Genomic DNA, 54,979 nt, shown 5'->3' with positions numbered 1-54,979 from the left:
CCGCGCGCGGCCTGGGCGTCCACGATCCGGGTGATCAGCCGGGCCGCGGCCGCCTGGGCCATCAGCTCCTTGTCCCGGTGGACGACCAGCTGCGGGGTCGCGTTGGTCATGCGCTTTCCTTGGTGGTGCGCTTGCCGGCGGCCTTCTTCGGGGGCTTCCGGTCCGACGCGTCGGTGGTGATCCGCTCCGGGTTGGCTACCGCGTCCTCGGCGGCGTCCCCGGTGTCCCCGGCGGCCTCCCGGGCGACCAGCCCGGCCGCCGCGGTCTCGGCGTTGGCCGGCTCGCGCAGCCGCTCGACGGGTGTGCGCACGGCCGTCGCGTAGATGTCGTCCGGGTCCAGGCGACGCAGTTCCTCGGCGATCAGCTCCGAGGTCTCGCGTCGCTTGAGCGCCACCTGGCGGTCCGGCGAGCCGGGCATGGAGAGCGTGCCCATCAGGCCGTCCGGGCGGTCCAGCGTGACGTCCCCGTCCGTGGTGCGCAGGTGCACCGCGGTGATGCCGGGGCCGCCGGTCACGACCCGCTCGACCGGCACGTGCAGCCGGTTGGTCAGCCACAGGCCGAGCAGCTCGACGCTGGGGTTGTAGGACTCGCCCTCGACCACCGCGGAGATGATCGTGGACGGCCGCTGGTCCAGCGCGGCGGCCAGCATGGAGCGCCAGCCGGTGATCCGGGTCCAGGCCAGGTCGGTGTCGCCCGGGGTGTAGCTCTGGGCCCGCTGGGCGAGCTGGCCGACCGGGGACTCGGCGGTGACGGCGTCGGTGATCCGGCGCTGGGCGAGCGAGCCCAGCGGGTCCTGGGCCGGGTGCAGCGGCGCGTTGTCCGGCCACCAGACCACGACCGGGGCGTCCGGCAGCAGCAGCGGCAGGACGACCGACTGGGCGTGCGCGGCGAGCTCGCCGTGCATGCGCAGGACGACGGTTTCGCCGGAGCCGGCGTCCGAGCCGACCAGGATCTCGGCGTCCAGGCGGGTCTCGGCGCGGGCCCGGGGCGAGCGCCCGGCGCGCTTGATCACCGCGAGGGTGCGCGAGGGGTGCTCGCGGGAGGCGTCGTTGGCGGCCTTGAGGGCGTCGTAGGCGCTGCCCTCGTCGGTCACGATCACCAGGGTGAGCACCATGCCGGCGGCGGTGGAGCCGCTGGCCCGGCGCGCCTCCATGAGCGCGGCGTTGATCTTGCTCGACGTCGTGTTGGTGAGGTCGATCTTCATGGCCGGCGCCAGCTCCTGCCGTCTCGTGCGAGCATCTCGTCCGCCTCGACGGGGCCCCAGGTCCCCGCCGCGTACTGGGCGGGCTTGCCGTGGGTGTCCCAGTACTTCTCGATCGGGTCGAGGATCTGCCAGGAGAGCTCGACCTCCTGGTGGCGCGGGAACAGGTTGGCGTCGCCGAGCAGCACGTCGAGGATGAGCCGCTCGTACGCCTCCGGGCTGGACTCGGTGAAGGACTCGCCGTAGGCGAAGTCCATCGTGACGTCACGGACCTCGAAAGAGGTGCCCGGCACCTTGGAGCCGAACCGCACCGTCACGCCCTCGTCCGGCTGGACCCGGATGACCAGGGCGTTCTGGCCCAGCTCCTCGGTCGCGTAGGAGTCGAAGGGCAGGTACGGGGCGCGCTGGAAGACCACCGCGATCTCGGTGACCCTGCGGCCCAGGCGCTTGCCCGTGCGCAGGTAGAACGGGACGCCCGCCCAGCGGCGGTTGTTGATCTCCAGCTTGATGGCCGCGTAGGTGTCGGTCTTGGAGTCCGGGTTGATGCCGTCCTCGTCCAGGTAGCCGACGACCTCCTCGCCGCCCTGCCAGCCGGAGGCGTACTGACCGCGCACGGTGTGCCGGCCCAGGTCGGCCGGGAGCTTGACGGCGCTGAGCACCTTGAGCTTCTCGGCGACCAGCGCCTTCGGGTGGAAGGAGGCCGGCTCCTCGATGGCGGTGAGCGCCATCAGCTGGAGCAGGTGGTTCTGGATGACGTCACGGGCGGAGCCGATGCCGTCGTAGTAGCCGGCCCGGCCGCCGATGCCGATGTCCTCGGCCATGGTGATCTGCACGTGGTCGACGTACGACCGGTTCCAGATCGGCTCGAACATCTGGTTGGCGAAGCGCAGCGCCAGGATGTTCTGGACCGTCTCCTTGCCCAGGTAGTGGTCGATCCGGAAGACCTCGTCCCGGGGGAAGACCTCGTGGACGACCTTGTTGAGCTCCTGCGCGCTCTCCAGGTCGTGGCCGAAGGGCTTCTCGATGACGGCGCGGCGCCAGGAGCCCTGCGGCGGGTCGGCCAGGCCGTGCTTCTTGAGCTGCTGGACGACGGTCGGGAAGAACTTCGGCGGGACGGACAGGTAGAAGGCGAAGTTGCCGCCGGTGCCCTGGGCCTTGTCCAGCTCCTCGATGGTCGCGCGGAGCTTGTCGAAGGCGTCGTCGTCGTCGAAGGTGCCGTGCACGAAGCGCATGCCCTTGGCGAGCTGCTGCCAGACCTCCTCCCGGAACGGGGTGCGGGCGTGGTCCCGGACGGCGTCGTGCACCTCCTTCGCGAAGTCCTCGTCGTCCCACTCGCGGCGGGCGAAGCCGACGAGGGAGAAGCCCGGCGGAAGCAGACCGCGGTTGGCCAGGTCGTAGATGGCCGGCATCAGCTTCTTGCGGGACAGGTCGCCGGTGACCCCGAAGATGACCAGACCCGACGGCCCCGCGATGCGCGGGAGCCGTCGGTCCGAGGGGTCACGAAGCGGGTTGACGGGGGTGGGCGGGAGGTCGTCCGCGTCCGAATCCGAAGTCAACTCAGGGAAATCAGTGCTCACTTGATGGGCTCCGCTTTCGTGCGCTGGCTGTGAGCAGGGGTCACTTCTCGTCGGCGAAGGAGGCGAGCGAGGCGGTGACGGTGTCGAGCAGCTCGTTCCAGGACTGCTCGAACTTCTCGACGCCCTCGTCCTCCAGGACCTGGACCACGTCGTCGTAGTCCACGCCGGCCGCGGCGATCGCGTCCAGCACGGCCTTGGCGTCGGCGTAGTTGGGGACGATGGTGTTGCCGGTGATCACGCCGTGGTCGCCGGTGGCGTCCAGGGTGGCCTCGGGCATGGTGTTGACGGTGCCGGGGGCGACCAGCTCGGTGACGTACAGGGTGTCCGGCAGGGCCGGGTCCTTGACACCGGTGGAGGCCCACAGCGGGCGCTGCGGCTTGGCGCCGGCGGCCTCCAGGGCCTTCCAGCGCGCGTTGCCGGCGGTCTTGCCGTCGACGCTGCCGAAGACCTCCTCGTACGCCTGGTAGGCGAGGCGGGCGTTGGCCAGGGCGGCCTTGGAGCGCAGGTCCTTGGCGTCGCCGCCGATCTTGTCCAGGCGCTTGTCGATCTCGGTGTCCACGCGGGACACGAAGAAGGAGGCGACCGACTCGATCTGGGAGAGGTCCAGGCCCTTGGCCTTGGCGGACTCCAGGCCGGTCAGGTAGGCGTCGATGACGGCCTTGTAGCGCTCCAGCGAGAAGATCAGCGTGACGTTGACGCTGATGCCCCGGCCGATGACCTCGCTGATCGCGGGCAGGCCGGCCTTGGTGGCGGGGATCTTGATGAAGACGTTCGGGCGGTCGACCAGCCACCACAGCTGCTTGGCCTCGGCCACGGTGGGGGCGGTCTCGTGCGCCAGGCGCGGGTCGACCTCGATGGAGACCCGGCCGTCGCGGCCGTTGGAGGCGTCGTAGACCGGGCGCAGCACGTCGGCCGCGTCGCGCACGTCGGAGGTGGTGATCATGCGGATCGCCTCGTCGGTGGTGACCTTGCGGACGGCGAGGTCGCGCAGCTGACCGTCGTAGGAGTCGTCGCCGCTGCCGGCGATCGCCTTCTGGAAGATGGTCGGGTTGGTGGTGACGCCCACCACGTGCTTGTTCTGCACCAGTTCGGCCAGGTTGCCGGAGTTGAGCCGCTTGCGGCTGAGGTCGTCCAGCCAGATCGCAACGCCTTCGTCGCTGAGGCGCTTCAGTGCGTCAGTCATGGTGCTTCAGTCCCTTGTTCTTCTGCTTCGTGGGGTAGGCGGAGGGGGCCGCGTACTCGCGTGCGGGCGGGTACGCGGCCCTGGCGGCTAGCGGTTGACGGCTTCGAGGGAGCGCAGGGCGTTGTGGGCCTCGGCCACCACGCGCTCGGCGGTGATGCCGAACTCCTCGAAGAGCACCTTGTAGTCGGCGGAGGCGCCGAAGTGCTCCAGCGAGACGATGCGGCCGTGGTCGCCGACCAGCTCGCGCCAGCCCTGGGCGATGCCGGCCTCGACCGACACCCGGGCCTTGACCGACGGCGGCAGCACGCTGTCGCGGTAGGCCTGGTCCTGCTCCTGGAACCACTCGAAGGACGGCATGGAGACCACGCGGGTCGCGATGCCCTCGGCCTCCAGCACCTCGCGGGCCTTGACGGCCAGCTGGACCTCGGAACCGGTGCCGAGCAGGATCAGCTGCGGATCGCCGGTGGAGGCCTCGGCCAGGATGTAGCCGCCCTTGGCGGTGCCCTCGGCGGAGCCGAAGACCTCGCGGTCGAAGGTCGGGACGCCCTGGCGGGTGAGGGCCAGGCCGACCGGGCCCGGGTGGCTGGTCTGGCGCTCGACGATGGTGCGCCAGGCGACGGCGGTCTCGTTGGCGTCGGCCGGGCGGACCATGGCCAGGCCCGGGATGGCGCGCAGCGCGGCCAGGTGCTCGACCGGCTGGTGGGTCGGGCCGTCCTCGCCGAGGCCGATCGAGTCGTGCGTCCAGACGTAGGTGACCGGCAGCTTCATCAGCGCGGCCAGGCGGACGGCCGGGCGCATGTAGTCGGCGAAGACCAGGAAGGTGCCGCCGTACACACGGGTCTTGCCGTGCAGGGCGATGCCGTTCATGGTCGAGCCCATGGCGTGCTCGCGGATGCCGAAGTGGATCGTGCGGCCGTACGGGCTCGCCGACTTCAGCGGGTTGCCCTCGGGGAGGAAGGAGCTGTCCTCGTCGATGGTGGTGAGGTTGGACTCGGCGAGGTCGGCCGAGCCGCCCCACAGCTCCGGGATCACCGCGCCGATCGCCTTGAGGGTGTCACCGGAGGCCTTGCGGGTGGCGACGTCCTTGCCGGCCGGGAAGGAGGGGACGGCCTTCTTCCAGCCCTCGGGCAGCTCGCCGGCCTGGATGCGGTCGAACTCGGCGGCGCGGTCCGCGTCCGCGGCGCGCCAGGCGTCGAAGGACTGCTGCCACTGGTCGCGGGCGGCCTTGCCGCGCTTGATGACCAGGCGGGCGTGCTCGATGACCTGGTCGCTGACCTCGAAGGTCTTCTCCGGGTCGAAGCCCAGGACCTTCTTGGTGGCGGCGATCTCGGCGGCGCCGAGCGCGGAGCCGTGCGCCTTGGCGGTGTTCTGCGCGTCCGGGGCGGGCCAGGCGATGATCGTGCGCATCGCGATGAACGACGGGCGGGAGGTCTCGGCCTTGGCCGCGGCCAGCGCGTCGGCCAGGGCGGCCACGTCGATGTCGCCGTTGGACTTCGGGGTCACCCGCTGGACGTGCCAGCCGTACGCCTCGTAGCGCTTGAGGACGTCCTCGGAGAAGGCGGTCTCGGTGTCGCCCTCGATCGAGATGTGGTTGTCGTCGTAGAGCGCGACCAGGTTGCCCAGCTTCTGGTGGCCGGCCAGCGAGGAGGCCTCGGCGGAGATGCCCTCCTCCAGGTCGCCGTCGGAGACGATGGCCCAGATGGTGTGGTCGAAGGGGGATTCGCCGGCCGGGGCCTGCGGGTCGAAGAGGCCGCGCTCGTAGCGGGCGGCCATCGCCATGCCCACCGCGTTGGCGATGCCCTGGCCCAGCGGGCCGGTGGTGGTCTCGACGCCGGCCGTGTGGCCGTGCTCCGGGTGACCGGGGGTGCGGCTGCCGGCGACGCGGAAGGCCTTGAGGTCGTCCAGCTCCAGGCCGTAGCCCGAGAGGTACAGCTGGGTGTAGAGCGTCAGGCTGGTGTGCCCGGGGGAGAGGACGAAGCGGTCGCGGCCGACCCAGGACGGGTCGGTCGGGTCGTGGCGCAGGAAGCGCTGGAAGATCAGGTACGCGGCCGGGGCCAGCGACATGGCCGTCCCGGGGTGCCCGTTGCCGACCTTCTGGACAGCGTCCATGGCGAGGACTCGCGCGGTGTCAACCGTGCGCTCGTCCAGATCGGTCCACTCGAATGCGTTCGTCGGCGCAGTGCTCACCCTGTCTCAGGGCTCCTTCCATTGAAGAGTGACCCCGTGAATGGGGACCGGGTCGGCCACGGCGCTGTGGTCCCGACGCTGGGTGGTGCCGGTCACGGAGGGTAGATCCCGCTTCTGCGTGCGAGCCTACCGCCCGGGCCGGGGCTCACCCTCCGTGCTGAGACAACCGGGATTTCCGCATGGTGATTCCCACTAGGCCGGTATGACTGCTTTTGCCCCAGGCTCTCCTGTTTCGTGATGGCCCGCCGCCGGGGTGGTCAGGACGGGGTAGCGGGGGCCGCCGGAGACGGTTCGTGGCTTCACCCAGTCGGTTCACCCGGGGGTGTGCGGTTCGGCCTCGCCGGGGACCCCGGAGCCGGATGGGATATATGGAGCGTCTATGGTGTCGTGGTACGCGCAGAGCGGACGATTCGGGACCCTTCGTTCCTGTGGACGCCTGCGAGGATTCATCTTCAGTTGGGGTGTTAGTGACCGCCGTCGAAACCCGTCCCGCCGGGGTCACCGGGGCGACGCCTGCGCACCGGCCGATCGGGGCCCGTGTCGGCGCGTTCGTCGCACTGACCAAGCCCCGGATCATCGAGCTGCTGCTGATGAGCACCGTGCCGGTGATGTTCCTGGCCCAGCAGGGCGTGCCGAACATGCTGCTGGTCCTGAAGGTCGTCGTCGGCGGCTACCTCTCGGCGGGCGGCGCCAACGCCCTCAACATGTACATCGACCGCGACATCGACGCGATGATGTCCCGCACCGAGCGCCGGCCGATCGTCACCGGGATGGTGTCGCCGCGCGAGGCGCTGGTGTTCGGCATCGCGCTCGCGGTCCTCTCCACCGCGCTGCTCGGCTGGGGCGTCAACTGGCTCTCCGCCGGACTGGCGCTGGGCGCGCTGCTGTTCTACGTGTTCGTCTACACGCTCGGGCTGAAGCGGCGCACCTCGCAGAACATCGTCTGGGGCGGCATCGCCGGCTGCATGCCGGTGCTGATCGGCTGGTCCTCGGTGACCGACTCGGTGTCGTGGGTGGCGGTGGCGCTGTTCCTGGTGGTGTTCTTCTGGACCCCGCCGCACACCTGGGTGCTGTCGATGAAGGTGCGCGACGACTACATGCGCGCGGGCGTGCCGATGCTGCCGGTCGTCAAGGGCAACGTGGCGGTCGGCAAGCAGGTGGTCGCCTACTCCTGGGTGATGGTCGCGACCTCGCTGGCGGTGTGGCCGCTGGGGCACATGAGCTGGCTGTACCCCGTCGCCGCGGTGCTGCTCGGCGGCTTCTGGCTGCGCGAGGCGCACGCGCTGTACGGGCGGGCCAAGGCCGGGGTGGTGGGCGCCAAGCTGAAGGAGATGCGGCTGTTCCACTGGTCGATCACCTACCTGTCGCTGCTGTTCGTGGTGTGCGCGATCGACCCGTTCGTGAAGTAGACGTCGTGCGGAAGAGCCCCGGTCCTCCTCGGACCGGGGCTCTTCCGTTTCCGGCTCTTCCGTTTCCGGTGCGTCAGCGGGGCGACAGTTCGGAGGGGGCCGACGTGGCCGTCCAGCCAGTCCCGCAGCGGCAGGGAGGCCTGCAGGAAGGCGGTGATCCGGGTGTAGGCGGTGCGGGTGCCCAGCCACTTCGCGGGCTCCCACTCCTGCCAGGCCACCAGGCCCTTGTGGCGCAGCAGCTCGATCCGGGGGTGGTCCTTGGGGTAGCCGCGCGGGGCCGACTTGAGGGAGTCCCGGCCGAACACCTTCGGGCCGTCCTCCTCCACCCCGGCGATCACCCGTTCCAGCTCGGCGCCGGTGACGTCCTCCGCGACGGCGGCGCGGTAGCGCTCCAGCTGGTCCGGGGCGAGCTGGTACATGCCGTTGCCGCAGGCCAGGCCGTCGGCGGAGAGCTGGATGTAGCCGCCGCTCTCCAGGTGCGCGCCGATGTGCGTCTTGTACGGTGACTTGTCGGCGCTGAAGCGGACGTCGCGGTTCGGGCGGAAGATCTTCCCCTGCCCGAACTCCGGCTCCAGGTCGGAGAGCAGCCGCTCCATCGGGGCCCGTACGGCGTCCTCGTACTGCTCCTTGTGGGCCTGCCAGAAGGTCTTCGAGTTGTCGGCCTCCAGGTGCTCGTAGAAGTCGAGCGCCTCGGAGGGCCAGCCTTTGAACGTCACGTCTCCAGTATGTGTCCCGGTGCACAGGGCGCTCCCGTCGCCAGGGCGTGTACCGGTGGGTAGCATGCGGGCATGAGCAGCGCAGAGATTGCCACGGCCGCGCCGGACGCCCGCACCGAGCGCCGCGCCAAGCGCATCGCCAAGAACCTGACCAGCTTCGCCAAGCAGCACGGCGGCAGCGCCGACGCGGTCGTCGAGTACGTCGGCGCCGTGGCCACCCGGATCGTCGTGGTCGGCGCGGACGGCGCCTGGGGCGACCAGGTGGCCCCCAGCTACGCCGTCGGCCGCCGGGCCGCGGAGCTGGCCGGGCTGACCCTGCACGACGACTTCGAGGGCGAGCTGGGCCTCAAGGTCAAGACCGGCCCGTACGAGTGGAAGCGGATGGCCGGCATCCAGCTCGGCGGCTGACGCCCCGCTCGGACGACGCGAAGGCCCGGTTCCCCCCGCACGGGGGAACCGGGCCTTCGCGCTGTCCGGTGCCGTTCCGGTGTCGTTCCCGGCGGCCTCAGGCGGCCGCGGTCTGCGGGGTCCGGTCGGCCGGCTGCCCGGCGGGGGCCTCGTCCTCGCGGGTGCGCAGGGCGAGCGGGATGCGCAGTGCGGCGATCCAGGTCAGCGTGGCCAGGAACATGTGCAGGCCGACCATCAGCTCCGGGGCGTCGGTGAAGTACTGGACGAAGCCGAGCACGCCCTGGAGCAGCAGGACCGCGAGCAGTTCCCTGGCGCGGGCGCGGGCGGGCTGCGGTGCCTTGATCGCGGCGAAGACGAAGATCGCCGCGATGGCCAGGCCGACCGAGACGAAGGCGAAGTCGGCGTGGAACTGGGCGAGGCGGTCGTAGTCGATCGGGATCCGCGGGACGATCTTGTTGTCCTTGGGGGTGCCCGGGTGGTGGCCGGCGCCGGTCACCAGGGTGCCGGCCGCGACCAGCAGGCCGACCACCGTGACCAGGACGTAGGAGAGCTGGTGGATCGGCCGGGCCACCGACAGCTTCGCCGGGCCGTCGCCCTCCTTGCTGCGCTCCCACATCAGCAGTGCGACCCAGACCAGGGCCATCGCGGCGATCATGTGCAGTGCGACGGTGTAGGGGTTGAGGCCGGTCAGCACGGTGATGCCGCCGAGGACGGCGTTGCTCATCACCAGCCAGAACTGCGCCCAGCCGAGCTTGGTCAGGCTGCGCCGCCAGGGCGCGGCCGTCCCCCCGGCCGAGGGCCGGCGGTGGCAGCGGGCGGCCAGGATCGCCCAGCCGACGGCGGCGCTCAGCACGTAGGTGAGCATCCGGTTGGTGAACTCGACGATGCCGTGGAAGCCCATCTCGGCGGTGGGCGTCAGGCTCTCGTCGGTGCAGCGGGGCCAGGTCGTACAGCCGAGGCCGGAGGCGGTGAGCCGGACGGCGCCGCCGGTGACGACGATCACCACGCTCATCACCAGCGCGGCGAACGCGGCGCGCCGGACCATCGCGGCGGAGGGCTGCCAGCGCTCGGCGAGCAGGGAGAAGGGGGTGGTCTTAAGCACGACGTCCATGGTAGGTGGCTTTATGGGCGATCTTGGGGCGGGGCCGCCCCGCCACGTCCGGGGCCTGGAGGGACTGTTCGGGCAAAACGGTCAATGGTCTTGACCAATCGTGCGGATGGTCGAAAGAGTGTGGATTGGTCCATACCTTTTTCGGGCCACTCCCACTCCTCCCGCACGCAAGCGGAGACCTGTACATGCGCATATCCACGTCCGCCGCCGCGCTCGCGCTCGCGGTCGGCGGCTCGCTCGCACTGGCCGGCCTCGTCGCACCGGCCGCCCAGGCCGTCGGCGCCGACCAGGAGTGCCGCACCCTCGGGGTCGCCAACCTCTACGGCGAGTTCATCGAGGGCGACGACACCCACACCCCCGATGCCGAAGGCGCGGTCGCGGTCGGCGGCAACGCCGACTTCACCGGCGGCTTCTCGGTCGGCCAGGAGCTCACCGCCGCCGAGGTCGACGCGCTGCCCGGCAAGAACGCGCTGGTCGTGGCCGGCCGCATCACCGGCCACAACACCCAGGTGATGAAGGGCAACGGCGTCTACGGCTCCAAGGGCGACGGCGCAGTCGTCCAGGCCCACCGCGGCACTGTCGCCCAGGGCCCCTCGCCGATCGACTTCAAGGCCGAGTTCGCCGAACTGCGCGCCGCCTCGACCTCGCTGGCCGCCGTGCCGCAGACCGCCGGCGCCACCGTCCGGGCCGAGGGCGCCAAGCTGACCTTCACCGGCGGGGACGCCGCGTACAACGGCTTCACCGTCGACGCGGCGAGGCTGCAGGGCGCCAAGGACGTGTACCTCAAGGTGCCGGCCGGCTCGGTGACGGTGATCAACGTGACCGGCGGCTCGTACGACATGGCGGCGGCCGGGACGACCGGTTTCCACCTGTGGGACGCCGGCACGTCGGCCTTCGTCCTGGACGACAAGCTGCAGAGCGCTGCGGGCGGGGCGATCCGGGCCAAGCTGCTCTGGAACTTCCCGACCGCGACCAAGGTGGTCAAGAACAGCCAGGCCGCCTGGGCCGGCACGGTGCTCGCGCCGAACGCCGCCTTCGACCTCGGCAGCGGCGGCCCGGTCAACGGTTCGGTGATCGCGGCCTCGCTGACTGGCAAGGGCGGCGCCGAGACGCACCACTACCCCTTCACCGGCTGTCTGCCGGGCACCGTCCCGACGCCGACCGGCACGCCGACCGTGCCGCCGGTGGTGCCGAGCGGCTCGCCGTCGGCGACGCCGAGCGGTCCGGGCTCCCCGAGCGGGTCGGCGAGCCCGTCGGGCAGCCCGTCCGCGTCGACGAGCGGCAAGCCCGGTGCGAGCCCCTCGGCCGGTCCGTCGACCGGCGGTGCGACGGCCGTTCCGGTGTCCTCCGGTTCGCCGAGCCCGTCCGCCCGGGAGAGCGGCGGCGGCAACTTGGCGCACACCGGCTCCGGTCCCGTGCTCCCGCTGGCGATCGGCGGTGCCGTGGTGATCGCGGCCGGTGGCGCGATCGTGCTGGCCGTCCGGCGGAGGTCGGCCGGGAAGGCCTGACGGCCCGGGCGGACCGGCGGGTTCGCGGGCCGACCGAAGCGGCGCCCCCGGTGATCGACCCGGATCACCGGGGGCGCCGTTCCGTCCGAAAGATGACAACGTTCAGTCAAGTTTGGCGAATCCGCGGTCAGTGAGGCGGTGACTGTGATGGGCTGGCCTTGCACATCGGAGACTGGACGGACAGACGAAATTCGGTCGTACGCGGGGTGTGGCGGGATGCGGGAGTGCCGGTAGAGTCCCCCGGACAGCCGTAGCGGGCCACCGCGAACCATTCAACACGCCTGCTGCACAAGACCGTTCGGAGGGGAACAGCGTAATGGCGCGACAGCGGCGGCACATCGGGATCGGCGCGGCGGCACTGGCGGGCACGGCGGCGGCCGGTTTTCTACTGCCCCTGGCGCTGGCCACCAACGCCTCGGCGCACGTGCCGAGTTGGTCGGTGACCTGCGACAAGATCGTGATCGATCTGATCAACTACAGCCCCAAGGCCGACGTGAAGAACACCGTCAGCCTCACCATCGACGGCGACAAGGTCCTGGACAACAAGGCCTTCCCCGCCGAGTTCCACGGCACCTTCCCGGTGAAGGACCACACCGCCCCGATCAAGGCGAACCTGGTGGTCACCACCTCGGAGAACCCGAACGAGAAGGGGTGGAACATCAACGAGACCAAGACGATCGAGCCGTGCCACACCCCGACTCCGACCCCCACCCCCACCAAGACCCCCACCCCCACGCCGACGCCCACCGTGACCGCCACCGTGACGCCGACCGTGACCCCGACCCCCGCGCCGACGCCCACCGTGACGCCGACCGCGACCCCGTCGGCCACCCCGACCCCGAGCAAGACCCCCGCCCCGGCGCCCAGCACCAGCGCGCCGGTGCTCGCGCAGACCGGTAGCAGCGACGCGACGCCCATGATCGCGGCGGCCGGCGGCGGCGTGCTGCTGGTCGGCGGCGCGCTCGTGCTGCTCGCCCGCAAGCGCCGCGGCGGCAGCCAGGGCTGACGCACCGCGAGCCGAACGCACGACGCCCCCCGGCCTCCTGAGGCCGGGGGGCGTCGCGCGTCGCCGGGAGGATCACTCCCAGCGGAAGAAACGGGCGGCCGCGGCCAGGCCGAGCACGGCCCAGCCGGCCAGGATCCCGAGGTCCGCCCAGGGCACCCCGGCGCCGGTCTGCAGCACCGAGCGCAGGCCGTCCGAGAGCGCCGAGATCGGCAGCAGCTCCAGCACCGACCGCACGGCGTCGGGGAACCTGCTCAGCGGCACGATCACCCCGCCCGCGAGCAGCAGCAGGATGAACACCAGGTTGGCGGCGGCCAGCGTGGCCTCGGCCTTCAGGGTGCCCGCCATCAGCAGGCCGAGCCCGGAGAAGGCGGCGGTGCCGAGGACCAGCAGCGCGGCCACGCTGAACGGGTCGCCGTGCGGGGACCAGCCGAGCGCCAGCGCGATCACCGTCAGCAGCGCGACCTGCAGCGCCTCGGTGACCAGCACGCAGCCGGTCTTGGCGGTCAGCAGCGCCCAGCGCGGGAGCGGGCTCGCGCCGAGCCGCTTCAGCACGCCGTAGCGGCGCTCGAAGCCGGTCGCGATGGCCTGCCCGGTGAACGCCGTCGACATCACGGCCAGCGCGAGCAGGCCGGGGGCCAGGAAGTCGACCCGCTTGCCCGGGCCCTCCACCGCGACGATGTCCACCGCGGAGAACAGCACCAGCAGCACGGTGGGGATGACCACGGTGAGCAGCAGCTGCTCACCGTTGCGCAGCAGCATCCGGGTCTCGAACGCGGTCTGCGCGAGCAGCATCCGGCCGACCGGCGCTGCGCCCGGCTTCGGGGCGTAATCGGTGGCACTCACGATCGGAGCTCCCGTCCGGTCAGGTCGAGGAAGACGTCTTCGAGGCTGCGGCGCTGCACGGACAGCCGCTCGGGCAGGACGCCGGAGGCCGCGCACCAGCCGGTCACGGTGGCCACCAGCTGGGGGTCGACGGGCGCCTCGACCCGGTAGTTGCCGGGGGCGGTCTCGACGGCGGTGGCGCCCTCGGGCAGCTCCTTGAGCAGCGGGCCGAGGTCGAGCCCGGGCGGGCCGTCGAAGCGCAGGGCGCTCTCGGCGTCGCCGCGGCACAGCTCCTCGGTGGTGCCGTCGGCGATCACCCGGCCGCGGTCCACGATCGCGACGCGGTCGGCGAGCTGCTCGGCCTCGTCCATGTGGTGGGTGGTGACGACCACCGTGACGCCGTCCCGGCGGAGGTCGCGGACCAGCTCCCAGGTGGCGCGGCGGGCCTGCGGGTCGAGGCCGGCGGTGGGCTCGTCCAGGAAGACCAGCTCGGGGCGGCCGACCACGGCCATGGCCAGGGCGAGCCGCTGCTGCTGGCCGCCGGACAGCCGCCGGTAGGTGGTCCGGCCGCAGGAGCCGAGGCCGAGGCGCTCGACCAGCGCGTCCACGTCCAGCGGGTGGGCGTGCAGCTTGGCGGTGTGCCGCAGCATCTCGACGGCGCGGGCACCCGCGTACACACCGCCGGACTGCAGCATGACGCCGATCCGGGGGCGCAGCGCGGCGTTCTGGGCGACCGGGTCGAGGCCGAGCACGCGGACGGTGCCGGCGTCGGGGCGGCGGTAGCCCTCGCAGGTCTCGATGGTGGTGGTCTTGCCGGCGCCGTTGGGGCCGAGGACGGCGGTGATCGCGCCGCGTGCGATGGTGAGGTCGAGGCCGTCCACCGCGGGCTTGTCGCCGTAGCGCTTGACCAGCCCGGCGATCTGGACCGCGGGTTCGGAGTGCATACCGGCGAGTGTAAGAGGCGCTCACGAACCGGCCGTACGGCGGCCTCGATGATCGTTTCGGCTGGTCAGGTAAGGCTTGCCTGCGTGATCGATGACACCGGTGAGGCATGGATCACGGCTTGTCCCGACGGAAGTAATTACGCAACACTGGTGTTGTGAAAAACATGCGCGAGCACGCCCAGCAGCAGGAGGCCGAGTCGGCCTCCCACTGCGACGTGCCCGTGACGGCGGCCGAGGTGCTGCTGGAGGGCCACCGCGCCACCCGGGACCGGGTCGCCCGGTCGATCCTGGACCACGGCCCGTCCTCCGCCGCCGACCTCGCGAGCCGGCTCGGCCTCACCGCCGCCGCCGTGCGCCGCCACCTGGACGGACTCACCGCCGCCGGCCTGGTCGAGTCCCGCGAGCAGCGGGTCTACGGCAGCCGCGGCCGGGGCCGCCCGGCCAAGGTCTTCGCCCTCACCGACGGCGGCCGGGACGCCTTCTACCAGGCGTACGACCAGCTCGCCGCCGACGCCCTGCGCTGGATCTCGGACTCGGTGGGCGGCGGCAAGGCGGGCGAGGAGGCCGTCGCGGCCTTCGCCCGGGCCCGTTTCGGCAAGCAGGGCGAGAAGTACCTGGAGGCGTTGGGCCGGGCCGGGGCGGGGGAGCGCACCGAGGCGCTCGCCCAGGCGCTCAGTGCCGACGGGTACGCTGCCACGGTGCGGCGTGTCCCGTCGGCCGCGGCGAAGGCCCCGGCGGGCGCCCAGCTCTGCCAGCACCACTGCCCGGTCGCGCACATCGCCGAGCAGTTCCCGCAGCTCTGCGAGGCGGAGACCGAGGTCTTCTCCCAGCTCCTGGGCACCCATGTGCAACGGCTGGCCACCATCGCCCACGGCGACGGGGTCTGCACCACCTATGTGCCGGCACCCGGTGCCGCATCGTCGCCCGCCCGGGGTTCCGCGGGCCGCGGCTCCGATGCAGTGCCGACTGCCGGTACGTCCACCGAAGATTCTGCGTCCGCGCGTTAGGAAGCTCGCATGACTGACACCGTTTCGCACCCGGAGCTTGAGGGCCTGGGCAACTACGAGTACGGCTGGGCCGACCCGGACGCCGCCGGCGCCGTTGCCAAGCGCGGGCTCAGCGAGGAGGTCGTGCGCGACATCTCCGCGAAGAAGAGCGAGTCCGAGTGGATGCTGAACCTCCGGCTCAAGGGCCTGAAGCTGTTCGGCAAGAAGCCCATGCCGACCTGGGGCTCCGACCTCACCGGCATCGACTTCGACAACATCAAGTACTTCGTCCGCTCCACCGAGAAGCAGGCCGAGTCCTGGGAGGACCTGCCGGCGGACATCAAGGCCACCTACGACAAGCTCGGCATCCCGGAGGCGGAGAAGCAGCGCCTGGTCGCCGGTGTCGCCGCCCAGTACGAGTCCGAGGTCGTCTACCACCAGATCCGCGAGGACCTGGAGGAGCAGGGCGTCATCTTCCTGGACACCGACACCGCGCTGCGCGAGCACCCGGAGCTGTTCAAGGAGTACTTCGGCACCGTCATCCCGGCCGGTGACAACAAGTTCGCCGCGCTGAACACCGCGGTGTGGTCCGGCGGCTCGTTCATCTACGTGCCGAAGGGCGTGCACGTCGACATCCCGCTGCAGGCCTACTTCCGGATCAACACCGAGAACATGGGCCAGTTCGAGCGGACGCTGATCATCGTCGACGAGGACGCCTACGTCCACTACGTCGAGGGCTGCACCGCGCCGATCTACTCCTCCGACTCGCTGCACTCCGCGGTCGTGGAGATCATCGTCAAGAAGGGCGGCCGCTGCCGCTACACGACCATCCAGAACTGGTCGAACAACGTCTACAACCTGGTCACCAAGCGCGCCGTGGCGTACGAGGGCGCGACCATGGAGTGGATCGACGGCAACATCGGCTCCAAGGTCACCATGAAGTACCCGGCCGTCTACCTGATGGGCGAGCACGCCAAGGGCGAGACCCTGTCGATCGCCTTCGCGGGCGAGGGCCAGCACCAGGACGCCGGCGCCAAGATGGTGCACATGGCGCCGAACACCTCGTCGCACATCGTCTCCAAGTCGGTGGCGCGCGGCGGCGGCCGCACCTCCTACCGCGGTCTGATCGAGATCGGCGAGGGCGCGCACGGCGCCAAGTCCAACGTGCTGTGCGACGCGCTGCTGGTCGACACCGTCTCCCGCTCGGACACCTACCCGTACGTGGACGTCCGCGAGGACGACGTGTCCATGGGCCACGAGGCGACCGTCTCCAAGGTCAGCGAGGACCAGCTGTTCTACCTGATGAGCCGCGGTCTGACCGAGACCGAGGCCATGGCGATGATCGTCCGCGGCTTCGTCGAGCCGATCGCGCGCGAGCTGCCGATGGAGTACGCGCTGGAGCTCAACCGGCTGATCGAGCTGCAGATGGAGGGCGCGGTCGGCTGACGTCCAGCCGCCACCGCCGTCCACCGATTTCCGAGGAAGAGAGCACTACGAACAGCCATGGCTGAGCAGAACACCACCGGCTCCACCACCGCCGGGTCGATCGAGGTCGGCACCGCCGGCGCGGGCGCGCGGCTCGCCGGCCCCGGCACCGGCCGGGCCACGGTCCAGCAGCCGATCGACGCGCGCGTCGCGGTCAAGCCGTCCTTCGACGTGAACGACTTCCCGGTGCCGCACGGCCGCGAGGAGGACTGGCGGTTCACCCCGCTGCACCGCCTCGGCGGGCTGCACGACGGGACCGCCGCCCAGGCCGAGAAGGGCGAGGACAAGGTCGAGTTCACGCTGCCGGACGGGGTCACCGCCGAGACCGTCGGCCGCGACGACGCCCGCCTGGGCAAGGCCGGTACGCCGGTGGACCGGGTCGCCGCGCAGGCGTTCAGCGCCTTCGAGCAGGCCCTGGTGGTCACCGTCCCCAAGGACGCGGTGCTGACCGAGCCGGTCAGGATCGACGTGCGCGGCGAGGGCGGCGTCCGCTTCGCCCACGTGGTGATCGACGTCAAGCCGTTCGCCGAGGCCGTCGTGGTGCTCAACCACGCGGGCACCGGCACCCGGGCCGCCAACGTCGAGCTGCTGGTCGGCGACGGCGCCAAGCTCACCTTCGTCTCCGTCCAGGACTGGGAGCGCGACGCCGTCCACGTCGCCCAGCACAACGCGCTGGTCGGCCGGGACGCCACGTACAAGTCCGTGGTCGTGACCTTCGGCGGCGACCTGGTCCGCCTGCACCCGCGGGTCAACTACGCGGGCCCCGGCGGCGAGGCCGAGCTGTTCGGCCTCTACTTCGCCGACGCCGGCCAGCACCTGGAGCACCGCCTGGTGATCGACCACGACACGCCGCACTGCCGGTCGAACGTGGCGTACAAGGGCGCGCTGCAGGGCCAGGACGCGCACGCGGTCTGGGTCGGCGACGTGCTGATCCGCGCCGCCGCGCTCGGCACCGACACCTACGAGCTCAACCGGAACCTGGTGCTCACCGACGGCGCCCGGGTCGACTCGATCCCGAACCTGGAGATCGAGACCGGCGAGATCGTCGGCGCCGGCCACGCCTCGGCGACCGGCCGCTTCGACGACGAGCAGCTGTTCTACCTGCAGGCCCGCGGCATCCCGGCGGACGAGGCCCGCCGCCTGGTGGTCCGCGGCTTCTTCGCCGAGCTGCTCCAGCAGATCGGCGTGGCCGAGGTCCAGGAACAGCTCATGGAGAAGATCGACGCAGAGCTGGAAGCGGCGGTCTGAACGCGATGACCTTCCTCCGTGCCTGCGCGCTGAGCGACCTCCAGGAGGACGTGCCCAAGCGCGTGGACCTCAACGGCGTGCCGGTCTCCGTCGTCCGCACCGACGAGGGGGTGTTCGCCGTGAACGACATCTGCTCGCACGCGAACGTCTCGCTCTCCGAGGGCGAGGTCGAGGACTGCATGATCGAGTGCTGGCTGCACGGCTCCAGCTTCGACCTGCGCACCGGCAAGCCCTCCGGCCTGCCCGCCACCAAGCCGGTCGCTGTCTACCCCGTAAAGATCGAAGGGGACGATGTGCTCGTCTCCGTCAACCAGGAGTCCTGAGTACACATGGCAACCCTTGAAATCCGCGACCTGCACGTCTCCGTCGAGGCCGAGAACGGCCCGCGCGAGATCCTGAAGGGCGTCGACCTGACCGTGAAGCAGGGCGAGACCCACGCCATCATGGGTCCCAACGGCTCCGGCAAGTCCACCCTGGCCTACTCGCTGGCCGGCCACCCCAAGTACACCGTCACCGGCGGCTCGGTGCTGCTGGACGGCGAGGACGTCCTGGAGATGTCCGTCGACGAGCGGGCCAAGGCCGGTGTCTTCCTGGCCATGCAGTACCCGGTCGAGGTCCCCGGTGTCTCGGTCAGCAACTTCCTGCGCACCGCCGCCACCGCCGTCCGCGGCGAGGCCCCGAAGCTGCGGCTGTGGGTGAAGGAGGTCAAGGAGGCGATGGCCGCCCTCCAGATGGACCCGGCCTTCGCCGAGCGCAACGTCAACGAGGGCTTCTCCGGCGGCGAGAAGAAGCGCCACGAGATCCTCCAGCTGGAGCTGCTCAAGCCGAAGATCGCGATCCTCGACGAGACCGACTCCGGCCTGGACGTCGACGCGCTGCGCATCGTCTCCGAGGGCATCAACCGGGTCCGCTCGACCGGCGAGGTCGGCACCCTCCTGGTGACCCACTACACCCGCATCCTGCGGTACATCCAGCCCGACTACGTCCACGTCTTCGCGGGCGGCCGCATCGTCGAGTCCGGCGGCGCCGAGCTGGCCGACAAGCTGGAGAACGAGGGCTACGAGGCGTACGTGAAGGGGGGCGCATCCGAGTGACGCATGCCCATGAGCGTTCGGGCCTGCCGGGTCTGCTCGACACCGACGCGATCCGCAAGGACTTCCCGGTCCTGCAGCGGCTGCTGCACGACGAGAAGCCGCTGGTCTACCTGGACAACGCGGCGACCTCGCAGAAGCCGCGCCAGGTGCTGGAAGCGCTGACCGCCTACTACGAGCGGCACAACGCCAACGTCCACCGCGGCGTGCACGTGCTCGCCGAAGAGGCCACCGCGCTGTACGAGGGCGCCCGGGACAAGGTCGCGGCGTTCGTCAACGCGCCGAGCCGCAACGAGGTGATCTTCACCAAGAACGCCTCGGAGTCGCTCAACCTCGTGGCCAACATGCTCGGTTGGGCCGACGAGCCGTACAAGGTGGACGCCGACTCCGAGATCGTCATCACGGAGATGGAGCACCACTCCAACATTGTCCCGTGGCAGCTGCTCTCGCAGCGCACCGGCGCGAAGCTGAAGTGGTTCGGGCTCACCGACGAGGGCCGGCTCGACCTGTCGAACATCGACGAGCTGATCACCGAGAAGACCAAGGTGGTCTCCTTCACCCTGGTCTCCAACCTGCTCGGCACCGTGAACCCGGTCGAGACGATCGTCCGCAAGGCCCAGTCGGTCGGCGCGCTGGTCGTCATCGACGCCTCGCAGGCCGCGCCGCACATGGTGCTGGACGTGCAGGCGCTGGAGGCCGACTTCGTCGCCTTCACCGGCCACAAGATGCTGGCCCCGACCGGCATCGGCGTGCTCTGGGGCCGCCAGGAGCTGCTGGAGGACCTCCCGCCGTTCCTCGGCGGCGGCGAGATGATCGAGACCGTCACCATGGGCTCGTCCACCTACGCCCCGGCGCCGCACAAGTTCGAGGCCGGCACCCCGCCGATCGCCCAGGCGGTCGGGCTCGGCGCGGCCATCGACTACCTGCAGGGCGTCGGCATGGAGAAGATCGCGGCGCACGAGCACGCGATCACCGCGTACGCCGTCGAGCGGCTGCTGGAGGTCCCCGACCTGCGGATCATCGGCCCGCGCACGGCCGTGGACCGCGGTGCGGCGATCTCCTTCACCCTCGGTGACATCCACCCGCACGACGTGGGTCAGGTGCTGGACGAGCAGGGCATCGCCGTGCGCGTCGGCCACCACTGCGCGCGGCCGGTCTGCCTCCGGTACGGAATTCCGGCGACCACGCGGGCGTCGTTCTACCTGTACTCGACGCCGGGCGAGGTCGACGCGCTGATCGACGGCCTGCACCACGTCCGGAACTTCTTCGGCTGACGGGACGCGCAGGACATGAAGCTCGACTCGATGTACCAGGACATCATCCTGGACCACTACCGCAACCCCCACGGCAAGGGGCTGCGGGACGGCGACGCCGAGGTCCACCACGTCAACCCGACGTGCGGCGACGAGATCACCCTGCGGGTGAAGCTCGACGGCGCGACCGTCGCCGACGTCTCGTACGAGTCCCAGGGCTGTTCGATCAGCCAGGCGAGCGCCTCGGTGCTCAACGACCTGGTGGTCGGCAAGAGCGTGGGCGAGGCGCAGGCGGTCCAGGAGGCCTTCCTGGAGCTGATGCAGAGCAAGGGCCAGGGCGAGGGCGACGAGGAGGTGCTGGAGGACGCGGTCGCGTTCGCCGGCGTCTCCAAGTACCCGGCCCGGGTCAAGTGCGCCCTGCTCAGCTGGATGGCCTGGAAGGACGCCACCGCTCAGGCGCTCGCCCAGCACCCCGCCGTGAACGACTGATCCCGCAGAGGAGGACAGAACCATGAGTGACGAGAGCACCACTGACGCCACGGCCTCCGCTGCGGAGGAGCAGACCGGCATCATCGTCGGCACCACCGCCGGCACCGTCTCGGTCGAGGACCTGACCGAGGCCCTGATGGACGTCGTCGACCCCGAGCTGGGCATCGACGTCGTCAACCTGGGCCTGATCTACGGCATCCACATCGACGAGTCCGACGTGGCCACCATCGACATGACGCTCACGTCGGCGGCCTGCCCGCTGACCGACGTCATCGAGGACCAGGCGAAGACCGCCACCGACGGCCTGGTGAAGGACCTGCGCATCAACTGGGTCTGGATGCCGCCGTGGGGCCCCGACAAGATCACCGACGACGGCCGCGAGCAGCTCCGCGCCCTCGGCTTCAACGTCTGACGGACGGGCCATTCGTCAACCTGCTGCCGCGCAAACCTCTCCTTCGAGGGAAAGGTTTGTGCGGCAGTGGTATATCTGCCAGCGGGCGGCCAGGCCGGTGCCGCGACCTCGGAGGGAGCGAAGTCATGTCGGTGGTTGCGTTCGCGCAGTTGCTTCTGCCTGACTCGCCGTACGCCATGTGGGTCCGGGGAGAACTGGAGGAGTACCTCCGGCTCCCGGACGACGGCACGCGGGTGGAAGTGGTCGGAGGGGAGATCGTCGTGTCACCGGCGCCTGTGTATGCCCGTGGTGGGATCCTCTCGGATGTTCAGCGGGGATTCGAGCGTGCTTGGTTCGAGGACGCGGCCTTTCCTTGGCGGGTCGTCCAGACCGTCAACCTGGATCTGGTCGAGATCGGGGACGGTTACATCCCCGACATGGTGGTGGTCAGCAAGGACACCGACACGGAGAAGCGCGCCGAGGACGTCCTGCACCTGCACCCGCACGACCTGGAGCTGGTGGTCGAGGTGACCTCGTCCTCCGATGCCCGCCACGACCGGCGTCCGATGTTCGGCCGCCAGGTCAAGCCCACCAAGTGGAGTGGCTACGCCCGCGTCGGTGTGCCGTACCACCTGCTGGTGGACCGTGATCCGCGGCAGCCCGGCGTCACGCTGTTCGGTGAGCCGAACCGGGGCGAGGGGACGTACGAGGTGCTGGGCGAGTGGAAGTTCGGCGAGTCCGTCCGACTGCCGGAGCCGTTCGGCGTCGAGGTCGGCACGGATGCCTGGAAGGCGTGGGGCGCGTAGGTCCGGTACGAACGCCGCTGCCCGGGACTTCGGAGGAAGTCCCGGGCAGCGGCGTTCGTCGTACGGGGTCAGGCGGTGTGCCGGGGCTTGCGGGCGACGGCCACTGCCAGCGCGGCGCAGAGGACGGCGGCGACGGTGGCGAAGCCGCTGACGGCGGGCAGGAGGCCGTACTGCTGGACGAGGGCGCCGACGGCGATGATGGGGGCGGAGCTGCCGAGGTAGACGATGATCCACAGGGCGCTCAGCTCGGAGCCGCGGCGTTCCGGGTTCATGGCGGCCACGGCCGTGGTGAACAGGGAGCGGAAGGCCACGCCCTGGCAGATGCCGCCGAGGACGCTGCCGATGAACAGCAGTGCCGGGGTGCCGGTGTACCCGGCGGCGACGACCAGGCCGAGGCCGGTGGCCAGGCCGGTCATGCCGAGGGCGATCACCGTGCGGTCGGCGGTCGGCGGGACGACGAGCTGGGCGGCGGCCGAGGAGCCGAGCAGCAGGGCGGCCACGATCGCGCCGGTCAGGTGCGAGGGCGTGTGCAGCAGCTTCGCCGAGAAGGCCGGGGCGAGGGCCAGGTAGACGCCGAAGACGCCGTACGAGATGAAGCCGGCGCCGGCGGCGAGCAGGAACTCGCGGCGGCCGGTGCGCGGCAGTCGCAGGCGCTGCGGGCGCAGGTGGGCCGGGGTGGTGATCCGCGGCGGGGAGGCCGGCGGGCGGTTGCGGCCGGGCATCCGGGGGTGGACCAGCGCCAGCGGCACGCAGAGCGCGAGGAGCGCGATGGCGTGCAGCAGGAACGGCGTCAGCAGCGGGTCGGCGCCGTCGGCCAGCAGGGAGCCGACGATGGGGCCGAGCGCGACGCCGCCGGCGGAGCAGGCCAGGGTGAGCTTGGCGGCCAGCGTCGGGTGGTCGGGCAGCAGGTCGCCGAGGGCGGCCCCGGCGGCGCCGGTGGACAGGCCCACGGCGATGCCCTGGACCGCCCGGCCGGCCGCGAGCTGCCAGAAGCTGCCGGAGGTGGCGAAGACGACGTCGCCGGCGGCGGCCAGGGCGACGGCGGGCAGGATCAGGGCCCGGCGGCCGAGGTGGTCGGACCAGTGGCCGACGACGGCCAGCACCGGGACCAGCGCGAAGACGTAGATCGTGAAGAGGATCGTGGTGTCGAGCGGGCCGAGTCCGAGGCGCTGCTGGAGGAGCGGGTAGATCGGCGTCGCCAGGTTGGCACCGATCAGCATCAGCAGCAGGGCGGCGGCCACCAGGCCGACGCGGACTCCGCGCATCGCGTTCCAGCGGCTGATCGCGGAGAGCTGGAGCTGGGCGCGCGGCGCGAGCTCCAGGGGAAGCAGGGCCTCCGACAGTCGGCGTCCGTCGAGCTGCGCGGTGCGCAGGCCGGAGCCGGCGGGGGAGAGGTCCGCCATGTGAGGGGTCTCCTGTGGCAGGGCACCACCGGGGTCGGCGGGGTATGCCGGCGCGCCCGTCCTGAGGCGCTGTGGTGGTGGCCGCGGTGCGGGGCTCCCTGGTGGAGCGGATGAGCTGAGAGAGGGGGCTTCGTTGCCCGGCGGCCCGCGCGGGGTGTGCACGGTACCAATGCGAAGGATAAGGGGTGGGCGCGTGGATGCGGCGCGCGCCCCTGCGTGCGCCCCTTGCGGCCGGGCATCGGGGGTGCCACACCTATACGCTGAGGTGGTAGATCGGTACGCGGAGCTGTTTGGGCTGACCGCTGGCTGAGGGAGAGCGCAAACGATGGCCGGACGACGTCGGAAGAACGCCGGGGCTACAGGGGGAGAGGGAGCTGCCGAGGCGGTCCTGCCCGCCGACATGGAGCTGCAGGACCTCTACGGGGCGTTCGCCGCGCACGGTCTGGACGACGAGGACCTGGACGACGCGGCCGTCCTGGTGCCGCCCGTCAAGCTGCCCGCCGAGGAGGAGCTGGCCGGGCAGGCGAAGGCCGTCCCGATGTTCGGGTACGCGCTGACGCTGGCCCGCTGGGCGGCCCCGCACCGGGCGGTGGACGAGTTCGGCGACCTGGTCGAGGAGGACCGCGCCCCCGCCGCGCGGCTGCTGGGCCTGGCCCCGGCCGAGGGCGAGGTGCCGGAGGAGGCCGAGGTCGAGGCGCTGCGCGCCTGGTCGCTGGCCTGCGACCTGGACCTGGTGGAGCTCGGCACGACCGCGGAGGGCGAGCACGTCGCCGTCCCCGGGCCGGACCTGGAGCCCGCCGAGCAGGGCGATCCGGAGACCGTCCTGGAGCTGTGGCTGACCGCTGCCGGGATCGTCCGGGAGCTGGCGGTGGAGGCGGACTCGATGCCGGAGGAGGGCACCGAGGAGGCGGCGGCAGAGGAGGACGAGGACGGCCTGAACGAGGTCGAGGAGGCCCGGGACGAGGCCGCCGAGCTGCTGGACGAGGCGCTGCAGGTGCTCTACGAGACCACCGCCTTCGCCGACCCCGGCAACGAGACCGTGCCGCTGGGCGTGCTGGCCGCGCTGCTGGTGGTGCCGGAGGGCGAGGAGCCGAGCGAGGAGCTGCTGGGCGACATCACCGACGTGATGGTCGCGCTGGACCCGATGCTGGGCGACCTGGCCGAGCTGGGCCTGCTGGAGTACCGCCCGATCGACCCGGAGCTGTTCGACGAGGAGGAGGGCGAGGAGCCCGCCGTCGTCGGCGAGGAGCCGCTGGACGAGGAGGAGTCGGCCCGCTTCGGCCTGGTCCGGCTCACCCCGCTCGGCCAGTACGGCATCCGGCAGTGGCTGCTGGAGGACGGCTACGACGCGCCGCTGGTCGGCGAGCTGGCGCAGGGCGACGCGGCCGAGCTGCTGCGCGCGGTGTGCGAGTCGGCCAACGTGCTGCCGGAGGAGGAGCTGCGGGTGTGGACCGCCGGCCGGGAGCCGGTGGCGGCGGCGCGCGAGCTGCTCGCGGCGGCGCGCGGCGACGACGCGTACGGGCCGCTGCGGCGGATGCTCTGCGTCTCCGCGCTCGACCTGCTGGGGCCGGGCGCCGAACCGGCCGTCCGGGAGGTGCTGGACGACCCGGAGCTGGGCGGTGCGGCGCGGGCCTGGCTGACCGCGCAGGGCGCGACGGACGTGCCGGTGCCGACCCGGGCGATGACGCTGTGGACGGTGGTCGACACCTTCGCCGCCCAGCTGCTGGACAGCGGCGGCGACGCCGCGCTGCTGCGCGAACTGGTCGCCGACCTGCCGGTGAAGGGCGATACGGCGACCTGGTTCGGCGAGCTGTGGCGGGTCGACCACCCGTACACGGCGGACGTCCTGGAGGCGATCGGGGAACTGCACCTGGACCGGGCGGTGGCCAAGGAGGCGCGCAAGGCGGCCTTCAAGGCCCGTTCGAGGAACTGAGGGGCCCGGAGCGGACCCGGGGGTCTACTCCGGGAGGTCCAGCGAGCCGTCCTCGGTGAAGGGGAAGAACGGGTTGTGGGCGAGCTCCCAGAGGTGGCCGTCCGGGTCCTCGAAGTAGCCGGAGTAGCCGCCCCAGCTCGTCGGGACCGGCGCCTTGACCACCACGGCGCCGGCCTCGACGGCGGTCCTCATCGCGGCGTCCACCAGCGCGGGGGACTCCAGGTTCACCGCGAGGGTGACGCCGCGGAAGGACGGCTCGCCGGTGGCGGGGATGCCCGCGTCGGCCGCCAGCTCGTCGGTGGGGAAGAGGCCGAGCGCCGAGTCGGCGGTGCGGAACCAGACGATCTCCGGGCTGGAGGCGGTGGAGCGCCGCCAGCCGAGGTCTTCGTAGAAGCGGGCGCTGCGATCGAGGTCGGAGACGCCGAGGGTGACGATGCTGATCCTGGCGGGGAAGCCGTCCGGTGCCGGGCCGGCGCCCGCGGTGGTGCTGCTCTGTGCTGTCATGCGGCCAGGTTAGGGAGGACGGCTGACAACCGGGCGCCCTGACACGGCCACCACCCCCGTCCGGCAGTCGGGCTGATGACCCGGCAGCTGCGGGCACGTAAGGTGGCGTCAGCGGTGCGGGCGCGAGGAGTCGGGGGTGCGGCACAGGATGGTGCGGGAGAGCGGCGGCAGGCCCCAGGAGTGGAACACCGGGCCCTCGGGCCGCGCCCCGGTCCCGGACCGGTCGGGCCCGGAGGGCCGCTTCGCCGACCAGGAGGACTTCTCCCGCCGGACCCTCGCCGCGGTCGACTTCCCGGTGTACGGCGTGGCCTCCGGCCCGGGCCGCACCGGCGAGGCACTGGCCGCCTTCGAGACCTCCGGCGGCGTGCTGCGCTGGGTCGAGGTGCTGTGCGGCGACTGGCGTTCGGCGGCGGGCCCGTACGTGACGGTGCGGACGTACCGTCCGGGCGCCGAGGGGTGCGAGCCGCTGCCCGAGCTGGAGGACGTGGTCGAGGACGAACGGGACCGCGTCTACGAGCAGTTGGGCGTCGACGAGGGCGACGGGCCGGGCCGGGTGCGGGCGCTGCGCGCGTGGATCACGGTCGACGGCGAGCCGCGCGCCCTGGAGGTGCACGAGGACCGGCCGGTGCTGCGGCCGGGGGCCGCGGCGGAGGAGGGGCCCGGGGCGGTGTGGGCCGGGCGGCTGCGGATCGGCGGGCTGACCGTGACGGTCTGCGGGCGCGGGGTGGACCCGGGCGGGGTGGAGCTCGGCGGGATCGGCGACTTCGAGCGGTACCTGAGCGGGCGCACCGACCTGCTGCGCGACCTCGCCTCCCGGCGGGCCCGGTACGTGCCGGTCGAGGAGCGCGAACTGCCGCCCGTCGTCGGACTGGAGGCGCACCGGTCGCTGATCGCGCAGAGCATCGCCGAGACCGCCGCGATCGAGGCGCAGGTCCGGGCCGGGCGCACGCCGCGGCTGCCGCGCGGGCTGCGCGGGGACGCCTGCGCGGTGCGCTGGGAGGCGGCGGTGCGCCAGCAGATGCGGCTGGCCACCGAGACCCGGGAGGAGGCCGCGGCGGCGGTGACCTCGATGGTCAACCACCTCAACCGGCTGTCCCGGCAGACGCACTGGCTGGTGGGCACGGCGGAGGGGGAGGCGGCCGTCGAGGAGGTCGTCCGGTACACGGTGTTCGCGAGCGAGGTGGCGAGCCTGCCCGCGCAGCGGGCCTGGGCGCAGCTGTGGCGGGAGCGGCCCGCCGGGGGAGGGGCCGGGGTGTGGGAGGAGCACCGGCTGGCCGAGCAGCTGTGGCTGGCGGCCTGGGAGCAGTGGCGGGCGGCGCGGCGCTGAGCCCGGCGGGCCGGGGCCGGGAGTGCCGTGGAGCCGGGTCGGGAGTGCCGTCCGACCGCCGGGAGTGCCGTGACGGCGGGCGGCTCCTGACGATGCCTTGGCAAAGCGGAGGTCATGCGAAGGTCATCGGTCGGCAAATGGCCGCCCGGATGTGAGGTGGGCGTCATGCCGGGTTCACCCGCCCGGCGGAGCCTGCTGGGCGTCGGCATCCCGCCCCGACGCCCGCTCATCCTTCAGGAGTTGCTGCCATGTCGCTGTCCCGCCGGGACTTCGTCAACCGTTCCACCCTCGTCGGGGCCGGCGTGCTGATCGCCGGCAGCGCCGAGGCCCTGGCCAGTGCCCCCGGTGCGATCGCCGCCCCGGCCGGCGGCGAGGCTCCGGCCGCGGCGGCCGCCGGGACCAACGCGGCCGGTGGCACCGCCGTCGGCTACGGCCCGCTGGCGCAGGACCCGGCCGGACTGCTGTCCCTGCCGAAGGGCTTCTCGTACAAGGTCCTGAACCGGGCCGGCGTCACCAAGCTGCGCACCGGCGAGTTCACCCCGAGCAACCACGACGGCACCTCCGCCTTCGAGGACGAGCACGGCGGCAACTTCATGGTCGTCAACCACGAACTCTCCGGCGCCCGCGCCAACTGGCCGCACCCGGTGCCGCTGACCGAGGGCCACGTCTACGACCCGGGCGCGGCCGGCGGCTGCACCATCGTGCACGCCAAGCGGGACGGCTCGGTCGAGCAGTGGGTCGGCATCGCCGGCACCGCCACCAACTGCGCGGGCGGCGTGACCCCGTGGGGCACCTGGCTGTCCGGCGAGGAGACCGAGGACAAGGCCGGCAAGAACGGCTTCACCAAGGACCACGGCTACATCTTCGAGGTCGACCCGTTCGACGACGACTACAACCGGGACCCGCAGCCGGTGAAGGCCTTCGGCCGCTACGCGCACGAGGCCGTCGTCGTGGACCCGAAGCGCGGCCAGGTCTACCTGACCGAGGACGCCTCGAACCCGAACGGCCTGCTGTTCCGCTGGACCCCGCCGGCCGGCTTCGAGCACGGCCGCTACCAGCTGCGCAAGCTGGCCGCCGACGCCGGCGTGCTGGAGGCCTTCAAGGTCTTCGACGCGCAGGGCAAGTTCGTCGACGACCTCTCCCGCGCCACCAAGGTCGGCACCACCTACGGCGTGGACTGGGTCAAGGTCCAGGACCGCGACGCCACGACCGTCTCCGTCCGCAAGCAGTTCAAGGACGGCGAGGTCACCCGCGCCCGCAAGCTGGAGGGCATGTGGTGGGGTGACGGCGGCTTCTACTTCGTCTCCAGCTTCGCCCGCTCGGAGAGCCCGCTGCAGCACGACGGCCAGGTGTGGTTCTACAACCCGGCCCGCCGCACCATCACGCTGAAGGTCCTGCTGGGCGTCAACACCGACGTCTGGGGCGACCACGACAACTTCGACGGCCCGGACAACATCACCGTCTCGCCGTACGGCGGCATCGTGATCTGCGAGGACGGCGAGGGCGTGTCGCACCTGTTCGGCGCCACCGAGGACGGGCTGGTCTACCCGATCGCCCGCAACGAGCTGAACATCGGCACCGCCGAGAAGCCCGAGTTCAGCGAGTTCACCGGGGTGACCTTCTCGGACGACGGCAAGACCCTGTTCGCCAACATCCAGACCCCGGGCATCCAGCTGGCCATCACCGGCCCGTGGCGCCGGCTGAACGAGCACAAGCGCGGTCAGGGCTACGGCGAGTGACGCACCGTCCGTCCTGACCCCATCGGCTGCCCGTGGACTACTCGTCCGCGGGCAGCCGCAGTTGCAGCATCGCCAGCAGCCGCTGCTGCGGCTGGGCGAGGTCGATGCCGGTCAACTGCTCGGCGCGGCGCACCCGGTAGCGCAGGGTGTTGGGGTGGATGTGCAGGGCGTCCGCGGCCACCCGGACCTCGCCGAGCGCGTCCAGCCAGGCCAGCACCGACTCGGCCAGCCGGGTGCCGTGCCGGCGGTCGTACTCGGTGAGCGCGGTGAGCCGCGGGTCGCGCAGGCCGGTGCGCTCCTGCAGCAGCGCGACCATCTCGCTGACCAGCACCTCCGCCTGGACGTCGATCAGTGCCGCGACGTCGAGGTCCACGCCGCCGCGGCCCATCGCGTCCAGGATGCGGTCCGCCTGCGCGCGGGAGTCGGGCACCTGGGCCAGGCCGTCGACGGTCGCGCCGATCGCCGCGCGCAGCGTGACACCGAGGTGCTCCCGGGCCGCCGTCACCACCTCGGAGGCCCAGCCGCGCACGGTCGTCATCGGCAGGCCCGGCGGCAGCTCCGGCAGCAGCACGTACACCCGGGACTCGATCGGGGCGAGCAGCGCGGTGCGGTGCCGGGCGGCGGTGTGCACCGAGATCAGGCCGGTGACGTCGGAGCGGTGCAGCGCCTCGGTGGTGTGCGCGCCGTACGCCAGCACGGTGGCCGGGCGGCGCAGGTCCAGGCCGAGGTGGGTGGCGAGCGACTGGGGGCCGGTGGAGCCCTCCAGCAGGCCGGTGAGCAGCGTCTGGGTCAGCCGGACGTCGGCGGACAGCTCCCGGCGGCGGCGCACCAGCTGGGCGGCCGCGACGCGGGCGGCGCCGACCAGCGCCTGCTCGGCCAGCGGGGCCAGCGGCTGCGCGCCCTCCTGCACCCAGATGGTGCCGAGCGGCTGCGCCCCGGCCCGGATGCCGACGGCCAGGCGGCGGCGCAGGCCGAGCTCGGGGTGCGGCTCGACCGCGATCGGGGCGTCCGAGCTGCGCAGGTGCTGGAAGATGCCCCACTCGCGGAGCTTGGACAGGTACGGCTCCGGGCCCTGCCAGCCGAGGATGGAGAGCCGGCGCAGGTCGTCGACCTCGTCGGAGTCGGAGGAGCGGGAGTAGGCCAGCACCCGGCTTGAGGTGTCCTCGATCGAGACGATGCCGTTGGTGAGCACGGCGACGGTCTGGGCGAGGGAGAAGAGGTCGCCCGCGTTGGGCTCGGGGGAGCCGGGCGCGTCCGGCGCGTCCGGGCCGGCGATGATCGCCCGGGCCAGCGAGTCGAGGTGCTCCCAGCGGGTCTCCCGGCGCACCGACAGCAGGGCCACGCCCGCGTCGGTGGCGGCCTCGCGCAGCGCGTCGGCCTGGCCGGGGCCGTCCAGCTTGACCGCGACGGCGGCCGCACCGGCTCGGCCGGCCGCGCGCAGGGCGGGGAGGGCGGCGCGGCCGCGGGCGCCGATCGCGAGGACGAGTTCGCCGGGGGAGGCGGTCGGCGGGTCCTCCGGGTCGAGGATCGCGACGTCGCGCACCGGGACGTCCAGGCCCAGCGGGGCGGCCTGCAGTTCGACCAGGGGTTCGCCGAGGGACATCAGCAGCTGACGGAGCGGCAGGCCGGGTGTGCTCACTCAGGCCTCCTTCATCCGCTCGGACAATGCCGTGTGGTTGATTTTAGCCGGACGGACAGAGTCGTGGTTCGTCGATCCTGAATAGTTGACTCTGACTATCCGAGAATGGATAGTCAGTACTGACCAAGTGATGAGGAACGTTCTCATGGCGAAGCGACGCAAGGTGTCGAACCCGCTGGCCCTCGCGGTCCTGGCCGAACTCGGAGCCGAGCCGATGCACCCGTACGAGATGGGGCGACGGCTCAAGGAGCACGGCAAGGACCGCAACATCAAGTACAACCGCAGCTCGCTCTACATGGTCGTGGAGCAACTGCGGAAGGCCGGGTTCGTCGCCGAGCAGGAGACCGTCCGCGACACCCAGCGGCCGGAGCGCACCGTCTACGCCCTCACCCCCGAGGGCCGGACGGAGCTCCTCGACTGGATGCGCGAATGGATCGCCGAACCGCAGGAGGAGTACCCGGCCTTCGGGGTCGCCCTCTGCCTGCTCGTGGTGCTCCCGACCGAGGAATCGGCCGACCTGCTCGGCCGGCGGCTGGAGGCGCTGGACGCGCGGATCGACGACTCGCGCGCCCAGCTGCGCAAGGCCGTCGAGATGCACGTCCACCCGATGTTCGTCGTCGAGGAGGAGTACGCCCTCGCGTTGCTGGAGGCCGAGCGCCGCTACACCGAGAACCTCATCGGACAGATCGGGGAGTCGGACTTCAACCGGACCCTGCAGGAATTCATGAGGAGCCTGGAATGAGCACCACCGGCACCACCGGCAACACAGGGACCACCAGGAAGGCGCTGGTCATCGGCGGCGGCATCGCCGGACCGGTGATGGCGCTGGCACTGCGCAAGGCCGGCATCGAGCCGGTCGTCTTCGAGGCGTACGGCAGCTCCGCCGAGGGCGTCGGCGGCACCTTCATGATCGCCCCCAACGGGCTCGGCGCCCTGGCCCTCGTCGGGCTGGAGGAGGAGGTCGGCCGGATCGGGCAACCCGTCGGGCCGATGGTGATCGAGGACGGCAAGGGCGGCGTGCTGGCCGAGTTCTCCGGCCTCGCCGACCTGCCGCGCGGCCGGCTGATGCGCCGCGCCGAGCTCTACGAGGTGTTGCAGCGGCGGCTGCAGGAGGCCGGCGTCGAGGTGCAGTGGGGCAAGCGGCTGGTCGGCGCCGAGGAGGGCGCCGACGGGGTCACCGCCCGGTTCGCCGACGGCAGCACCGCCACCGGCGACCTGCTGATCGGCACCGACGGCACCCGCTCCACCGTCCGCACCCTGATCGACCCGGCCGCGCCCGCCGCGCAGTACACCGGACTGCTCGGCGTCGGCGGCTACAGCTCCCACCGGCTGCCCGGCCGGGCCGGACGCGGCGAGTCCGTCCACTTCGCCAACGGCGCCCGCGCCTTCTTCGGCTACTGGGGCCTGGCCGACGGCAGCGGCACCGCCTGGTTCAGCAACATCCCGCAGCCCGAACCGCTGGCCCCCGAGGAGGCCCGCGCCGCCGGCATGGCGGAGTGGCTGCGCCGCTGCCGCGAGCTGCACTCCGACGACGTGCCCGCCCGCGAGGTGCTGCGGATGGCGGACGTGGAGACCATGGACGTGTTCCCCCGGCTGGAGATCATGCCGTCCGTACCGCGCTGGTACCGCGGCCGGATGGTCCTCGTCGGGGACTCGGTGCACGCCCCGTCCAACAGCTCGGGCCAGGGCGTCTCGCTGGCGGTCGAGAGCGCCGTCGAACTCGCCCGCTGCCTGCGCGACCTGCCCGACCACACCGCCGCCTTCGCCGCGTACGAGGCGCTGCGCCGGCCCCGGGTCGAGAAGATCGCCGCCGACGCGGCCCGCACCAACAGCCAGAAGGCCTCAGGGGCGGTCGGGCGGATGATGTTCCGGCTGGTCGCTCCGATCGCGATGCGGACCTTCATGAGCCCCGAGAAGATGCTCCGGCCGGTGCACGGCTACCGGATCGACTGGGACCGTCGGGTGGCCCCGGTCGCCCTGGACGGCACGGGTGCGGGCGCGACGGGTCGTCACGGGCGGGACGAGCGCGCGGCCTGACGGGCGGGCGCGGTGCGCGGGCGGGTCGGGCGCCGTGATGGAGCGGGTCGGTCGCCGCGGGGGTGGGGCCGACCGTGACCGCGGCGTGACCCCCTTCGTCGGGCCGGACAACGCCGTACGGGGGAATTTAGCCGCCCGGCCAATCAAGTGGGTCGGTGGCCAGGAATAGCGTTCGTGCTGTGGCCGGCGTGCGACCCGCGCCGGCAATCCCCCCGCATTGAACGAAGGAGAGCGTGCGCTCTATGGACGCTGTGACCCAGGTCCCCGCGCCGGTGAACGAGCCGGTCCACAGCTACGCCCCCGGGAGCCCCGAACGGGCCCGTCTGGAGGCCAAGCTGAAGGAGCTGGGCGGCCAGGAGCCGGTCCAGCTGACCATGACGATCAACGGTGAGCGCCGGATGGGCGGCGGCACCGAGATCCACGTCGTCCAGCCGCACAACCACGCGGCTCGGCTCGGCACCCTGCGCAACGCCACCCAGGCCGACGCGCAGGAGGCCATCGACACTGCCCTGGCTGCTGCCCCGGCCTGGCAGGCGCTCTCCTTCGACTCCCGCGCCGCGATCTTCCTCAAGGCCGCCGACCTGCTGGCCGGCCCCTGGCGCGAGACCCTGGCCGCCGCCACCATGCTCGGCCAGTCCAAGACCGCGCAGCAGGCCGAGATCGACACCCCCTGCGAGCTGGTCGACTTCCTGCGCTTCAACGTGCACTTCGCCCGCCAGATCATGGCCGAGCAGCCGATCTCCTCGGACGGCGTGTGGAACCGCAGCGACCACCGTCCGCTGGAGGGCTTCGTCTACGCGATCACCCCGTTCAACTTCACCGCGATCGCCGGCAACCTGCCGACCGCGCCCGCGCTGATGGGCAACGTGGTGCTGTGGAAGCCGTCCCCGACCCAGCAGTACTCCGCGCACCTGCTGATGCAGCTGCTGGAGGAGGCCGGCCTGCCCAAGGGCGTCATCAACATGGTGACCGGCGACGGCCTGGCCGTCTCCGACGTCGCGCTGAAGCACCCGGCACTGGCGGGCATCCACTTCACCGGCTCCACCGCCACCTTCCAGCACCTGTGGCGCGAGGTCGGCACCAACATCTCGCAGTACCGCACCTACCCGCGGATCGTCGGTGAGACCGGTGGCAAGGACTTCCTGGTCGCCCACCCGTCGGCCGACCCGAAGGTCCTGAAGACCGCGATGACCCGCGGCGCCTTCGAGTTCCAGGGCCAGAAGTGCTCCGCGCTCTCCCGCGCCTACGTCCCCGCCTCGCTGTGGGCCGGGCTGAAGGACGAGTTCGCGGCCGAGGTCGAGGGCCTCACCATGGGCGACGTCACCGACCTGTCCAACTTCATGTCGGCCGTCATCGACGACCGCGCGTTCGCCAAGAACAAGGCCGCGATCGACCGCGCCCAGGCGGACTCCTCCGTGGAGGTCCTCGCCGGCGGCACCTACGACGACTCGGTCGGCTACTTCGTCCGCCCGACCGTCCTGGTCTGCCAGGACCCGGCGAGCGCGTACTTCAAGGACGAGTACTTCGGCCCGATCCTGGCCGTGTACGTCTACGAGGACGAGAAGTACGACGAGATGCTGGCCCAGATGGAGTCGGTGTCCCCGTACGGCCTGACCGGCTCGATCATCTCCCAGGACCGCGCGGCGGCCCAGGACGCGATGCACAAGCTGCGCTTCGCGGCCGGCAACTTCTACATCAACGACAAGCCGACCGGCGCCGTCGTCGGCCAGCAGCCCTTCGGTGGCGGGCGTGCCTCCGGCACCAACGACAAGGCCGGCGCCAAGCAGAACCTGGCGCGCTGGACCTCGACCCGCTCGGTCAAGGAGACCTTCGTCCCGCCGACGGACTACCGCTACCCGCACATGGGCTGACCCGCCCCGTGCCGACCACACGGCTCGTCCAGTAGCCACCGGTCACCCGCGACGCCCGGCCCCGCAGCCGGGCGTCGCCCCGCCGGGGCGGCGGCCCCTCCCTCCCGTCGCCCACCGCCACCCTTCTTGGGACGCGCTGTGCGCGGCACCCCTGACGCCGCCGCCCCGGCCCTTCTGCCACCCTTGGAAACACCAGCTCCAGGAGTCACGATGCTCCGTTCCGCCCTTCTCGCGGCCTCCCGGTCCCCGCAGGTCCGCACCGTGGTCGAGAAGTTCCCCCCGACCCACGCGATAGTCGAGCGCTTCGTCGCGGGCGAGGCCCTCGACGACGCGGTCACCGCCTGCGACGACCTGGTCGCCACCGGCCGCAAGGTCACCCTGGACCACCTCGGCGAGGACACCCAGGACGCCGCCCAGGCCGCCGGCACCGCCGAGGCGTACGAGCACCTGCTCAAGGCCCTCAAGGAGACCGGCCTGGCGGCCGGTGCCGAGGTGTCGGTCAAGCTGTCGGCCGTCGGCCAGTTCCTCCCGGTGGACGGCGAGAAGATCGCGCTGGAGAACGCCCGCCGCATCTGCGAGGCCGCCGCCGACGCGGGCACCACGGTGACCCTCGACATGGAGGACCACACCACCACCGACTCCACCCTCGCCATCGCGCGCGAGCTGCGGGCGGACTTCCCCTGGCTGGGCGTCGTGCTCCAGGCCTACCTGCGCCGCACCGAGGCCGACTGCCGCGAGTTCTCCGGCCCCGGCTCGCGCGTGCGCCTGTGCAAGGGCGCCTACAAGGAGCCCGAGGCGGTCGCCTTCCAGGGCAAGCACGAGGTCGACCTCGCGTACGTCCGCGCGCTGAAGATCCTGATGGCCGGCGAGGGCTACCCGATGATCGCCTCGCACGACCCCAACATGATCAAGATCGCCGGTCAGCTGGCCGAGTGGAACAACCGCACCCGGGACTCCTTCGAGTACCAGATGCTCTACGGCATCCGCCCCGAGGAGCAGCTGCGCCTCGCCGGCGAGGGCAACACGATGCGCGTGTACCTCCCGTACGGCCAGGAGTGGTACGGCTACTTCATGCGCCGCCTCGCCGAGCGCCCGGCCAACCTGACCTTCTTCCTGCGCGCCATGGCCACCCGCAGCTGACCCCGGCGCCACCGAACGGACGGCCCGCACCCCTGACGGGGGGTGCGGGCCGTTTTCGTGGTTCCGGAGTCCGCGGTCCAGAGGAAGTCCTTGGTGTGCTGCGACATCTGCATCTCGGTGGCCGGCTCGTGCCACACCTGATCGGCCAACTCGCTGCGGAGGTGGGCGTGACGGCCGCCACCGGGTGGTTCGATGAGGATCTCGCCTTCGAGGAGTTCGGCGCGGAGTCCTTCAGGGGTGCCGAGATCGAGGAACAGTTCGAGGAGGATGGCGCTATCGGTCGCGTCCATGGAAGTCCTCTCGTTCCGGCTTGCGCGCAGCCCAGTGGGTTCGATGATGTGTCGGGCGGGTTCGCGTGAAGATCACTCGATGGCGTGGTTTGCTGTTGAACTGGGCTTTTGGTGGGAGGAGTTGGGGATGCTGAAGGAGTTCGCGGGGCTGTCGACGCCGTTGGTGGCGGATGCGTGTGTGCGGCTCGGGGTGGGGCTGCGGGCGGCGCCGGTGGGGGTTCGCGGGGTGGCCGCGGGGAGCCGGGTGGCGGGGCGGGTGCTACCGGTGCGGCACTACGGGAGCGTGGACGTCTTCCTGGAGGCGTACGGGACCGCCCGGGAGGGGGACGTCCTGGTGATCGACAACGGCGGGCGGACCGACGAGGCCTGCATCGGGGACCTCGCGGTGCTGGAGGCGCGGGCCGCCGGGGTGGTCGGGATCGTGGTGTGGGGGCTGCACCGGGACACGCCCGAGCTGCTGGACATCGGGCTGCCGGTGTTCAGTTACGGCGCCCTGCCGCTCGGGCCGATGCGGCTGGACGAGCGGGAGCCGGAGGCGCTGCTCTCGGCGCAGGTCGGGCCGCACGCGGTGACCGTCGGGGACGTGGTGTTCGCCGACCCGGACGGGGTGCTGTTCGTCCCGGCCGACCGGGTCGAGGAGGTGCTGGAGACGGCGGGCGCGATCGCCCGGACCGAGCGCGCGCAGGCCGAGCGGATCGCCTCCGGGGACACGCTGCGCCGGCAGACCGCCTTCGACGACTACCTGGAGCGCCGCGCCGCCGACCCGTCGTACAGCTTCCGGCAGCACCTGCGGCGGGTCGGCGGGGCGATCGAGGAGTAGCGGCGGGACCTGATCCGGGAGCAAGTCCCTTACAGGGGGCGGTACATGACGTGCAGACCGACGTAGCCGTCGACCGGATGGCGGAAGGCCTCGGGGACGGTGCCGACGATCTCGAAGCCCAGCGACTCGTAGAGCTTCACGGCGTGGTGGTTGTTGGCGACCACCGCGTTGAACTGCATGGCGCGGAAGCCCGCCCGGCGGGCCCAGTCGAGGGTGTGCTCGACCAGGGCCCGCCCGATGCCCCTGCCGTGGTGGGCCGGATCGACCAGGTAGCTGGCGCTGGCGACGTGCGAGCCGTTGCCGGGCCGGTTGCGGTTCATGTTGGCGGTGCCGACGATCCGCCCGTCGTCGTCCACCGCGACCACCGTCCGGTTGGGGGCGGCGAGCAGCCACCACTCCCGGCCGAGCTCGGAGGGCATGTCGAGGGGGTAGGGGAAGGTCTCGCCGGCGGCGACGACGGTCCGGAAGAACGGCCAGATCTCGGGCCAGTCCTCGGGGGTGGCTTCGCGGATGAGCATCCGACAAGCATGATCCGCAGTATCGGGCCGGGCCAGTGGTTTTCCGCGGGATGCCCGGACCCCGCCCGACGGCCGGCGGGTCAGCCGCCGAGGACGGCGTTCTCGACGACGACGGCGGCGTTGGCCTGACCCCGGGCGTTCGGGTGCACCAGCGCGTACTTCAGGGGGAGGATGCTGGTCAGCACGCCGTCCAGCCAGTGGTCGGCGTCGCAGACGCTGTGGCCGGCGGTGGTGGGGTAGAGGTCGACGAAGGCGTCGCCGTGGGCGGCGGTGGTGCGGGCGATGGCCGCGTTGAGCGGCTCGACGATCGCGGTGCGGGCCCAGGCGAGGTCGCCGGTGGTGAAGGTGGCGAACTGGCGCAGGTCGCCGTAGGTGCAGAGGTTGACGTCCTCGGGGACGAGGTGCGGGTAGCCGACGGTGAGGACCTTGGCGGACGGGGCCTTGGCGTGCAACGCGGTGAGCATCCGGTCGTAGGCGTCGCGGAGCCCGGCGAGGCGGCCGGGCAGGCTCGCGTCGTACGCGTCCTTGCAGGGGGTGCCCTGGCCGAGGTGGGTGGCGCCGAGTTCGATGCAGTTCTTGAGGATCTCGGCGAAGCCGAGGTCGTTGCCGCCGATGCCGACGGTGATCAGGTCGGTGGCCGGGCCCACGGCGTCGATCTGCGGCGGGACGGGCGGGTAGGGGGCGTTCGGGTCGGAGCCGAGCGGCGGGAGCGGGCGGCCGAGCGGGGAGAGCTTGGTGGCGTCGACGTTCTCGGTGGTGGCGCCGCTGCAGCTGACGTTGTGCTGGTCGACCAGGGAGCCGAGGTCGCGACGGGCGATCTCGGGGTAGGACCCGACGGTGCGGGCGCAGCCGTCGACCGGCTCCGTCTCGGCGCCGGTGGCCTCGATGACGCCGGCGGTGTACGAGTCGCCCATCGCCACCCAGCTCAGGGCCCGGGCGCGGGCGGACGGCTTGGCGGCGGCCTGGACGGCGGTGGGCGTGGTCAGTCCGGCGGCGAGGACGACGGCGGTGCCGGCGACGGCGAGGCGGGACGGGAAGTGTGGCACGGTCTCTCCTCAGCGAGTGCGGGGGAGAGTGCGATTCACCCCCCTGAGAGTCAATCGAGCCGGTGCGTGGACGACTTGATGCCTCAGGAGGGTGAATTCGCGGGTGCGGGCATGACTAGAGCAGCGAGGCGGCGGGCTCGATCATCGCGCGGGCGGTCTTGCCGTCGACGTACTCGCCGAGTGCGGTCATCTCCCACTCGCCGCCCGGGCGGCGGACCAGCTTGCACATCACCACGCCGGTGCGGGGCTCGGAGTGGGTGAGGTCGAAGCGGACCAGTTCCTCGTTGGTGCCCGCGTCCAGCAGGCGGCAGTAGGCGTTCTTCACGTCCGTGAACTTCTGGCCGGAGAAGGAGTTGACGACGAAGACCAGTCCGTGGACCTCGGCCGGCAGGCCCTCCAGGTGCACGGTGATCATCTCGTCGTCACCGTCGCCGCCACCGGTGAGGTTGTCGCCGGAGTGGGCGATGGCGCCGTCGAAGATGTTCAGCTTCATGAACCAGGCCGTCTCCAGCCGCTTGTGGCGGGCGTCGAAGGCGAGGCAGGAGGCGTCCAGGTCGACGCTGCGGCCGCGGCCGGCGGGCTCCCAGCCGAGGGCCATCCGGACGGAGGAGAGGAAGGGGCGGCCGTTCTTGATCAGGGAGACGGAGCTGCCCTTGACCAGGCTGACCCGGCCCTTGTCCAGGGTGATCTTCGCCGGCGCGGCCGGGGCGGGAGCCGGGGGCGCGGCGGGCGGCGCCGGCGGGAGCGGGGGCAGCGCGTGGGAGCCGGTGGCGATGGCGATCCGCGGGTCGACCGCGGCGGCGGGCGGCGTTGCGGGCGCCGCCGGGGGAGCGGGCGGGGCCGTCGGCGGGGTGGGGAGCCGGTCGGTCGGGTCCGCAGCCTGCGGGGTGCTCGGGGTGGGGGCCGCGGGGGCCGGGGCAGCCTCGGCGGCCGGGGCCGGGGTGTCCTCGACGCTGACACCGAAGTCGGTGGCGATGCCCGCGAGGCCGTTGGCGTAGCCCTGGCCGACGGCGCGGACCTTCCAGGCGCCGTTGCGGAGGTAGACCTCGACCACGATCAGCGCGGTCTCCACGCCGAGCCGGGGCGGGGTGAAGGTGGCCAGGACCTCGCCGCTGTCGGCGTCCCGGACGGTGGCGGTGGGCTCCGTCCCGGCGAAGGTGGAGACCTGGTCGGCGGGGCTGGCGGTGACCACGATCTTGGTGATGCCGGCCGGGACGGCCCGGGTGTCGACGGTGATCGCGTCGGGGGTCCCGGGGGCGGCCGGGCGGTGGCTGACACCGGGGCCGTTCGGGGCGTTGAAGAAGACGAAGTCGTCGTCCGAGCGCACCTTCCCGGCGTCGGTCAGCAGCAGGCCGGAGACGTCCAGCGCCTTGGGCGCGGTGACCTCGACGGTCACTCGCGCGGCGGTCAGCGGTGCGTTGCCGCCTTGGGTCAGGACGGTGGGCACGGACTCCTCCTCGGGTGCGGAACGACGGCCCCGGGCGGGGGCCGTTGGGGGCGCCCGGCCGGGTGGTGCCCACAGTAACGAACGAGGGTGCGGGGATGCGCCCGTCCGGGCAGGTCAGCTGTCGGATCGTCGGACTGTTGGGACGTTGTAACAACGGGGCCGTCGGCCGGGCGGCCGCGTCGACCGGCCGGACCGGGCCGGCGGCGGGGGGTCAGCGGGGAGCGGGGGCCTGCGGACCGGCCGGAGTGCCCGGAGGCCGAGGTGCGGCGGGCAGGGGAAGGGCGGGGCCGAAGGTGCCGAGCGTGGCGACCGCGCGCGGGTGACCGAGGGCGAAGGCGGAGGCGCTCCAGCTCTCCGTCGGGGCCGACTTGCGGACCGCCGACGGGTCGGCCGCGGCCGGACGGGCGCCGCGCACCCCGAAGGTGTAGTGGCCCGGTCGGACGTCGGTGCCGGGCGGCGTGGTGAAGCGGTACACCAGGGTGCCGCGCTCCTGCTGGACGGTGACCACGGCTCCGGGCAGGTCGGTCCAGGCGGTGCCGGGGCCGGCGGCCGAGTCGCCCGGGACGAGCCGGAACTCGGCCTGCAGGGCGGTGACCGACTCGGTCACGGTGAGCCCCAGCTCGTGCCGCAGGCCGTCGCGGCCGAGCGGGGCGACCAGGGCGACGCCGGACAGGGCGTGGTCGGCGCTCGGGTCCGGGTCGACCGGATCGGGCACGACGGGAACGGGGGCCGTGGGAGCGGGTGCGGTCGGGTCGGGCGCGGTGGGGCCGGGGGCACCCGTCGCCGTGCCGGTGTCGCCGCCCGGGTCGGTCGCGGTGGGCGGCACGGGGTGGGTCGGTGCGGTGGGCTTGAGGCCGGGCCGGTTCGGCGGCCGGTCGTCGGTGGGCCCGCCGACGGGCTGCTCGGTGGGCGGGGTCGGGGCGACGGGCGAGGGCCCGGCCGGCGCCGGTGCGCCGGGCTGACCGCTCGGGTCGCTGCCCGCGAGCTGGGTGCCGGAGGGCTGCGCGTCCTGCCCGGCGGCGGTCCGGCCACCGGTCGGGTCGCCCGGGTGCGCCGAGCGCTCGGTGGGGGTGGCCAGGACGGGTGCCGCTCCCGAGGGGTGGGCCGAGGGGCGCGTGGGCGGGTGCGCCGGCTGCCGGGCGGCGGACGGCCCGCCGGAGGCCGGGCTGGCCGTGGGCGTCGACGCGGAGACCGCCTCGGCCTGGTCGGTGGCCCCCGGGGTGGGCGGCGGGGTGGAGCCGACCCGGGCCACGCCGGCCCGACGGCCGATCCCCTGCTGCTCGTTGAGCAGGAGGGTGGTGGCGATGCTGATGCCGACGACGGTGGACATCGCCATCGCGGCGCCGGAGAAGCGCAGGGTGGGCAGGCGGAGCCGGCCGCCGAACGGACGCGGTCGACCGTGCCGGCCGTTCCGGCCGTGCCGCTCGGGCTCGTGCCGCACGTCCTGCGTGGTGTCCTCGCGCACAGCCACCGGACCCCTCCCTCCCCGAAGTCGCCGTCGCGTCGCCGTATTCTCCCACGCGCGACCGCCGGGCCCGGCTCCGGCCGCCGCGGGGGGCCGTTTCCGCCGCGGGCCCGCGTCGGGGAGGGGGAGAGCGTACCAGCGGGCGGTCACACCGTGGACGGTTTCCATCCATTTCGCGGACATCCGTTCGATGTACGGAAGTTGACGCTCCGTCCGACAAGCGCCGTAAGGGTCGGTTGCCCCGGACGGGGGCTATTGCAACCTCCTTGCAACCCTTGCCGCCCGGCCCGGGGTGGCGCAGGCTGAGTGCATCCCACGCCGTCCCGGAGAGACCGTCATGCCGCCCGACCCGCTGTCCGCAGCCTCCAGTGCACCCCTCGCCGCCACCCCCACGGGCGGCGATGGGGACGGCTCCACCGCCGCTCCGGCGGCGGTGGAGGAGGTGCTGACCCTGCGGATCTCGCTGGGTGAGGAGGTCGTCGGCGAGGTGCGCACCCGGTTCCGGTTCGACGCCGTCCGGCCTTACGAGGTGCTGCTGACGTTCCATCTGGGGCGGCCGGACGAGGCCGACTGGGTGTTCTCGCGCGAGCTGCTGCGCGACGGCCTGCGCTCGTTGAGCGGCCAGGGCGACGTCAAGCTGTGGCCGGCGTACTGCCCCTGCCACGGTTCGACCCTGCACCTGGCGCTCGAATCCCCGCACGGCAGTGCCCTGTTGGAGGCCTCCAAGCCCCGGGTGCAGGCCTGGCTGGACCGGACGTACGCGCTGGTCTCCGAAGCGCAGGAGCGCGACTGCGGCCCCACCGACGCCGACCTGGCCGCGCTGCTCGCGGGCGGCTGACGGGCGGGCGGCCGTCGGTGGCCGGCGGCCGGTCGGCAGCCGGTGGCGAGCCTCAGCAGCCGAGCGGGGCCTCCCCGGGGGCGCGCGGCGGCGGGACGGGTGCCGCGCCGGGCAGTCGCGCGCTCCCTGCCGCCAGCGCGGTCCGCAGTCTCCGGACGGCCGGGGCCGAGGAGGACGGCAGCAGGTCGTACGGGTCGTCCGGCGCCTCCACCGTGACCAGCACCGACTCGGCGATCCGGTAAGGCCGGTGGGCGAGCAGCCCGCCCAGGTAGCGGCGCAGCCGGGACAGCTCGGCGCGGACCGTCACCGTCCGCCCCGCGTCGCCGAACAGCGCCTCGGCGAGCTGGGCGGCGGTGCTGCCCTCGCGTCCGGTGGCGAGCAGGAGCAGCAGTTCGGCGTGGCGAGGGCTGAGCGGGTGGGACCAGCTGCCGGCCGCGCCGCGGACGGACAGCTCGGGGCGGTCCGGCCGGCGCAGGTCGAGCCGGAGCCGGGCGCCCTCGGACTGTTCGGCGTCGACCGGGCCGGTGCCGTCCTCGCCGGGTGGCCGGACCGGGCGCACCAGCCAGCCGTCGGCGAGCGGTTCCAGCACGCACTCGCCGAGGCCGGGCACCCAGTGCACCGCGGCCGGTGCCCAGCCCTCGCTGGGCACCCGCAGCCGGTCGGGTGGCGGCAGCCCGGCTGCGGCGGCGGTCCACCCGGCCGCGTCCACGACCAGGGCCGGGCCGCCGACCCGGGCGAGCATCGGGGCGGCCAGGGTGCGCAGCTGGTGCAGCGCCTCCAGTCGGTGGGCGCGCAGCTCGGTCTCGGCGAGCCGGGCGGCGGTGGCGGTGAGCTGGAGCAGGTAGGGGCGGATGCTGTGCGCGGGGCCGCTCAGGTTGACGGCGCCGACGAGACGCCCGGTGCCGGGGTCGTGCACCGGTGCGGCCACGCAGGTCCAGGAGTGGTGGCTGCGCAGGTAGTGCTCGGAGGAGTGGACGTGCATCGGGCGCCGGGCGCGCAGGGCGACGGCGATGCCGTTGGTGCCGACGCTCTCCTCGACCCAGCGGGCGCCGGTGATGAAGCCGATCCGGTCGGCGCTGCGGCGCAGGCCGCGCTCGCCCTCCTGCCAGAGCACGTGGCCCTCGGCGTCGGCGATGGCGAGGATCAGCGGGACGGCGCCGGTCGGTTCCAGCAGGGTCTGCCGCAGGACTGGCATGACTGCGTCAAGTCCGCTGGCACGGCGGCGCTGTTCGACTTCGGCCGGGCCGAGCAGGACGGTGGCGGCGCCGGTGTCGGGGTCGAGTCCGAGCCGGCGCAGCCGGGCCCAGGAGTCGCCGATCTCCGGGCGGGGTTCGAGCAGGCCGGGGGCGCCGCCCTCCTCCGGGGACGGTCCGGCGAGCTCCCGGACGGCGGCGTCGGTGAGGGTCCGCTCGTGGACCTTGGCCAGCTCCGTCGTGGTCGGCGGGGTGCGGCGCTCTGGTCGTCGGGACTGCCGTCCGGTCTGCCGCACTCGTTCCGCTCCTCGCCGCCGTTCGAGGTCGCGCCGGGGCCGACGCGCTGACGAAAGCGTACGGGTGAGGCGGGCGCGTGGGGATGGGGTCTGCCAACTCGGCATACCGGGCGGTACGGCGGAGCGGCCCCGGGGCGCGGGCGGCGTCAGTGCCGCGCGCCCGTGCCCAGCTCGGCCGCCTCGACGGTGTGGTGCAGGTCGGCGGTGGCCTCCAGGGTGGCGCCGGTGCTCAGCGCCAGGCAGGCGGCCAGGGCCAGCGCGACGGCCCGCAGCCGGGCGCGGGGGGTGGCGGCCGGACGGGGCTGGAGCAGCGCGGCGACCCGGCGCGGGACCGGTCCGGAGTGGGCGGCTGCGGCCGCCCGGGGCCGGTCCGGCCAGGGGGAGCGGCTCGCGGCGAGGGCGGCCCGGCCGACCGCGCGGGCCGTCACGGTGCGGTCGCCGACCCGGGCCGCCGCCACCTCGTCGGCCCAGCGCTCCAGGTGGTATCCGAGGGGCGCGCGCAGTGCCCGGAGCGCCGGATGGACGTGGGCGGCGTGCTCGGCCACGGCGAGGAAGACGTGGTGGCGGGCGGCCAGGTGGGCGCGTTCGTGGGCGAGCAGGGCGGAGCGCTCGGGCCCGTTCAGGGCGCGCAGCATGCCGGAGGTGACCACGATCCGGCCCGGTTCGCCGGGACGGCCGGGGCGGCGCAGGCGGCCGGGCAGGGCGAAGGCGTCGGCGCGCTCGTCGTCCAGGACGCTGAGCGGGGGCTCGGCGGGCCGCAGCAGGGCCGCCACCGTCGATCGGGCGGGGGGCGGGGGAGTCGCGGCCGACGGTTCGGCGGGCCTCGGCGTCGGGGTGGTGAAGCGTTCCGGGGTGCGCGCCCGGCGCACGGTGGCGCCTCGGGGGCGCACGTCCGGATGCCGGTCACCGGGCGGGAGGGCGGCCCGGGCCGTCCGCAGTTCCAGCCGGCGGCGGCGGGCCGTGCGCACCGCCAGCGCGGCGAGCACGACGAGCGCCAGGGCGGCCGCCGCGGCGGCGAGCGGGGCGTCCGGCGCGGCCGCGGTGAGCCACCGCAGCGAGAGGTGGCCGAGGGCGGCGACCGGCGGCAGCTGGAGCAGCCCGGCGGTGGCGAGCAGGCCGAGCGAGCAGAGGGTGCCGCCGGCCAGCACGGCGGTGCTGCCCGCCAGCGTCCAGGCGGCGGCCCGCGGGGGCAGGGACTCGGCGAGGCGGCGGGCCAGGGGTGCGGCCAGGAGGGGCAGCAGCAGCGGGGCCCAGACGGCGATCATCATCGGCCGGCCGACCCCCGGGGGCCCGGTCGCGGGTCGTCGCCGGCGGGACCGTCGCCGAGCAGGTCGCGCAGCAGCTGCTCGTCCTCGGCGGAGAGGTCGGACACGAAGCGGGCCAGCACGGTGGAGCGGTCGGCCTCGCGGCCCAGCTCGGTGTGCATCCGGCGGGCCGCCAGTCCGGCGGTGTCCTGGACGGTCGGGGTGTAGGCGTAGGCGCGGCCGGCCCGGGTGCGCTCGACCGTCCCCTTGTCGTGCAGGCGGGCCAGGATCGTCGCGATCGTGGTCCGGGCGAGGTCCCCGCCGAGCGCCGCCTGGACGTCCTGCGGCGTCATCGGCTGCCGGGCCGACCAGAGGGCGGCCAGCACCTCGGCCTCCAGCTCCCCGGCGGGCCGGCGGACGGACGTTACGTCGGACATGGCGGCGTTTCCTCCAATTTTCGTCTACAGTCATGTAGACCGTCTACGTGACTGTAGACGGTCGGGCGGGGGTCCGGCTCGTGAACCCACCGGTCCGGGCGCTCCCAGTGAACCGCCGGCCGGGCGGGGTCGCGGTGCGCGGCCGACCCGGGCGGATCCGCTGCGAACCGATCGGTTCCGGGCGGATCCCGCCGTGAACCGCCCTCCAACGTACGGGAGGTCCGCCAGCCTTGCTCCAGTTCCCCGGCGATCCGGCCGTTCACCTCGCGGTGAACCCGCTGGACGCGTCCTCACTGCTCGCCGCCTTCGGCGCACTCGGCATCGCCGTCGTGCTCTTCGCCGAGACCGGCCTGCTGGTGGGCTTCTTCCTGCCCGGCGACTCGCTGCTGTTCACCGCCGGACTGCTCTGCGTGCCCGGAGCGACCGGGGGGCCGCAGCTGGAGCTGTGGCAGGTGCTGCCCGCCGCCCTGGTCGGGGCGCTGGGCGGGGCCCAGCTCGGCTACCTGATCGGCCGGCGCGGCGGCCGGGCACTGCTGCGCCGCACCCGGCGCAAGAGCCTGCTGCAGGGCGTCGAACGGGCTGAGGAACTGCTGGCGAAGTACGGCCACGGCAAGGCGATCGTGCTCGCGCGCTTCATCCCGGTGGTCCGAACGGTGCTGAATCCGCTGTGCGGCGTGCTGGAGGTGCCCGTCCGCTCGTTCACCCGCTGGCAGGTCCTCGGCGGTGCGGTCTGGACGATCGGCGTGGTGCTCGCCGGGTACGCGCTCGGATCGTCCGTACCCGGGATCGACCGGTATCTGTTGCCCGTCATCGGTCTGGTAGTAGTTGTCTCCGTGTTCCCCATTGTTCTCGAACTGTTCCGCGCCCGTAAGGCGCCACGTCACGGAGGTGACGCGTGATGCCCACCCGGGCCCTGGCCGTCTACGACGGCAGCGGCATCGACGGCAGCCTCTACACCCGGGTCAACGGGTGGGCGCAGTCGGCACCGCACTGGCTGGACGAGCTGATCAAGGTCTGGTCGGCGCTCGGCCTCGGACTGTTCGCACTCTTCATGCTCTGGGCGTGGTGGCGCGCACGCGGCGCGGACTCCGCGGTGATGGCCAAGGTGCTGGCCTCGCCGGTGATCGTGGTCCTCGCGTACGCCGTCAACTCGGTGTTCAAGGGGATCGTCGAGGAGGTCCGGCCCTGCGCGCAGATCCCCGGCAGCATCTCGCTGGAGACCTGCCCGGGCACCGGCGACTGGTCCTTCCCGAGCAACCACTCGGTGATCGCCTTCGCCGCCGCGGTCTCGCTCTGGTTCGTCAACCGCAGGCTCGGCTCGGTGGCCGTCCTGTTCGCGGCACTGATGGCTGCCTCCCGGGTCTGGGTCGGCGTGCACTACCCGCACGACGTGGCGGTCGGCGCGCTGGTCGGCCTGCTGGTCGCGGTGGTGCTGGCGCCGGTCGCCGGGCGCTGCGGGCCGCTCGTGGACCGGATGCGCTCCGGCGCACTGCGGCCGCTGCTCGGGCCGGGACAGCCGCCGCTGGTGAGCCCCGGGTACGCGGGGTACGGGGCGCCGCGGCACTGAGCACCCGGCGGCGTCGCTCCCGCCGGACGCGGCGACTGTCGATGACGCCGGTGCGGCGGCGCCGATTCCGCTGATTCCACCCGTTCCGCGGCCCTTGTCCGGCCGGGGCGGCGGGTAGAGCATGTGAGCCGGGCGTGGGGCCTCCTCGGAGGCGCCCGCCCGGCTCAGTCGTGCTCGGGGCGCGAAGGCGCCGGGCGTGCCAGCGGAGGGAGTGCCGTATGCCGTACAGACTCGACATCGCGCAGGGGGACTGGCCGGGCGACCTGCTGCACAAGGGCGTCGAGGGGCTGCTCGGGGAGGCCATGGTGCTCACCCTCGCCACCGCCGGCCACGAGCACGGGCCGCACGCCAACCTGGCCTTCTTCGCGTACGACGACGACCTCGTCCTCTACTTCGTCAGCGAGCGCTCCACCCGGCACAGCCACCACCTGGCCGAGGAGGCCCGGGCAGCCGCCACCGTCTTCCTGCCGCCGCCCGTCTTCGGCGAGCAACTGCGCGGCCTGCAGCTGACCGGCAGCGCGGGCGAGGCCTGGGGGCGGCAGGCGGAGGCGGCGCTGGCCGCGTACCAGGGGCGCTACCCGTCCTTCGCGCAGGACGAGGACGTCCGGCGGCAGTTCCTCACCGGGGGCGGGGCGGCGGCGCTGTACCGCTTCCAGGTGGAGGAGCTGACGGCGGTGGACGAGCCGAACTTCGGCCGCCGCAACTACCTGCGGGCCCGGGTGGTCCGGTCGTAGGCACGCCGGGCCCGGCCGTCCGCGCGCCCCGAGCCTCCGGGTCTCCGCACCTCCGCGCGTTGTGCGCAGGCCCCCTGATCCGGTCCCGGTGCCCGGGAACGCCGCGGAGCGGGAAGTCGGCACTTCCGACTTCCCGCTCCGGTGGGCGAGTCGACCAGCCCGTCAGTCAACTGACGGCCCGTCAGGATGCGCTCGTCAGTGGCTGCCCTTGAGGTTGAGCACGACCACCCCGACGATCACCAGCGCGATCCCCACCCACTGCAGCCGGCCGAGGGACTCGCCGAAGGCGACCACGCCGATCCCGGCGACCGCCGCCGTGCCGGCCCCCGACCAGACCGCGTAGGCGACCGAGACCGGGATGTGCTTGAGCGCGCGGCCGAGCAGCAGGAAGGAGAGCGCGTACCCGAGGCCGACCCCCAGGCTCGGCCAGAGGCGGGTGAACCCGTCGGTGAGTTTGAGGCAGCTGGTGGCGCAGACCTCGCTCAGGATGGCGAGGGCGAGCAGGACGTAAGGCATGTCGGGATCAAACCGCCGGAGCGGCGGTGAGCTTCCCGAGCAGCGCGAGATCGGCCTGCTCCAGGCTGGCGAGCAGCGTGATCCGCTCCCCGTCCGGCATCGGCGTGGCCGTGGACGGCACGGCGAGCACGGCGCAGCCGGCCGCGCTGGCGGAGGCGACCCCGGTCGGGGTGTCCTCGACGGCGAGGCAGACGGCCGGGTCCAGGCCGAGCCGCTCGGCGGCGGCGAGGTACGGGTCCGGGGCGGGCTTGGTGCGCTCGGTGTCCTCGGCGGCCAGGGTGACGGCGAACCAGTCGCGGCCGATGGCGGACAGCACCAGGTCGACGACCCGGCGCGGGGAGGCGGAGACCAGCGCGGTGGGCACCCCCGCGTCCTGCAGCGAGGCCAGCAGGGCGAGCGCGCCGGGGCGCGGCACCGTTTCGGCGGCGACCTTGCCGGCGAAGGAATCGCCCAGCCGGGCGGCGATCTCGGCCTCGTCGAGGGTGGTGCCGCTGACCCGGTGGAGGTGGGCGGCGGTGTGCTCGACGGCCTGGCCGAGCACCTCGGGGGCGTCCTGGTCGGTGAGCGGGTGGTGGAGTTCCGCGGCGATCTCGACGGCGGTCTGCCACCACAGCTGCTCGGTGTCGACCAGGGTGCCGTCCATGTCGAAGAGGACGGCGGCGGGCAGGGCGGCCCCGGCGGGGGCCGCGGTTCCGGTCACTACGGGTTCAGGCATGGCGGTACCTTCGGTGGTTCTCGAAGTCGGAGCAGGGACGTGCAAGGCTCTCAGGCCGGGCGGCGGTCCACCAGCACGGGGCGCTCGGGGAGGGTCAGCTCGGCGCGCGAACCGGCCGGCAGCGCGGCGGTGGCCTCGGTCGGCAGGTCGGCCTTCACCTCGGTGCCGTCGTCGAGGCGGACGGTGAGCCGGGTGACGGCGCCCAGGAAGGACGCGTTGACCACCAGGGCGGGGCCGTTCTCGGCGGGCGTCAGGTCGACGTTCTCCGGGCGGACCAGCACCTGCAGCTCGCCGTCGGCCGGGACCTCGCCGTCCACCGCGTGGCGGCGGCCGAGCACCTCGACGCCGTCCGAGGTGCGGGTGCACGGGATGCGGCTCATGGTGCCGACGAACTCGGCGACGAAGGCGGTGGCCGGCCGGCCGTACAGCTCGGACGGCGTGGCACACTGCTCCAGGCGGCCCGCGCGCAGCACCGCGACCCGGTCGGCCATCGACAGCGCCTCCTCCTGGTCGTGGGTGACGAACAGGGTGGTGATGCCCAGCTCCTGCTGCAGGCGCCGGATCTCCTCGCGCAGCTGCAGCCGGACCTTGGCGTCCAGCGCGGACAGCGGCTCGTCGAGCAGCAGCACCCGCGGCTGCAGGGCGAGCGCGCGGGCCAGCGCGATGCGCTGCTGCTGACCGCCGGACATCTGGTGCGGGTAGTGCTCGGCGCGGTGCGGCAGGCCGACCAGCTCCAGCAGCTCCTGGGCGCGCTTGCGGCGGTCGGCCTTGCCGGTGCCGCGCATCCGCAGCCCGAAGGCGACGTTGTCCAGCGCGGTCAGGTGCGGGAAGAGGCTGTACGACTGGAACACCATGCCCGCGTCGCGCTTGTGCGCCGGGATCGCGGTGATGTCCCGGCCGTCGACCAGGACCTCGCCGGAGTCGTGCTGCTCGAAGCCGGCCAGGATGCGCAGCGCGGTGGTCTTGCCGCAGCCGGACGGGCCGAGCAGGGCGAGCAGTTCGCCCGGGTGGACGGTGAGGTCCAGGCCGTCGAGGGCGGTGGTGGCGCCGAACGAGCGGCGCAGCGAGCGGAACTCGACGGTGGCGCTGCCGGGGGCGAGCGCGACGCCGGTGACGGGGGCGGGGGCCGTGGTCATGGCAGGGGACTCCTGGAAAGCGTGGGGTGGTTCAGGACCGTACGGGCGGTGCGCTCAGGAGCGCGCGGTCTTGCGGCCGCGGCCGACGGCGGACATCAACAGCAGGACGAGCCAGACGATCAACAGGCTGAGCATGGAGACCGCGACGGACATCTGGCCGTCGCTCTTGCCGTTGGAGTTGATCCACACCGAGAAGGGGGCGAAGCCGAGGATCGAGGCGGTGGTGAACTCGCCGAGCACCAGGGCGACGGTGAGCACGGCCGCGTTCAGCAGCGCACTGCGCAGGTTCGGCAGGACGACGGTGAACACCGCGCGCAGCCAGCCGGCGCCGCAGTTGCGGGCGGCCTCGACCAGGGTCACGACGTCCACGCCGCGCAGGCCGGCGTCGATCGCCCGGTAGGCGAAGGGCAGCGCCATCAGCACGTACGCGATGACCAGGACGATCGGGAACTGCGGGTCCTGGATCGCCACGATGGTCTGGAACAGCGGGGTGTCCTGCAGGTAGTCCGGGCCCCAGCGCAGCACGCCGATGATGCCCGTGGTGAGCGCGACCACCGGGACGACCAGCGGCATCGAGCACATCACCTCGATCACCGGGCGCAGCTTGGGCGCGCCGAGCCGGGCGGCGAGCATCGCCGGGACGAGCAGGAGCAGCAGCACCGCGACGGTGACGCCGGCCAGTTCGAGGCTGAGCAGCAGGCTGTCGGTGAAGCCGGGGGCGTTCAGCAGCTCGGTGTAGGCGCGGAAGGTGGTGCCGCCCTTGTTGTCGTCGATGCTGAACCACAGCGAGGCGGCCATCGGCACGGCGAAGTAGACGCCGCAGAGCAGCAGGACCAGGCCGCGGCCGAAACGGATGCGATTGATCAGGCGAGCCACTTGGCACTCCGGCGCTGAAGGGGCAGGTACACGGCCATCACCAGGCAGGCGACCACGATCATGTCGAGGCCGAGGGCGAGGGCGAGGTTGCCCTGGCCGACCAGGACGTTGCCGGACAGCGCGTCGCCGATCTGCATCGAGATCAGCGGCACCGAACTGCCCACCATGGCCTCGGCGGTGGCGTACGCGGCGAAGGAGGCGCCGAACAGCAGCACGAAGCCGCCGAGCAGCGAGGGCAGCAGCACGGGCAGCGCGACGTGCCGCCAGTACTGCAGCGAGGTGGCGCCGTTGTTCTGGGCGGCCTCGCGCCACTGCACGCGCAGGCCCTCCAGGGCCGGCGTGATGGTGATGACCATCAGCGGGACCAGGAAGTAGAGGTAGACCACCGAGAGGCCGGAGAAGGTGTAGAGGTTCCAGCCGTGCGCGGTCAGGCCGAGCTTCTTGGTGACCTCGCCGGAGTTGCCGAGGGTGGCGACGAACATGAACGCCAGCGGCACGCCGCCGAAGTTGGCGAGCACGCCGGAGGCCGACATCACCGCCTCGCGGAACATCCGGAACCGGGAGGTCGCCACGGCCTGGGCCAGCGGCAGGCCGACCACGGTGGCGATCAGCGCGGTCAGCAGCGAGAGCTTCACGCTGCCCCACAGGGCCGTCCAGTAGGCGCCCTGGAGCGAGCCGGTGAGGTTGTCGGTGGTGAAGGTGCCGCCGCCGTCGGGTGCGTCCGAGGACGTGGTGAACGCGCCGATGGCGATCGCGACGGCGGGCAGGCCGAAGCCGATCACGAAGAACAGCAGCAGGGGGAGGGCGGCGAGCCAGGCTCGGCCGCCGCCCCGGCGCTTGCCGGAGCGGGGGGCCTTGGCCGTGCGGGCCGAGGCCGTGGTGGGGGTTGCGGGGCCGGGGGCGCCCCCGCCGCTCTGGGCGGCGGAGGCGGTGGCCGGCACCGGGGTGGGAGCCGTGGTCATCTCAGGTCAGCCCGCGATCGCCTTGGCCCAGTTCTCGGTCACGGTCTTCTTGGCCGCGTCCGTCTGGTCCTGGGTCGGGAAGGTGGTGAAGGGCTTCTCGACCGGCGGGAGCTTCGCGGCGGCGGCCGCGTCCAGGGTGCCGGCGGCCTTCATGGCGTCGAACAGGGCCGGGGTGGCGTAGCCACCGAGGAAGCCGTTCTGGCCCTGGGCGCTGTAGAGGTACTCCTCCCACAGGCGCGCGGCGGCCGGGTGCGGGGCGTCCTTGTTGATCGCCTGGTTGTAGTACTGGGCGTAGGAGCCGTCCGAGGGGATGGCCACCTGCCAGTCGATGCCCTTGTCCTTGAACTTGTCGGCGTAGCCGGCGTTCAGGTACGACCAGTCGATCGAGATCGGGGTCTCGCCCTTCTCGATGGTCGCCGGGGTGACCTCGACCGGGTTGAAGTTGCCGGCCTGCTTGACCTTGCCGAAGAAGTCGATGCCGGGCTGGATGTTGTCCAGCGAGCCGCCGTTGGCGAGCGCGGCGGCGTACACGGCGCCGAAGGCGGCGCCGGCCTTGGTCGGGTTGCCGTTGAGGGCGACCATGCCCTTGTAGTCGGGCTTCAGCAGGTCGGCGAAGGTCTTCGGGCAGACGGACACCTTCTTGGCGTCGCAGCCGATCGACATGTAGCCGCCGTAGTCGTTGTAGTGCCGACCGTCGGCGTCCTTCATGGTGGCCGGGATCTTGTCGAAGTCCGTCACCTTGTACGGGGCCAGCAGGCCCTGCTTGGCGGCGCTCAGCGCGAAGGCGGAGCCGAGGTCGACGACGTCGGGCGCGCGGTCCTGGCCCTTGCGGGAGGTGACCGCGTTGATCTCGTCCTGGCTGGAGCCGTCCGGGTTCTCGTCCTCGATCTCGATGCCGTACTTGGCCTTGAAGTCGTCCATCAGCTTGCCGTAGTTCGCCCAGTCGCGCGGCAGCGTGATGACGTGCAGCTTGCCCTCCTTCTTGGCGGCGGCAACCAGCGCGTCCATGCCGCCGAAGTCGGCGACCGAGGTGGCGGTCTTGGCGTTCTTGCCGCCCGCGGCGTCGCCGGACTTCGCGGAGGAGCCGGCGGAACCGCAGGCGGTGAGGGAGAGCGCGGCGGCGGTCAGGACGGCCGCGAAGGCGGCGGTACGGGCGCGGTGCACGGACACGGGTCAGTCTCCTGATAAGGGGGAACTGCGAGTGGGCGTCTCGATCGGGGGATCTGGCGAGTGGCGGTCCGGAGTCGTCCGGGCTTCGGGGGCTGTTCGGAACCGTCCGAGTTGACTAGCCAACTTCGCTGACGGAGGTAAGTACGCCGGAGCCCGGTGACGGGAAGGTGAACGGACGGCCCGGAACCGGGGTCGGCTACGGGAACGGTGGAATCCGGCCATCGGAGCGTGATCGGTTCGGTGCGATGCTTCGAAGGCGTAGCGGGATAGGGTCTGGCTGTCCGCGCCGGTACCGCTGCGCAGGACACCGCCCCAGGAGGGACATTGACTGACGTGGCAACCGAGCCCCAGCGCCCCGAGGCCGAGGGGCGCCCGGCCGCGAGAGAGCACGCCGGCGCCGAGGAGCGTCCCGTCAGCGGGGACCGTCCCGCCGCGACCGGGGAGCGGGCCTCCGGCGCGCTGTACCGGAAGGTGGCCGCCGACCTGCGCGAGGCCATCACCACCGGCGCGTTCGGCGAGGCCGGCCGGCTGCCCGCCGAGGGCGCGCTGGCCGAGCAGTACGGCGTCTCGCGCGGCACGGTCCGTCAGGCGCTCGCGGTGCTGCGCTCCGACGGGCTGGTCACCTCCCGCCGCGGCACCCGCCGGGTGGTGCTCGGCGGCGCGCGGGTGCAGAGCTTCTCCGAACTGCTCAGCTTCACGCACTGGGCGTACTCCATGGGCGAGGAGCCCGGCGGCATCCTGGACTCGCTGGTGCGCCGCCCGGCGGACGCCGCCGAGCGCGAGCAACTGCGCCTGGAACCGGGCGCCGAGGTGTACGTGACGGTCCGGCTGCGGACGCTGTCCGGCACGCCGGTGATGGTCGAACGCACCGTCTACCCGCCGCGGGTCGGCGAGATCGTCGCCGAACTGCCGCCGGACGTGGTCTCGCACACCGAGGTGCTGCGCGAGCACGGCATCCTGTTCACCGACGCCGACCACACCATCGACATCGTCGCCGCCAACGCCGAGGACGCCCGGCTGCTCGGCTGCCGCCGCGGCGGCCCGCTGCTGCGCGAGCGGCGCCGGACCACCGACCCGACCGGCACCCCGGTGGAGTGGTCCCAGGACCGCTACCTGCCCGGGACGGTGGCGTTCAGCGTGCACAACTCCCTTGCCACCTCGGCACTTTCGCGGCACGCGCGGGAGATGGACTGAGCCGTCCCCCGCGCGTCCCGGTGCGCTACCGCATGAGGGCGGCGAGCAGCGGCCGGTAGTGGTCGAAGCCGGGGGTCGGCGCGCCGGCCACCTTCGCCTGCTCGTCCCAGCGCCGTACGGCCACCGCGTCGACCGCGCCGGGGAGTTCGGCGAAGGCGGCGGCTTCGGCGTCGGACATCGGGCCGCCCTGGACGCTCAGCGTGTACTCGGAGGCCGCGGAGAGCCGGTCGCGGTACCCGGGCTCGACCGCGCACAGGTAGCGCTTGGCCGCCACGTGCAGCCGGACCGGCTCGGTGACCTCCGGGCCGAACCAGCGGGCCAGCCAGTCGGCGCCGGTGTCGCTGTGCCGGTTGTCGTTCCCCTGCATCAGGTCCCGTCCGTGCAGGGCCCCCTGGCTGTGCCCGTTGGAGAAATGGCCGACGTCGTGCAGCAGGGCGGCGGCGACCAGGTGGTCCGGGGCTCCGGCGGCCTCGGCGGCAGCGGCGGCCTGCAGCATGTGCTCGGCCATGGTGACCTCCTCGCCCAGGTACTCCCCGGCGCCCTCGCCCGCGAACAGCCCGGCGACCGCGTCCAGGGCGGCGGTGCGGTGGTGCAGCACGGCGAGGGTGCTCGACAGCGAGTCCAGGTCGGCGTAGCAGCCCTGGAGGTGCCGGTGGCCGTCCTGCCGGAAGGCCGTGCGGGCGTGCAGCAGGCGGGTGTTGTCGAAGACCAGGCAGTCGCCGGGGCGGAGGCGGAAGGTGAGCTGCAGCTCGGGGCGCAGGGTGATCGCGGCGAAGCGGCGGTAGGCGGCGTAGAAGGCGCTCAGCTGCTCGCCGCTCCCGCGCAGGGTGCCGATCGAGCGGTTGTTGAACCGCACCTCGCGGATCCGGCCGAGGGCGTCGACGTCGATCAGCGGACGGTCGGCGCGCAGCTCGGTGCGGCGGTCGCGGAAGACGAAGGGGACGGGTGTGCGGGTCAGCGTCTCGAAGTCCGCCGGCGCCTCCGCGCGGAGGGCCGCCGCGGCCTTGAAGCCGTCCACCAGACCGGAGTCCCCGCCGGTCGCCGAGTTCTCCAGGCAGTGCAGCAGTTGCAGCGTCGGCACCGGGTCGCGGTACGGGTTGT

53 protein-coding genes (2 of these 53 running past the window's edge) are annotated in these 54,979 nt (G+C 72.7%); 27 read left to right on the top strand and 26 right to left on the bottom strand.

The annotated features are described in order from the left end of the window. From pgl to tkt, 5 genes are all read right to left on the bottom strand, one after another. Positions 1–110, bottom strand: the 5' end (the start) of a protein-coding gene (gene pgl / locus ACZ7KX_RS18790; protein WP_350521387.1) for a 6-phosphogluconolactonase. Its footprint begins 679 nt before the window's first position; only the first 110 of its 789 coding nucleotides appear in the window; the start codon lies at positions 108–110; its stop codon lies beyond the left edge, outside the window. Continuing rightward, positions 107–1,204 (bottom strand): glucose-6-phosphate dehydrogenase assembly protein OpcA, encoded by a 1,098-nt coding sequence (opcA, locus tag ACZ7KX_RS18785; RefSeq protein ID WP_470327371.1) that lies wholly within the window; start codon positions 1,202–1,204, stop codon positions 107–109. The genes pgl and opcA overlap by 4 nt, the downstream gene beginning before the upstream one ends. Next, positions 1,201–2,757: a glucose-6-phosphate dehydrogenase gene (zwf, locus tag ACZ7KX_RS18780; RefSeq protein WP_350521385.1), complete on the bottom strand. Its 1,557-nt coding sequence runs from the start codon at positions 2,755–2,757 to the stop codon at positions 1,201–1,203. Before zwf ends, opcA begins: the two co-directional genes overlap by 4 nt. Before the next feature lie 61 nt (positions 2,758–2,818). After that, positions 2,819–3,961, bottom strand: coding sequence for a transaldolase (gene tal / locus ACZ7KX_RS18775; RefSeq protein WP_350521384.1), 1,143 nt, complete (start codon positions 3,959–3,961; stop codon positions 2,819–2,821). A gap of 87 nt (positions 3,962–4,048) precedes the next feature. Next, positions 4,049–6,148 (bottom strand): transketolase, encoded by a 2,100-nt coding sequence (gene tkt, locus ACZ7KX_RS18770; protein WP_470327370.1) that lies wholly within the window; start codon positions 6,146–6,148, stop codon positions 4,049–4,051. 461 nt (positions 6,149–6,609) lie between these two features. Here tkt and ACZ7KX_RS18765 point away from each other — a divergent pair, with 461 nt between their 5' ends. Further along, positions 6,610–7,557: a heme o synthase gene (locus ACZ7KX_RS18765; protein WP_470327369.1), complete on the top strand. Its 948-nt coding sequence runs from the start codon at positions 6,610–6,612 to the stop codon at positions 7,555–7,557. Here the strand turns inward: ACZ7KX_RS18765 and ACZ7KX_RS18760 are convergent. After that, positions 7,506–8,273 carry a DUF2461 domain-containing protein gene (locus ACZ7KX_RS18760; RefSeq protein WP_470327368.1) on the bottom strand — a complete coding sequence of 256 codons (768 nt, stop codon included), beginning with the start codon at positions 8,271–8,273 and terminating at the stop codon, positions 7,506–7,508. The genes ACZ7KX_RS18765 and ACZ7KX_RS18760 overlap by 52 nt on opposite strands. Before the next feature lie 72 nt (positions 8,274–8,345). On the opposite strand from ACZ7KX_RS18760, the gene ACZ7KX_RS18755 reads away from it, so the two are divergent. Further along, positions 8,346–8,681, top strand: coding sequence for a hypothetical protein (locus ACZ7KX_RS18755; RefSeq protein WP_470327367.1), 336 nt, complete (start codon positions 8,346–8,348; stop codon positions 8,679–8,681). A 97-nt stretch (positions 8,682–8,778) separates the two neighbouring features. On the opposite strand, the gene ACZ7KX_RS18750 is transcribed toward ACZ7KX_RS18755, so the two are convergent. Continuing rightward, positions 8,779–9,792: a COX15/CtaA family protein gene (locus tag ACZ7KX_RS18750; protein WP_470327366.1), complete on the bottom strand. Its 1,014-nt coding sequence runs from the start codon at positions 9,790–9,792 to the stop codon at positions 8,779–8,781. 185 nt (positions 9,793–9,977) lie between these two features. Between ACZ7KX_RS18750 and ACZ7KX_RS18745 the strand changes: the two genes are divergently transcribed. Next, positions 9,978–11,300 carry a choice-of-anchor A family protein gene (locus tag ACZ7KX_RS18745; protein ID WP_470327365.1) on the top strand — a complete coding sequence of 441 codons (1,323 nt, stop codon included), beginning with the start codon at positions 9,978–9,980 and terminating at the stop codon, positions 11,298–11,300. A gap of 316 nt (positions 11,301–11,616) precedes the next feature. After that, the gene (locus ACZ7KX_RS18740; RefSeq protein WP_470327364.1) at positions 11,617–12,306 is read left to right on the top strand and encodes an LAETG motif-containing sortase-dependent surface protein; all 690 of its coding nucleotides are present in this window, start codon (positions 11,617–11,619) and stop codon (positions 12,304–12,306) included. Positions 12,307–12,378: 72 nt separating this feature from the next. Here ACZ7KX_RS18740 and ACZ7KX_RS18735 read toward each other — a convergent pair whose 3' ends face one another. Together ACZ7KX_RS18735 and ACZ7KX_RS18730 are read right to left on the bottom strand one after the other, a co-directional pair. Further along, positions 12,379–13,149, bottom strand: coding sequence for an ABC transporter permease (locus ACZ7KX_RS18735; protein WP_396546942.1), 771 nt, complete (start codon positions 13,147–13,149; stop codon positions 12,379–12,381). Then, positions 13,146–14,072, bottom strand: coding sequence for an ABC transporter ATP-binding protein (locus ACZ7KX_RS18730; RefSeq protein ID WP_470327363.1), 927 nt, complete (start codon positions 14,070–14,072; stop codon positions 13,146–13,148). The genes ACZ7KX_RS18735 and ACZ7KX_RS18730 overlap by 4 nt, the downstream gene beginning before the upstream one ends. Before the next feature lie 164 nt (positions 14,073–14,236). Here ACZ7KX_RS18730 and ACZ7KX_RS18725 point away from each other — a divergent pair, with 164 nt between their 5' ends. The 9 genes from ACZ7KX_RS18725 to ACZ7KX_RS18685 all read left to right on the top strand — a co-directional run bounded on the left by ACZ7KX_RS18725 (position 14,237) and on the right by ACZ7KX_RS18685 (position 21,821). Next, positions 14,237–15,079, top strand: coding sequence for a helix-turn-helix transcriptional regulator (locus tag ACZ7KX_RS18725; protein ID WP_470327479.1), 843 nt, complete (start codon positions 14,237–14,239; stop codon positions 15,077–15,079). Positions 15,080–15,088: 9 nt separating this feature from the next. Next, positions 15,089–16,504, top strand: a complete 1,416-nt coding sequence (gene sufB / locus ACZ7KX_RS18720; protein WP_470327362.1) for a Fe-S cluster assembly protein SufB — start codon at positions 15,089–15,091, stop codon at positions 16,502–16,504. A gap of 57 nt (positions 16,505–16,561) precedes the next feature. Continuing rightward, entirely contained in the window at positions 16,562–17,791 is a 1,230-nt protein-coding gene (sufD, locus tag ACZ7KX_RS18715; protein ID WP_470327361.1) for a Fe-S cluster assembly protein SufD, read from the top strand. A gap of 5 nt (positions 17,792–17,796) precedes the next feature. Then, a complete protein-coding gene (locus ACZ7KX_RS18710; protein ID WP_350521373.1) occupies positions 17,797–18,114 on the top strand; it encodes a bifunctional 3-phenylpropionate/cinnamic acid dioxygenase ferredoxin subunit in 318 nt (105 codons plus the stop codon). A 6-nt stretch (positions 18,115–18,120) separates the two neighbouring features. After that, on the top strand, positions 18,121–18,885 hold the full coding sequence (sufC, locus tag ACZ7KX_RS18705) for a Fe-S cluster assembly ATPase SufC (RefSeq protein ID WP_196952639.1): 765 nt from the start codon (positions 18,121–18,123) through the stop codon (positions 18,883–18,885). Beyond that, a complete protein-coding gene (locus tag ACZ7KX_RS18700) occupies positions 18,882–20,156 on the top strand; it encodes a cysteine desulfurase (RefSeq protein ID WP_350521372.1) in 1,275 nt (424 codons plus the stop codon). Before sufC ends, ACZ7KX_RS18700 begins: the two co-directional genes overlap by 4 nt. 15 nt (positions 20,157–20,171) lie before the next feature. Then, positions 20,172–20,624, top strand: coding sequence for a Fe-S cluster assembly sulfur transfer protein SufU (gene sufU / locus ACZ7KX_RS18695; protein WP_350521371.1), 453 nt, complete (start codon positions 20,172–20,174; stop codon positions 20,622–20,624). Between the two features lie 22 nt (positions 20,625–20,646). Continuing rightward, complete coding sequence (locus ACZ7KX_RS18690; protein WP_470327360.1) at positions 20,647–21,036, top strand: metal-sulfur cluster assembly factor; 390 nt, start codon at positions 20,647–20,649, stop codon at positions 21,034–21,036. A gap of 125 nt (positions 21,037–21,161) precedes the next feature. Next, entirely contained in the window at positions 21,162–21,821 is a 660-nt protein-coding gene (locus tag ACZ7KX_RS18685) for a Uma2 family endonuclease (protein WP_470327359.1), read from the top strand. A gap of 68 nt (positions 21,822–21,889) precedes the next feature. Here the strand turns inward: ACZ7KX_RS18685 and ACZ7KX_RS18680 are convergent, their stop codons facing one another. Further along, the gene (locus tag ACZ7KX_RS18680) at positions 21,890–23,224 is read right to left on the bottom strand and encodes an MFS transporter (protein ID WP_470327358.1); all 1,335 of its coding nucleotides are present in this window, start codon (positions 23,222–23,224) and stop codon (positions 21,890–21,892) included. Between the two features lie 325 nt (positions 23,225–23,549). Between ACZ7KX_RS18680 and ACZ7KX_RS18675 the strand changes: the two genes are divergently transcribed. Then, complete coding sequence (locus ACZ7KX_RS18675) at positions 23,550–25,157, top strand: hypothetical protein (RefSeq protein ID WP_470327357.1); 1,608 nt, start codon at positions 23,550–23,552, stop codon at positions 25,155–25,157. Positions 25,158–25,181: 24 nt separating this feature from the next. Here ACZ7KX_RS18675 and ACZ7KX_RS18670 read toward each other — a convergent pair whose 3' ends face one another. Next, complete coding sequence (locus ACZ7KX_RS18670) at positions 25,182–25,661, bottom strand: VOC family protein (protein ID WP_470327356.1); 480 nt, start codon at positions 25,659–25,661, stop codon at positions 25,182–25,184. 136 nt (positions 25,662–25,797) lie between these two features. On the opposite strand from ACZ7KX_RS18670, the gene ACZ7KX_RS18665 reads away from it, so the two are divergent. After that, positions 25,798–26,988, top strand: a complete 1,191-nt coding sequence (locus tag ACZ7KX_RS18665; protein WP_470327355.1) for a hypothetical protein — start codon at positions 25,798–25,800, stop codon at positions 26,986–26,988. A gap of 248 nt (positions 26,989–27,236) precedes the next feature. Continuing rightward, positions 27,237–28,727 carry an alkaline phosphatase PhoX gene (locus ACZ7KX_RS18660; protein WP_470327354.1) on the top strand — a complete coding sequence of 497 codons (1,491 nt, stop codon included), beginning with the start codon at positions 27,237–27,239 and terminating at the stop codon, positions 28,725–28,727. Between the two features lie 37 nt (positions 28,728–28,764). Here ACZ7KX_RS18660 and ACZ7KX_RS18655 read toward each other — a convergent pair whose 3' ends face one another. Then, positions 28,765–30,366, bottom strand: a complete 1,602-nt coding sequence (locus tag ACZ7KX_RS18655; protein WP_350521361.1) for a PucR family transcriptional regulator — start codon at positions 30,364–30,366, stop codon at positions 28,765–28,767. Between the two features lie 145 nt (positions 30,367–30,511). Here ACZ7KX_RS18655 and ACZ7KX_RS18650 point away from each other — a divergent pair, with 145 nt between their 5' ends. The 6 genes from ACZ7KX_RS18650 to ACZ7KX_RS18625 all read left to right on the top strand — a co-directional run bounded on the left by ACZ7KX_RS18650 (position 30,512) and on the right by ACZ7KX_RS18625 (position 36,524). Beyond that, positions 30,512–31,108: a PadR family transcriptional regulator gene (locus ACZ7KX_RS18650; protein WP_470327353.1), complete on the top strand. Its 597-nt coding sequence runs from the start codon at positions 30,512–30,514 to the stop codon at positions 31,106–31,108. Then, positions 31,105–32,403: an FAD-dependent monooxygenase gene (locus ACZ7KX_RS18645; RefSeq protein ID WP_470327352.1), complete on the top strand. Its 1,299-nt coding sequence runs from the start codon at positions 31,105–31,107 to the stop codon at positions 32,401–32,403. Before ACZ7KX_RS18650 ends, ACZ7KX_RS18645 begins: the two co-directional genes overlap by 4 nt. A 242-nt stretch (positions 32,404–32,645) precedes the next feature. Further along, positions 32,646–34,274 (top strand): L-glutamate gamma-semialdehyde dehydrogenase, encoded by a 1,629-nt coding sequence (gene pruA / locus ACZ7KX_RS18640; RefSeq protein WP_470327351.1) that lies wholly within the window; start codon positions 32,646–32,648, stop codon positions 34,272–34,274. A 210-nt stretch (positions 34,275–34,484) separates the two neighbouring features. Next, positions 34,485–35,414: a proline dehydrogenase family protein gene (locus ACZ7KX_RS18635; protein ID WP_470327350.1), complete on the top strand. Its 930-nt coding sequence runs from the start codon at positions 34,485–34,487 to the stop codon at positions 35,412–35,414. A 95-nt stretch (positions 35,415–35,509) separates the two neighbouring features. Continuing rightward, positions 35,510–35,773: a hypothetical protein gene (locus ACZ7KX_RS18630; protein WP_470327349.1), complete on the top strand. Its 264-nt coding sequence runs from the start codon at positions 35,510–35,512 to the stop codon at positions 35,771–35,773. 58 nt (positions 35,774–35,831) lie between these two features. Continuing rightward, positions 35,832–36,524 carry an RraA family protein gene (locus ACZ7KX_RS18625; RefSeq protein WP_470327348.1) on the top strand — a complete coding sequence of 231 codons (693 nt, stop codon included), beginning with the start codon at positions 35,832–35,834 and terminating at the stop codon, positions 36,522–36,524. 29 nt (positions 36,525–36,553) lie between these two features. On the opposite strand, the gene ACZ7KX_RS18620 is transcribed toward ACZ7KX_RS18625, so the two are convergent. The 4 genes from ACZ7KX_RS18620 to ACZ7KX_RS18605 all read right to left on the bottom strand — a co-directional run bounded on the left by ACZ7KX_RS18620 (position 36,554) and on the right by ACZ7KX_RS18605 (position 41,006). Further along, positions 36,554–37,042: a GNAT family N-acetyltransferase gene (locus tag ACZ7KX_RS18620; RefSeq protein WP_402804050.1), complete on the bottom strand. Its 489-nt coding sequence runs from the start codon at positions 37,040–37,042 to the stop codon at positions 36,554–36,556. 80 nt (positions 37,043–37,122) lie between these two features. Beyond that, positions 37,123–38,088 carry an SGNH/GDSL hydrolase family protein gene (locus ACZ7KX_RS18615; RefSeq protein ID WP_470327347.1) on the bottom strand — a complete coding sequence of 322 codons (966 nt, stop codon included), beginning with the start codon at positions 38,086–38,088 and terminating at the stop codon, positions 37,123–37,125. A gap of 115 nt (positions 38,089–38,203) precedes the next feature. After that, positions 38,204–39,523, bottom strand: coding sequence for a TerD family protein (locus ACZ7KX_RS18610; protein ID WP_470327478.1), 1,320 nt, complete (start codon positions 39,521–39,523; stop codon positions 38,204–38,206). Positions 39,524–39,746: 223 nt separating this feature from the next. Then, a complete protein-coding gene (locus ACZ7KX_RS18605; protein WP_470327346.1) occupies positions 39,747–41,006 on the bottom strand; it encodes a hypothetical protein in 1,260 nt (419 codons plus the stop codon). 331 nt (positions 41,007–41,337) lie between these two features. Between ACZ7KX_RS18605 and ACZ7KX_RS18600 the strand changes: the two genes are divergently transcribed. Further along, complete coding sequence (locus ACZ7KX_RS18600; protein ID WP_350521351.1) at positions 41,338–41,838, top strand: SsgA family sporulation/cell division regulator; 501 nt, start codon at positions 41,338–41,340, stop codon at positions 41,836–41,838. Positions 41,839–41,890: 52 nt separating this feature from the next. Here ACZ7KX_RS18600 and ACZ7KX_RS18595 read toward each other — a convergent pair whose 3' ends face one another. The 3 genes from ACZ7KX_RS18595 to ACZ7KX_RS18585 all read right to left on the bottom strand — a co-directional run bounded on the left by ACZ7KX_RS18595 (position 41,891) and on the right by ACZ7KX_RS18585 (position 45,008). Continuing rightward, complete coding sequence (locus ACZ7KX_RS18595) at positions 41,891–43,327, bottom strand: GAF domain-containing protein (protein WP_470327345.1); 1,437 nt, start codon at positions 43,325–43,327, stop codon at positions 41,891–41,893. A gap of 146 nt (positions 43,328–43,473) precedes the next feature. Then, a complete protein-coding gene (locus tag ACZ7KX_RS18590; RefSeq protein WP_470327344.1) occupies positions 43,474–44,595 on the bottom strand; it encodes a M56 family metallopeptidase in 1,122 nt (373 codons plus the stop codon). Next, positions 44,592–45,008 (bottom strand): BlaI/MecI/CopY family transcriptional regulator, encoded by a 417-nt coding sequence (locus ACZ7KX_RS18585; protein ID WP_470327343.1) that lies wholly within the window; start codon positions 45,006–45,008, stop codon positions 44,592–44,594. The genes ACZ7KX_RS18590 and ACZ7KX_RS18585 overlap by 4 nt, the downstream gene beginning before the upstream one ends. A 230-nt stretch (positions 45,009–45,238) precedes the next feature. On the opposite strand from ACZ7KX_RS18585, the gene ACZ7KX_RS18580 reads away from it, so the two are divergent. The 3 genes from ACZ7KX_RS18580 (at position 45,239) to ACZ7KX_RS18570 (ending at position 47,309) form a co-directional block, all read left to right on the top strand. Further along, complete coding sequence (locus tag ACZ7KX_RS18580) at positions 45,239–45,907, top strand: DedA family protein (RefSeq protein ID WP_470327342.1); 669 nt, start codon at positions 45,239–45,241, stop codon at positions 45,905–45,907. Then, positions 45,907–46,575: a phosphatase PAP2 family protein gene (locus tag ACZ7KX_RS18575; protein ID WP_470327341.1), complete on the top strand. Its 669-nt coding sequence runs from the start codon at positions 45,907–45,909 to the stop codon at positions 46,573–46,575. The genes ACZ7KX_RS18580 and ACZ7KX_RS18575 overlap by 1 nt, the downstream gene beginning before the upstream one ends. Positions 46,576–46,793: 218 nt before the next feature. Beyond that, positions 46,794–47,309 carry a pyridoxamine 5'-phosphate oxidase family protein gene (locus ACZ7KX_RS18570; RefSeq protein WP_396546903.1) on the top strand — a complete coding sequence of 172 codons (516 nt, stop codon included), beginning with the start codon at positions 46,794–46,796 and terminating at the stop codon, positions 47,307–47,309. Between the two features lie 195 nt (positions 47,310–47,504). Here the strand turns inward: ACZ7KX_RS18570 and ACZ7KX_RS18565 are convergent, their stop codons facing one another. The 6 genes from ACZ7KX_RS18565 to ACZ7KX_RS18540 are packed head-to-tail and all read right to left on the bottom strand — an operon-like array spanning position 47,505 to position 52,684. Then, a complete protein-coding gene (locus ACZ7KX_RS18565; RefSeq protein ID WP_350521344.1) occupies positions 47,505–47,825 on the bottom strand; it encodes a DMT family transporter in 321 nt (106 codons plus the stop codon). 7 nt (positions 47,826–47,832) lie between these two features. Further along, on the bottom strand, positions 47,833–48,540 hold the full coding sequence (locus ACZ7KX_RS18560; protein ID WP_470327340.1) for an HAD family hydrolase: 708 nt from the start codon (positions 48,538–48,540) through the stop codon (positions 47,833–47,835). Positions 48,541–48,590: 50 nt separating this feature from the next. After that, complete coding sequence (locus tag ACZ7KX_RS18555; RefSeq protein ID WP_350521342.1) at positions 48,591–49,676, bottom strand: ABC transporter ATP-binding protein; 1,086 nt, start codon at positions 49,674–49,676, stop codon at positions 48,591–48,593. Positions 49,677–49,730: 54 nt separating this feature from the next. Further along, positions 49,731–50,540: an ABC transporter permease gene (locus tag ACZ7KX_RS18550; RefSeq protein ID WP_470327477.1), complete on the bottom strand. Its 810-nt coding sequence runs from the start codon at positions 50,538–50,540 to the stop codon at positions 49,731–49,733. Further along, a complete protein-coding gene (locus tag ACZ7KX_RS18545) occupies positions 50,540–51,514 on the bottom strand; it encodes an ABC transporter permease (protein ID WP_470327339.1) in 975 nt (324 codons plus the stop codon). The genes ACZ7KX_RS18550 and ACZ7KX_RS18545 overlap by 1 nt, the downstream gene beginning before the upstream one ends. A gap of 6 nt (positions 51,515–51,520) precedes the next feature. Further along, a complete protein-coding gene (locus tag ACZ7KX_RS18540; RefSeq protein WP_350521340.1) occupies positions 51,521–52,684 on the bottom strand; it encodes an ABC transporter substrate-binding protein in 1,164 nt (387 codons plus the stop codon). 459 nt (positions 52,685–53,143) lie between these two features. Between ACZ7KX_RS18540 and ACZ7KX_RS18535 the strand changes: the two genes are divergently transcribed. Beyond that, positions 53,144–53,878: a GntR family transcriptional regulator gene (locus tag ACZ7KX_RS18535; protein WP_396547018.1), complete on the top strand. Its 735-nt coding sequence runs from the start codon at positions 53,144–53,146 to the stop codon at positions 53,876–53,878. A gap of 25 nt (positions 53,879–53,903) precedes the next feature. On the opposite strand, the gene tmpA is transcribed toward ACZ7KX_RS18535, so the two are convergent. Then, positions 53,904–54,979, bottom strand: partial view of a 2-trimethylaminoethylphosphonate dioxygenase gene (tmpA, locus tag ACZ7KX_RS18530; RefSeq protein WP_470327338.1) — the 3' portion only. The gene runs 520 nt beyond the window's last position; only the last 1,076 of its 1,596 coding nucleotides appear in the window; its start codon lies off the right edge, out of view; it ends in the stop codon at positions 53,904–53,906.

This window comes from Kitasatospora sp. NPDC038210, from assembly GCF_055600605.1.
This window is presented reverse-complemented; position numbering and strand designations above follow the sequence as displayed.

What these genes read in the sequence shown, in the direction of transcription:
- ACZ7KX_RS18675 (WP_470327357.1), top strand. Translation starts at nt 23,550, where the DNA reads ATGGCCGGACGACGTCGGAAGAACGCCGGGGCTACAGGGGGAGAGGGA.
- ACZ7KX_RS18545 (WP_470327339.1), bottom strand. Translation starts at nt 51,514, where the DNA reads ATGACCACGGCTCCCACCCCGGTGCCGGCCACCGCCTCCGCCGCCCAG.
- ACZ7KX_RS18680 (WP_470327358.1), bottom strand. Translation starts at nt 23,224, where the DNA reads ATGGCGGACCTCTCCCCCGCCGGCTCCGGCCTGCGCACCGCGCAGCTC.
- ACZ7KX_RS18620 (WP_402804050.1), bottom strand. Translation starts at nt 37,042, where the DNA reads ATGCTCATCCGCGAAGCCACCCCCGAGGACTGGCCCGAGATCTGGCCG.
- sufU (WP_350521371.1), top strand. Translation starts at nt 20,172, where the DNA reads ATGAAGCTCGACTCGATGTACCAGGACATCATCCTGGACCACTACCGC.
- ACZ7KX_RS18730 (WP_470327363.1), bottom strand. Translation starts at nt 14,072, where the DNA reads ATGCACTCCGAACCCGCGGTCCAGATCGCCGGGCTGGTCAAGCGCTAC.
- ACZ7KX_RS18575 (WP_470327341.1), top strand. Translation starts at nt 45,907, where the DNA reads ATGCCCACCCGGGCCCTGGCCGTCTACGACGGCAGCGGCATCGACGGC.
- opcA (WP_470327371.1), bottom strand. Translation starts at nt 1,204, where the DNA reads ATGAAGATCGACCTCACCAACACGACGTCGAGCAAGATCAACGCCGCG.
- ACZ7KX_RS18565 (WP_350521344.1), bottom strand. Translation starts at nt 47,825, where the DNA reads ATGCCTTACGTCCTGCTCGCCCTCGCCATCCTGAGCGAGGTCTGCGCC.
- ACZ7KX_RS18660 (WP_470327354.1), top strand. Translation starts at nt 27,237, where the DNA reads ATGTCGCTGTCCCGCCGGGACTTCGTCAACCGTTCCACCCTCGTCGGG.
- ACZ7KX_RS18740 (WP_470327364.1), top strand. Translation starts at nt 11,617, where the DNA reads ATGGCGCGACAGCGGCGGCACATCGGGATCGGCGCGGCGGCACTGGCG.
- pruA (WP_470327351.1), top strand. Translation starts at nt 32,646, where the DNA reads ATGGACGCTGTGACCCAGGTCCCCGCGCCGGTGAACGAGCCGGTCCAC.
- tal (WP_350521384.1), bottom strand. Translation starts at nt 3,961, where the DNA reads ATGACTGACGCACTGAAGCGCCTCAGCGACGAAGGCGTTGCGATCTGG.
- ACZ7KX_RS18710 (WP_350521373.1), top strand. Translation starts at nt 17,797, where the DNA reads ATGACCTTCCTCCGTGCCTGCGCGCTGAGCGACCTCCAGGAGGACGTG.
- ACZ7KX_RS18755 (WP_470327367.1), top strand. Translation starts at nt 8,346, where the DNA reads ATGAGCAGCGCAGAGATTGCCACGGCCGCGCCGGACGCCCGCACCGAG.
- ACZ7KX_RS18750 (WP_470327366.1), bottom strand. Translation starts at nt 9,792, where the DNA reads ATGGACGTCGTGCTTAAGACCACCCCCTTCTCCCTGCTCGCCGAGCGC.
- sufC (WP_196952639.1), top strand. Translation starts at nt 18,121, where the DNA reads ATGGCAACCCTTGAAATCCGCGACCTGCACGTCTCCGTCGAGGCCGAG.
- sufB (WP_470327362.1), top strand. Translation starts at nt 15,089, where the DNA reads ATGACTGACACCGTTTCGCACCCGGAGCTTGAGGGCCTGGGCAACTAC.
- ACZ7KX_RS18685 (WP_470327359.1), top strand. Translation starts at nt 21,162, where the DNA reads ATGTCGGTGGTTGCGTTCGCGCAGTTGCTTCTGCCTGACTCGCCGTAC.
- ACZ7KX_RS18600 (WP_350521351.1), top strand. Translation starts at nt 41,338, where the DNA reads ATGCCGCCCGACCCGCTGTCCGCAGCCTCCAGTGCACCCCTCGCCGCC.
- ACZ7KX_RS18690 (WP_470327360.1), top strand. Translation starts at nt 20,647, where the DNA reads ATGAGTGACGAGAGCACCACTGACGCCACGGCCTCCGCTGCGGAGGAG.
- ACZ7KX_RS18555 (WP_350521342.1), bottom strand. Translation starts at nt 49,676, where the DNA reads ATGACCACGGCCCCCGCCCCCGTCACCGGCGTCGCGCTCGCCCCCGGC.
- ACZ7KX_RS18670 (WP_470327356.1), bottom strand. Translation starts at nt 25,661, where the DNA reads ATGACAGCACAGAGCAGCACCACCGCGGGCGCCGGCCCGGCACCGGAC.
- ACZ7KX_RS18650 (WP_470327353.1), top strand. Translation starts at nt 30,512, where the DNA reads ATGGCGAAGCGACGCAAGGTGTCGAACCCGCTGGCCCTCGCGGTCCTG.
- ACZ7KX_RS18590 (WP_470327344.1), bottom strand. Translation starts at nt 44,595, where the DNA reads ATGATGATCGCCGTCTGGGCCCCGCTGCTGCTGCCCCTCCTGGCCGCA.
- ACZ7KX_RS18570 (WP_396546903.1), top strand. Translation starts at nt 46,794, where the DNA reads ATGCCGTACAGACTCGACATCGCGCAGGGGGACTGGCCGGGCGACCTG.
- sufD (WP_470327361.1), top strand. Translation starts at nt 16,562, where the DNA reads ATGGCTGAGCAGAACACCACCGGCTCCACCACCGCCGGGTCGATCGAG.
- ACZ7KX_RS18745 (WP_470327365.1), top strand. Translation starts at nt 9,978, where the DNA reads ATGCGCATATCCACGTCCGCCGCCGCGCTCGCGCTCGCGGTCGGCGGC.
- ACZ7KX_RS18635 (WP_470327350.1), top strand. Translation starts at nt 34,485, where the DNA reads ATGCTCCGTTCCGCCCTTCTCGCGGCCTCCCGGTCCCCGCAGGTCCGC.
- ACZ7KX_RS18645 (WP_470327352.1), top strand. Translation starts at nt 31,105, where the DNA reads ATGAGCACCACCGGCACCACCGGCAACACAGGGACCACCAGGAAGGCG.
- ACZ7KX_RS18585 (WP_470327343.1), bottom strand. Translation starts at nt 45,008, where the DNA reads ATGTCCGACGTAACGTCCGTCCGCCGGCCCGCCGGGGAGCTGGAGGCC.
- ACZ7KX_RS18560 (WP_470327340.1), bottom strand. Translation starts at nt 48,540, where the DNA reads ATGCCTGAACCCGTAGTGACCGGAACCGCGGCCCCCGCCGGGGCCGCC.
- ACZ7KX_RS18625 (WP_470327348.1), top strand. Translation starts at nt 35,832, where the DNA reads ATGCTGAAGGAGTTCGCGGGGCTGTCGACGCCGTTGGTGGCGGATGCG.
- ACZ7KX_RS18725 (WP_470327479.1), top strand. Translation starts at nt 14,237, where the DNA reads ATGCGCGAGCACGCCCAGCAGCAGGAGGCCGAGTCGGCCTCCCACTGC.